The organism is Frigoribacterium sp. SL97 (assembly GCF_026625765.1).
GTDB lineage: Bacteria > Actinomycetota > Actinomycetes > Actinomycetales > Microbacteriaceae > Frigoribacterium.
Window position 1 is genome coordinate 2,727,659 of sequence record NZ_CP113062.1, and the last position, 57,671, is coordinate 2,785,329.

The following is a 57,671-nucleotide window of genomic DNA, read 5'->3' on the forward strand; positions in this document are numbered from 1 at the left end:
AGCGTCCGTTACCTGGGACCCAGCCTGGTGAGGTGTCACTAATTTATGCGGCGCACGGATCATTCATGTATCTGACAGAAAAGTACTTCGCGTCCTCCGGCGACCTCCGGCACCCTCTCTTTCTCTTCGGGGAGGAGATTTACGTCGCTGAGCACGCCCGCCGGGCAGGTCTCGAGACCTGGCATTTGCCCATGGTGACCATGAACCATGTCGAGCACGGAACAATGGGAATACGTCGTTCCCGCGCCGTCCTACAAATGTCAGGTAAGGCAACGAGATATGCCTTGCACACAGCCAAGGCAGCAGCACAAGAAAGACGCAGTGATTCACCGCAACCCCAAAATGGGAGAACGTCCGGGTCGCAAGGATGATCGACCTTCTCGTACTCCCGGCGATGGTCGCGCTATCGGTCGGACTACGCATACTGACGGGAACATGGCTGCATCCGTCGACGGTGTTCGCGACAGCCTGGACCGCCTTCCTCTTCACCGCGGCGATTCTGCTCCCCGGTGTCGATTCCTACTCGCGAGCGAGCTTGTTCGTGCTCTTGGCGTCTCTCGTGGCGGCCTTGGGGTCTCCGCTCTCGATCCATAAGAGAGACATAATTCCCCATCGGTTGATCTCTAGTCCGTGGTTAATTCGATTCTCGTTGTCGGGGTTTTTTACTGGCCTTCTCGCCGCTCTAATCAATGTGGAGTCGAATGGCAGATCGTTTGTCGCTGCCCTGTCTGCGGACTCGCTCATCTCGTCATCGCAGGCAATGACTGCCGCTCGATACAACGGGTCGCTGGTGAGTTCACCACTGGCGACGTTCCTTCTGGCTATTACCTACGGCGCTGCGATGGCGGCACCGTTCGCCGCGACGTCCAGAAACCGTCTGAAAAACGCTCTGATTCTTGCTGCACCGAGTGCCGGTGGCGCGGCATACGCCCTGTTGACGACAGCTCGAGCTGGGCTCCTCATCGCAGCTTCTCTGAGCCTTGCGTCCTGGATCGTCGTCAAGGCGATCAAGGACGGCGGCCGGCCCAAGGTCAGCCTGAAGAGCGTCGCACCGCTGGTTGTCAGTGGCGGAGCCGTTGCCGTGTTCTTCCTCATCACTGCTGCCAACCGGTACGGAGGGGTGTCATACGTGGATCAGGCCACTCTGGGCCGCACAGTAGGGATCTACGCGGGTGCGTCCACGCCGGCCCTAGGCGCTTGGCTCGGCACCCCCACTTTGCCGGAATGGGGCGTGAACACGTTCTCCGGAATTTCCTCGTTCTTCGTGCGGCCCGGAACTCTCGGAGTGCCTGACTTTCTCGATTTGGGCGCGGATGTCTCGAGCAACGTCTTTACCGCCTTCCGACCACTTGTTGAGGACTTCACCGAGCCAGGCGCCCTCGCTTTCATCGGAATTGTGAGCCTGATAGCTGCGTATGGCTACCGTCGCGCGGTGCTCCAGGGGAAGACCGCCGCTGCCGTCCTGGTGTCAGCCTGGATGAGCTTCGTTCTTTTTTCGCAATCTGCCAGCATTTTCACCTTCACGAATGTGGTCGTCGGTGTGCTGGTCTCGAGTGTCCTCATCTGTCGTCTGGCGAGATTCGAGGAAAGCGAAAATGCCGACGAAACGCTGAGCGCCTATGCCCATGCAACTACGGACAAGGGAAAGAGCCAGACCGTTGGCTCCTAGGACACGCACCTTGTCATTGGCACAAGCTTTCGATCCCACTTCTAACGCACTTAATGCTATTCGTTTAGCTCTAGCAGTCATCGTTGTCGTGTCCCACTCGTGGCCCGTGACTGGACGCGGAGACGACCCTTTGCTCGGTGCGCAAGACTGGGGCGATTGGGCTGTAGGGGGATTTTTTGCAATTTCCGGCTACCTCATCACAGCCAGCCGGGATACAACGCCCAGCTTTGCCATCTTTGTCTGGAAGCGCTTCCTAAGAATCTATCCTGCGTTTCTGTCTGCCCTCATTGCCGTTGCTTTCATCGCCGCGCCGCTATCAACGATCCTTACGGACGTGTCTTGGAACGCAGCTGATTCCCTGCAGTACGTATGGCGAAACTCGTTCCTTCTCATCACTCAACCGGCTATCGGTTCGACTCTGAACGATTCCCCGATCCCTGATTCTTGGAACAACCCGCTATGGACGCTGGCCTACGAATCGGCGTGCTATCTGCTGATTGGCATTCTCTTTACGCTTTTGCCAAGCCGGTTCCGTTTAGGCGCGATCGCCGGGGCCGGCCTGGTGTGCTCCGTCGCCACTGCACTTGCGCTAGGAGACGTCCTCTCGGTCCCGGCTGTTGTGCTGAAAGGCTTTCACCTAGGGTCGTTTTTCGCCGCGGGGGCCTTCCTCTACCTGGGCAGGCGGAAGATACCGATGCGAAGGGTTCTCTTCATAAGCTCCGTGTCAGTTCTGGTACTCGCAGTTCTTCTTCGAATTGACGCCGTCTTGGCCCCCCTTCCGCTTGCTTTCCTGCTTCTTTGGGGGGGCACGAAGCTACCTCTGCGAAAAGTGGGAGCCAAGAACGACATCAGCTACGGGATGTACATCTACGCCTTTCCCGTACAGCAGCTGCTGCATTTGGCCCTGCCCTCCCTGAGCATTCCGTTGCTTTTCGCCGTCATGTCGGCGTTCTTGACCCTGCCACTGGCGTGGTTGTCATACCGCTTCATCGAGAAGCCATCTCTGAGATTGAAGACTCTCTGGACGGTCCAGACGAGGGCCGTGGGCGGGTAGCCTGCCTTCGCTTTCTCAAAACAATCGATGGGTGGCCTGATTGCGGGCGTGTCACCTTTCCCGGTAGTCGAAACGGCTCAGATACGGCATGACGGTGGTCGTCTTGCAACGCATAGTGGTGGCAGGTTCACATTGAAGTCGCTGCTCTGACGAACCGCTCAGAGAGCACCTCAAGGGAATATTCTTCTTTCGCAAGCGTTATCGCGGAGGCGCCTGAGCGGCGGATGAGTTCTGTGTCCTCGGCAAGGGATATGAGCAGCTCGACTGCTTCACCAGCTTTTCGGGGTAGCTGCCAGCCGGCCCCGGACCTTTCAAGGACATCTGCCTGCCAGCCGCCATGGTTGACGAGCATGGGGCGACCAGCTGCCAGGGTGTCGAAGAACTTGTTTGCGCTGTTGTTCTCCAGAGCTTCGACATCGATGACCCACGAACTGCCGAAGGTCGCGCGAGCGAGCAAGTCGGGCAGTTCACTTTTAGCGACAGGTGGCAGCGCGAAAAATGATTTGTCGAGTACACCTAGGCGACTCGCGTAGGCGACCACGTCGTCACGCTCAACACCAGTACCGACAGCCACAAACGCCAGGCTGGAGTCTCGCTTCAGGGCCTCATTGGCGAGGTCGACCATGTACTTGAGCCCATTAACCCGGCCGAAGGTTCCGCTGTAAAGCACGACATTGCGTCCGATAAGTCCGGGGAAATCATCTAGGGCAGTCCGGCGACTTGCATCGCCAGATTGGAACGTCTCGATGTCCGATATATTTGGAATGACCACGATCTTGCTTGAGGCACCACCAGCTCGAACGACTCCAGTAGCCATACCGTCGGACAGCGCAACGATGCAGTTGGCACGTGAGTAGGTTCGCCGTTCGAGCCATCTGGCCGCTGCCACGAGCACTGAATTTTTGAGATAACCCATGGCAATCGGAACCTCGGGCCAGAGGTCTCGAACCTCGAAGACGAATCGAGTCCGTCGGCGCCCGACCACAGCCCAGAGGGCAGGAATGGCGATTGTCAGGGGTGTGCTCGTTGCCACCACGACGTCAGCATGCAGCTTGCGGGAAATCGTGGCGGACGACAGGGCAAAACGAAGGAAGGCCATGATGCGCTTCCGGGCACCCATGGTGTTGTCGTAGGCCACGGCTATCCGATGAACATGCACCCCATCGACTACCTCATGGGTGAGTCGCTCGCGAGCAGTCGGTGCCGTGTCCGAAGTCACGACGTGAACCGTGTGGCCTTGCGAAGCCAAAGCCCGGGCGAAGTGGTAAGACCGGACCCCTCCGTTCTCCCTCGGGGTTTTGAAGTACTGGTGCAGGTAAACGATCCTCATTTGTCTTAGAGCGTCTCGACGTTGTCACCGGCGACAACATGCCGTGCGTCGAACACGGGTACGTCCAAAACGCCCAAGGCACTCAAGTCAACATCCGCATGGTCGGTTAGGACGATGACGAGGTCCGCATCGGCCACAGCATCCGCGAGGCTGGTAAGGCGCAGCACGCTCGTCGGCCACCGGTGCTCTTCAACGTGTGAATCAAGTGCTCGCACGTCAGCTCCCAACTCAACCAAAAGCTCGATAACGCGGGCCGAAGGCGCCTCTCGAATATCGCCCGTATTCGGCTTGTAAGCGAGCCCCACGAGCGCGATCTTCGCTCCTCGGACCGCCTTGGAGCGGTCGTTGAGCATCGTCATAGCCCGCTGGACAACGTAGTCAGGCATGTGGTCGTTCACGTCGTTTGCGAGTTCGACAAAACGGAAGCTCTTTCCCAATTGCTTACGCACTTGCCAGGAAAGATAACTCGGGTCAACGGGGAGGCAATGGCCGCCTACACCGGGGCCAGGGGTGAACTTCATAAAGCCGAAGGGTTTGGACGAGGCGGCTTCGATCGACTCCCAGACGTCGACACCCAGTTGGTGTGCAAAGATTGCCAACTCATTTACCAGCGCGATGTTGACGTGACGAAACGTATTTTCCAGAAGCTTCGTCAGTTCGGCTTCTCTGGTGCCCGACACGGGCACGGTGATGTCGACCAGAAGATCGTAGAAACCCTGAACCTTCTCAAGAGACGCGGGATTCATGCCCGAAACAACCTTGGGGGTCTCACGGAAGCCCCAAGTCTTGTTCCCAGGATCGATGCGCTCGGGACTGTAACCCACGAAGAAGTCGACACCCGCGACGAGACTCGATCCGGATTCAAGGATTGGGACAAGGAGCTCGTCCGTGGTGCCCGGGTAAGTCGTGGACTCGAGGATGACGGTCACTCCGGGCCTTATGAAGGGCGCCAGGGACGCTGCGGACTGTTCGATGAAGCTCAAATCAGGGAGCGAGTCACGCAACGGCGTCGGCACAGTGATGACCGCGATGTCGAATCCCTCGACGTCGGCGTAAGCCATCGTCGCGAGATATCGCCCGCTAGCCGAAGCCCCTGTCAGTGTCTCGTCGCTGATGTCGTCAACGTAGGAGGACCCGGCCTGCAATAACCCGACGCGGTTGGCATCGAGGTCGATGCCGACGACCTCGTGCCCGACCTCCACTGCTCTCATGGCGACAGGCAGTCCGACATAGCCCTGGCCTACGACGACTGTCTTCATGTGGTGACTTTCTGTAGTTGCGACTGCGCGAACGACGTCACGCACTTGGTCATTAGGGAATAAGAGAAGATCTGGCCACGTCACTGCGCAATGGGCACGGCATCTAACGAATCATTCGCCAGCGCTGCCTTCACTGCGTCGAGACCGGGTTGGTCGACGTTCACGATGGACTGACCGCCGATGGAGCCCGTACCGGCTGTAGGGATTGTGAAGAAATGCATCCTCGAATTGTCGATCGAACGAAGACTGAAGCCGAGGGACGCGATCGTCCCGACGTCGAACTCTTTGTCCACCGTGAGGTACGGCGACATTGCCGTAACGAAGCTCGAGATCTTGCCTGGATCAGTCAGTGTGGACCGGCTGAGGATCGTATCCGCCAGGCCCTTGACGAAGGCCTGCTGGTTCTTCACGCGCGTGAAGTCCGCATCGGCGAAGGCGTAACGCTCGCGCACGAAAGCCAAAGCCGCGTCGCCCTCGAGCTTGTTCAGACCAGCCTGGTACGAGAAGCCGCCCTTGGTCGAGAACGCCTGCGGCGAGAACACGTCGACCCCGCCCAGCGCCGTCGTCATGCCCTTGAAGCCCTCGAAGTCGATGATGGCCACGTGGTCGATGCGGACGCCGAGCAGCTGCTCGACCGTCTGGACCGTCAGGGGTGAACCGCCGTAGGCGAAAGCGGCGTTGATCTTGTTCGAGCCGTGGCCGGGGATCGGCACGTAGAGGTCGCGCATGATCGACATCACGTAGACGTTCTCGCGGTCGGCGTCGACGTGCACGAGCATCATCGAGTCGGTCCGCTGGTCGGACGACGACGGGTCGTCGATGGTCGTCGCGTCGGCCCGGGAGTCCGAGCCCATCAGCAGGATGTTCATCGCCCCGTCGGGTGCCGGCGCCGGACGCGTCGACTCCTCGGGGAAGGCCTGCTCGATCTTCGTCGCGTTGTCGTTGAACGAGTTCGCCAGTCGCGACGCGTAGACGCCGCCCACGACCCCGACGATCACGATGACCCCCACCAGCACCGACGCCAGCGTGATCAGAGCGATGACCGGCTTCGAACGACGCCGCCCGCGCTTCTTCTGCGGCGTCGGCTCGCCACCGTCGCCCTCGTCCGGCGTCAGCGTGAAGATGTCGCTCATGCGGCTCGCTCCCCTAGCACTCGGTCACGGATCTCGGCCACAGCGCACCTGACTATAACAAGGAGCCGACGATTCCTCGCCGGACTCCCCCGCCCCGGACGACGGCCTCCCTCACCCGACCAACTCGTTCGCGGTACGCAACACCCGTTGCGCGACGAACTCCTCCCCCACGCCCACCACGTCGGACGTCACCGTGAACCCGGCCGCCTCGCCCGGCAGCAGAGTCACGAGCATCTCGTCCACCGTTGCGGCAGGGTCGACCTTGTCGACGAGCAGGGCCAGGTCGCGCACGAGCGAACCGGCCGTCACCTCGACCCGGTAGCCCGAACCCTCGGCCAGCGCGGTCACCGACGTCGACAGCGACGCCGCGGCGAGCGCCGAGTCCCGCGGCTCGACCGGGAACCACAGTCCACGTGAGACCCCGTCCACCGACGCCACGAGCAGCTCCGACTCCGGAGCACCGAACGCCGCCACGGCCGGGGGCACCGGCACGGTCGCCGTGTCGCGGGCCGCCACCGTGAGCGACACCTGCTCCGAGGCGAGGACGCGACCGTCGTACGCGACGCGACGCACCGTGACCGGGCCGGCCAGCGCCTCCTCGGTGTCGTTGACCACGACCACCGCGAGGCCGCCGTCCCGGGGCTGGATCGTCACGAGCCGGTCGGCGAACGCGTGCCGCATCGCGTAGAGCAGCGGCTTGCGCTGCCCGTCGCCGTCGACCGCGGCCCACGACGTCACCGGCCAGCAGTCGTTGATCTGCCACACCACGGCTCCCCTGCACCGAGGGGCGTGCGAGCGGAAGTGCTCGAGCGCCACCTGCACCGCGTTCGCCTGGTTCAGCTGCATCGCCCAGTGCCACGCCTCGATCTCGTCGGGCAGCCGGTAGTGCGCCAGCAGGCCGTCGGTCAGCTTGTCGTTGCCCTGCATGGCCTTCTGGTGCACGATCATGCCGGGCGACTCGGGCGTCAGCGGCTCGTCGTGGATCGCCCGGGTCATCGCCGACCAGGTGGGCGGCCCCTGCCAGCCGAACTCGGCCACGAAGCGCGGCACGACGTCGCGGTACGTCGGGTAGTCCTTGCGGTTCCACTGCTCCCACAGGTGGACCGACCCGTGGTCGGGGTCGCTCTGCGCCACGTCGAGGCTGCCCGACCAGGGGCTGCCCGCCGCGTACGGACGCCCCGGGTCGAGCTCGCCCACCAGTGCCGGCAGCAGGTCGAGGTAGTAGCCCAGCCCCCAGGTCGCCCCGTCGAGCCGGCGCTCCCAGCCCCACTCGTCGTGGCCCCAGATGTTCTCGTTGTTGCCCGTCCACAGCACCAGGCTCGGGTGGGTCATGAGCCGCGTCACGTTGTCGCGCACCTCGGCCTCGACCTCGCCGCGCAGCGGGTCCTCCTCCGCGTAGGCGGCACAGGCGAAGAGGAAGTCCTGCCAGGTGAGCATGCCGCGCTCGTCGCACAGCTCGTAGAAGTCGTCGGACTCGAAGATGCCGCCACCCCACACCCGCAGCAGGTTCACGTTGCCGAACTCGGCCTGCTCGATGCGCTCCCGGTAGCGGTCGCGTCCGATGCGGTGCGGGAACGCGTCGTCGGGTATCCAGTTCGCCCCCTTGATCCACAGCGGCTCGCCGTTCACCACCACCGTGAAGCTCGTGCCGACCTCGTCGGGCTCGACCCGCACCTCGACGGTGCGGAACCCGATCCGCGACGACCACGCGTCGAGCACGTCGTCTGCCGGTTCCCCGTCACCCGAGGAGGCGCGGGTCGCGTCGACCCCGTCGCTGTCACCCCCCGAGGAGGCGCGGCCCGCGTCCCCGTCCCCTCCCCCGGTCACCGAGACCGTGACGTCGTAGAGCGGCTGCCCGCCGTGACCCCGCGGCCACCACAGCTCGGGGTCGTCGACGACCACCTGCACGACCGCGGAGTCCGCGCCCGGCTCGACCCGCGCCTCCTGCGTGACGTCCCCGACGGTCGCCCGGACGGTGACCGGCGCGGCCGCCGCCCCGGCCGACGCCCCCGCGCGCTCGAGATCGACGTGCACGTCGACGACGCCGCGCGACCCGTCGACGGTCACGACCGGTCGGACCGACGACAGCCGCACCGACGACCAGGACTCGAGCGTCACCGGCTTCCAGACGCCCGACGTCGCCGTGTCGAGTCCCCAGTCCCAGCCGAAGCTGCACGCCATCTTGCGGATCGCGTTGTAGGGGTGGTGGTTCACGTGCGGCCGGTAGCCGAGCGCCAGGCTCTGCGCGTCGGCGTAGGCCACGGGCGACCCGAAGCGCACCTCGAGGTCGTTCGACCCCTCGCGGAGCCGTCCGTCGACCCCGACCCGGTAGGTGCGGTGCTGGTTGCGCGTCTCGGCGACGACCTCGCCGTTGAGCAGCACGGTGGCCACGGTGTCGAGGCCCGCGAAGACCAGCTCGTGACGGTCGTGCCCGTCGGGCCGCCAGTCGAACGTCGTCGCGTACGACCAGTCGGCCTGGCCGATCCAGGCGAGCAGGTGCTCGTTCGCGTCCAGGTACGGGTCGACGATCAGGCCGGCCGCCAGCAGGTCGGTGTGCACCGTGCCCGGGACGGTCGCGGGCACGTCGACGGCCGCGATCTCGGGAGGCACGGGGCCCGCCGTGCTGCGCAGGCTCCAGCCGGTGTGCAGGGGGCGGACGGCTCGCTGCGTCGCGCGGGTCGTGGTGCCGGTGGTGGTCTCGGTGGTGCTCATGTCGCTCCCAGCGATCGAGGGTGTGGCGTGGGGTCGGGCGAGGGTCAGGCGCGGGCGGTGCGCCGCTCGGCGATGCGCTTCTCGGGGTCGGGCGCGGCCTCGGCGAGCTGCTGCGTGTAGGGGTGCTGCGGGTTCAGGATGACCTCGTCGGGGGTCCCACGCTCGACCACCTGCCCCTTGTACATCACGAGGATCTCGTCCGAGAAGTGGCGGGCCGTCGCCAGGTCGTGCGTGATGTAGAGCACGCCGAGGTCCTCCTGCCGCTGCAGGTCGGCCAGCAGGTTGAGCACCCCGAGCCGGATCGACACGTCGAGCATCGAGACCGGCTCGTCCGCGATCAGGATGCGCGGCTCGGGCGCCAGGGCCCGGGCGATCGCCACGCGCTGCCGCTGCCCGCCCGACAGCTCGTGCGGTCGACGCGCGGCGACGTCGGCGGCCGGGCCGAGCTGCACCCGCCCGAGCAGCTCGCGCACCTTCTCGTCGACCGTCGAGCGGGTCGCCTTGCCGTGCAGCAGCAGCGGCCGCGCCAGGTGGTGCCCGATCGAGTGGAACGGGTTGAGCGAGGCGAACGGGTCCTGGAAGACCATCTGCACGTCGCTCCGGTAGCGCCGGAGGGCCTCGCCGTGCCGGGGCGCGACCGCACCGTCGAGCACGATCGAGCCGCTCGTCGGCCGCTCGAGCTGCAGCAGCATCTTGGCGATGGTCGACTTGCCGCTGCCGCTCTCGCCGACCAGGGCCACCGTCTTGCCGGCCTCCAGCGTGAAGCTGACGTCGTCCACCGCGCGCAGGCGACCCTTCTCACCCCGGCCCCCGCGCACCCGGTAGTCCTTGACGACGTTCCGGAACTCGAGCGTGCTCACGCCGCGCCTCCTGTGCTCGTGGCGACGGACGTCGCCGGTTCGTGCCCCGAGGAGGCGCGGGTCGCGCCGTCCCCGGCCGTCTCGTCGACCCCGCTGCGGATGAACGCCCCGCGGTCGCCCGTGAGGCTCGGGAACGACCCGAGCAGCTTCTTCGTGTACTCGTGCTGCGGGTTCGTGTAGAGCTCGGTGGACTCCCCGATCTCGACGATCTCGCCCGCGCGCATCACGGCGATGCGGTCGCTGATCTCGAGCAGCAACGGCAGGTCGTGGGTGATGAAGATGACCGCGAAGCCCAACTCGTCGCGCAACCGCCCGATCTCGCGCAGGATCTCGCGCTGCACCACGACGTCGAGGGCGGTGGTCGGCTCGTCCATGATCATCATCTGCGGGCCGAGGGCGAGCGCCATCGCGATCATCACGCGCTGGCGCATGCCGCCCGAGAGCTCGTGCGGATACGACCGGAGCCGGTTGCGGTCGACCCCGACGGTCTCGAGCAGCTTGCCCGCCCGCTCGACGCGGTCGGCCTTCTTCCAGTACGGCCGGTGGCTCTTGAAGACGTCCTCGAGCTGCGCCTGGATCGTCGTCACCGGGTTGAGCGCGTTCATCGCCCCCTGGAACACCATCGACAGCTTGTCCCAGCGGAACGCCCGCAACGCCTTGTCGTCGAGCTCGGGCAGCAGGATGTCGGCGCCCTCGGCGTCGTGGAAGACCACCCGACCGCCCGTGATCACGGCCGGCGACCCGAGCAGCCGGTTGATGCCGTAGGCGAGCGTCGTCTTGCCGCAGCCCGACTCGCCCGCCAGCCCGAGGATCTCGCCCCGGGCCAGCTCGAAGCTGACGTTCTTGACGGCGTGCACGGGGTGCTCGACGGCGTAGTCGACGCTGAAGTCCTCGACGGTCAGGACGGTGCTCATGCGGTGGCCCCCTCGGTGGTGCCGGCGGCGGCCTCGGCCCGCGCCAGTCGCTTGCGGTCGGCCCGGCTGACGCCGGCCCGGGTCTGGTCGCGCAGCTTCGGGTTGATGATCTCGTCGATGGCGAAGTTCATCAGCGACAGCGCGCACCCCAGCAGCGCGATCATCAGCCCCGGCGGCACGAACCACCACCAGGCGCCGAGTCGCAGCGCGAGCCCGTTCTGCGCGAAGTAGAGCATCGAGCCCCAGGTGAACTGGCCCGAGACGCCGAGCCCCAGGAACGACAGTCCCGCCTCGGCGAGGATCGCGAAGATCACCGCGAACAAGAACTGGCTGGCCAACACGGGCAGCACGTTGGGCAGGATCTCGACGGCGACGATGCGCCAGGTCTTCTCGCCCGACACGCGCGACGCGGCGACGTAGTCGCGCGACCGCAGGCTCAGCGTGATGGCGCGCAGCACGCGGGCGCTGGCCGCCCAGCTCGTGATGACGATCACGAAGGCGATCACCACGAGGCCCTTCTGCGGCACGTAGCTCGACACGATGATGGCGAGCGGAAGGCCGGGGATGACCAGCACGACGTTCGAGAACAGCGAGAACGCCTCGTCGACGAACCCGCCGACGTAGGTGCCGATCACGCCGAAGACGATGGCCAACGCCATGGCGACGACGCCGACCAGCACGCCGATCAGCAGCGACCCGCGGGTCGCGTACGCCAGCTGGGCGAAGACGTCCTGCCCGGTCTGCGTGGTGCCGAGCAGGTGCTCCCCGCTCGGGGCGCTCAGGCCGACGTCGCTGATGGCCTGCGGGTTCTGGACGACGAAGGGGAAGACGAGGCCGAACAGGGCGATGGCGGCGATCATGCCCGCCCCCACCCAGAGCTTGGGCGTCACGTGCGGGAAGACCCGCGTGAGGCCCTTCCGGCCGGTGCCCGCGCCGCTGTCGCCGGTGGGCGAGTTCGGGTCGGCGAGCTGGCCGAGGTCGATCGTGGACATGCTCGTCGTCCTAACGCTTGGCGCGTGTGCGCGGGTCGATGAAGCCGTACATCAGGTCGACGATGAAGTTCGTCCCCAGCACGGCGAGGGTGATGACCAGGAAGATGCCCTGCATCAGCGCGTAGTCGTTGTTCTGCGTCGCCGTGAAGAGCGCGTTGCCGATGCCCGGGTACGAGAACACCTGCTCGGTCACGATGGAGCCCGACACGACGAACCCGAGCGAGATCGCGAAGCCCGCGAACTGCGGCAGCACCGCGTTGCGGGCCGCGTAGCTCTGGCGGATGCGCATCGGCGACAGGCCCTTGGCCTCGGCGGTGACGATGTAGTCCTCGCTGAGGGTCGACACCATCATGTTGCGCATGCCGAGCAGCCAGCCGCCGACCGACGAGATGATGATCGTCAACGCCGGCAGCGTGCCGTAGAGCACCGCGCTCTGGACGAACGTCCAGCTGAGCCCCGGCGTCGCCTCGTACACGTTGTAGCCGCCCGACAGCGGGAACACCCGCAGGACGCTGCCGAACACGTACAACAGGATGAGCGCGAGCCAGAAGTACGGCACCGCCTGGAACATCGTCGTCACCGGGATGAAGTTGTCCAGCACCGAGCCACGCTTCCAGCCGGCGAGGGTCCCGAGCCCCACCCCGAAGACGAACGACAGGATCGTCGCGATGCCGATCAGGGCGATCGTCCACGGGATGGCCTGGCCGATGATGGTCGACACCCCGGCCGGGAAGTACGACACCGAGATGCCGAGGTCCCCCCGGGCCAGGTTGCCGAGGTACTGCACGTACTGCGAGAACAGGGGTTCGTCCGAGTCGGAACCGAGAAGGAGGCGCAGGCTGGTCACGGTCGCCTCGCTGACCGGTCCCTTCTGCTGCATCTTGGCCAGCAGGATGTCCACCGGGTCACCGGGCAGCAACCGCGGGATGAAGAAGTTCAGCGTCAGGGCCGCGAACAACGCGACCGCGTAGAAGCCGACCTTCTGCGCGACGTACCTCATCCGCGCCTCCTGACCTTCTCGGTCCCGACCACGATCACTTGAGCTTCAGGTTCAGGACGGTCTGGGCGTTGTCCCAGGTCTTCCACGTCGCCGGGAAGTTCTCGGTGTCGTCGTCGCCCGTGGGCCACCCGGTCACCTTCGCGCTGTTGAACTCGGTGAGCGTGGACTGCAGCAGCACGGGGATGTACGGCATGTCCGCCACGATCTCCTTCTGGATCGTGAAGTACTGCTCGGTCTTCGCCGCGACGTCGTCGGTCTGCTCGGCCGCGACGATCGCGGCGTCGACGGTCGGGTTCGAGTAGCGGGCGAAGTTGTTGATCGCCTGCTCGCCCACCGGCGAGGTCGTCGTCGAGTCGAAGTTGCCGTTGTAGAGGTAGTACGGGTCGGTCGACGGCCCCTGGCCGAGCGAGTCCATCGTCAGCTGGAACTGCCCGTTGTTGCGGGCGGCGACCCACTCGTTGTACGACTTGGCGCTCTGCGTGATCTCGATGCCGACGGCGCGCAGCTGCTCGGCCATGGCGTCGATCGCCGCGATGTAGTCCGAGTAGCCGGTGACGACCTGGATCTCGAGCTGCAGCTTCTGGCCGTCCTTGGCGTAGATGCCGTCCGAGCCCTTCGCGTAGCCGGCCGACTGCAGGAGCGCGTCGGCGCCCTCGGTGTCGGCCGTCATCGGCGTCTCCTTCTCGACGTCGGGGCTGATGTAGTCGTCGTCACGACCGAGGGTCATGAAGGTCGGCGAGATCTGCTTGTTCGTGCCCGAGAAGGCCAGGTCGTTCAGCTGGTCGCGGTTCATCGCCTTGTAGATCGCCTGGCGCACGGCCGGGTCGGTCTGCGGGCCCGTGCAGCCGAGGTCGGCGTTCGAGCAGGTCATCAACGTGATCTGCTGCAGCGGGGTGGCGACGTAGCTGACGTCGGGGTTGCTGCCGAGCACCTTGTCGGCCTCGGGGATGAAGATGCTCGACCAGTCGAGGTCGCCGCCGACGATCGCGTCGGTGGCCGAGGTGTTGTTCGCCAGGGCGATGTACCGGATGCTCTTGACCTCGGGCTTGCCCGACTGCCAGTAGTTCGGGTTCGCCTTGTAGACGTAGCTCTGCGGGGTGAAGGTGTCGAGCATGTACGGCCCGGTGCCGATCGGCTTCTCGACCGGGTCGGTCGCGATGTCGGAGAGCTTCGAGAAGACGTGCTCGGGCACGATCGCGGCCTGGCCGAGGATGTCCGGGCCCTTGACGAACGAGGTGTCGGCGAAGGTGAAGACCACCGTGTCGTCGTCCGTGGCCTCGACGGTGCCCTCGAAGCCGACACGGTTAAGCTCGGGCTTGTCGAGCATCGTCTGGAACGTGTACGCGACGTCGTCCGCCGTGAAGTCCTCGCCGTCGCTCCACTGCACGCCGGTGCGCAGGTCGACGGTCAGCTCGGTGCCGTCGTCGTTCCACTCGTACTCCTCGCCCAGCATGGGCTTGGGGTCGGCGCCGGTGAGCACGTTGTAGTAGAACAGCTGCTCGTAGAGCAGGCCCTGCGAGGTGCTGTCGGCCGTGGCCGAGAACGGGTTGAAGTTGGCCGTGAGGTCGCCCGCCGGGCCCGTGTTGGCGGTGATGCCGCCTTCGTCGCCGCCGCTCGAGGCGGTGCACCCGGTGAGCGCGAGGCCCGCGGCGGTCGCGAGTGCGATCGCACCGAACCCGACCCGTCGGCGGTTGGTCATGGAGAGAGGCATCGTCGACCCTTCGTCGTGCCAGGTGCCGTCGCCTGGTCCCGGGGTCTTTCTTAGACGACTTACGTAAGCGAGTCAAGAAAGTCGTGAGGACGTGTCGGGATCGTGACCCGCGCCTCCTGCGGTGCCGCGACGAACCACACCGGCCCGACCCGCGCTCGCCCGGCCCGCGCTGGCCCGGCCCGCACCACACCACGTTTCGTGCACAGCACCCCGACGAGACGCGGTGCGCTGCACGGAACGCGGCGCGGAGGCAGGTGGGCCCGCCCGGGCAGCGGGGGCACGCTGCGCGGCGTACCTCCCCACGCACCACACCGCGTTTCGTGCACGGCACCCCGACTAGACGCGGTGTGCTGCACGGAACGCGGCGCGGAGGCGTGCGGGCCCGCCCGGGCCGCCGACCGGACCCGGTGCAGTGCACGACTCGCGGTGCCGAGGAGGCGCGGGCCGGGTCCGGGCACCGTCGCGGGGTCAGCGCGAGATGGCGCGTTGCACGACGAGGGCGGCCGCACCGATCGCGGCCGCGTCGCGCGGGTCGGTCGAGACCTCGACCCTCGTGGTGTGCACGCCTCGTGAGAACGCCGTGCGGGCCAGGGCCTCGACGGCCGCCCGGGCGTAGATCGAGCCGGCGACCGCGACCCCGGGTCCGCTCAGCACGACGCGGTCGAGGTCGAGCAGGTTGGCGAGCGTGACGACCCCGGCGGCGAGCTGCTCGGCGGCGCGCGTGACGAGCCCGTCGGCCGCGGCGTGACCGGCGATCGCCGCGCGGGCGAGCAGGTCGAAGTCGCGCGCGACCCCGCCCGGCGCCCAGGCGAGGCCGAGGTCGTCGAACGCGGCGGCGTCGCGCCGGGCCCGGGCGACGACGGCCCCGGGCGACGCCGCGAGCTCGAGGCAGCCGCGGTTGCCGCAGTAGCAGGGCTCGCCGTCGAGGTCGATCGACACGTGGCCGAGCTCTCCGGCGCCCGAGCTCGCGCCCCGGTGCAGGGCCCCGTCGAGCACGATGCCGGAACCGACCCCCGTCCCGAGGTAGACGCAGGCGAACGTCTCGGAGCGCGGCACCTGGCGACTCCAGAACTCGCCGAGCGCGGCGGCCGCCGCATCGTTGTCGACGATCACGGGCAGGCCGAGGCGCAGGGCCAGCGCGGCGTGCAGCCCGGCGTGGAGGGCGCTCTCGGTCGACCGGGGCCCGGTACGCACCCCGTGGGCGAGGGTGGCACGGGGACCGACGACGGCCAGGCCGGCCACCGCCCCGCTCGCGAGGCCGAGGCTGCCGACGACGTCGTGGAAGCCGTCGACGATGCGGACCGCGGCGGCCGTGACGTCGTCGGACGCGGCGGGCCCGGCGTCGACCTGCAGGCGCCCGACGACTCCCCCGCGCATGTCGGTGACGACGTAGGTGAGCGCGTCCTCACCGATCTGCACTCCCATGCCGTAGACGGCACGCGGGTTGATCTCGACCATCGTGCGCGGTTTGCCACCGGTCGACGCGACCCGGCCGGTCTCCCGGACGAGCCCCTCGTCCAGCAGCCGCCGGACGATCGTCGAGATCGACGCCTGCGTCAGCCCGCTGGCCTGGGCGAGCTCGACACGGCTGATCGGGCCCGACGACCGCACGAGGTCGACCACGAGTTCGCGGCTGGTCTGCGGCGCGGGCTGGGGCGCCGGCTGCGAGGTGGGCTGCATCGCGGGCTGTGCCGGGGTGGGCGCCGAGGTGTGCGACCGCCACGGCGTCGCGGGCCGGGCAGGGGGCTGCGTCGGGGTCCGGTCGGGGTCGCGGGTCACCACGGGCGTCGCTCCGACCTGTCGGGGGCTGTAGGTTCGGGCGCATGACCGACTCGATCGTCGACACCCGGGTTGCCCCTGCCGGGCCGGGCGACCGCCGTCGTGTCGGTCTCGCCCTCGTCCGCCCCGGCGAGATCTTGGGGGCGGAGCCGTTCTACCACGAACTGATCGCCGGCATCGAACGGGTTCTGCGCCCGCGCGGCCACACCCTGCTGCTGCAGGCCCTCGCCGACCGCGACGCCGAGCTGTCGGCCTACCGGCGGTGGGCGGCCTCGGGCGACTTCGGCGCGGTCGTGCTCGTCGACCTCACCGACGACGACCCCCGACCGGCCCTGCTGCGCGAGCTCGGCCTGCCCGCGGTCGTGCTCGGCGACCCCGCCCTCTCGGGAGACCTGCCCGCCGTCTGGACCGGCGACGGCGTGGCCATGCGCGACACCGTCGCCGCGCTCGTCGCGGACGGGCACCGTCGACTCGCGCACGTGTCGGGCCCGGGAGCGCTGCTGCACACGCAGGTCAGGCAGGAGGCGCTGGTCGCCGCGAGTCGCGCCTCCTCGTCCGTCGTCGAGACGATCGAGGGCGACTACTCGTGGGACGCCGGCGCGGCCGCCCTCTCGCGTCTGCTCTCGGGGCCGACGCCGCCGACGGCCGTCGTCTTCGACAACGACCAGATGGCGCTCGGCGGCCTCGCCGCGGCGCAACGACTCGGGGTCGAGGTGCCGACGCGACTGACGCTCGTGGCGTGGGACGACTCGTCGCAGTGCCAGTTGTCGACGCCCCCGCTCTCGGCGGTCAGCCACGACGTGCAACGCCTCGGCGAGGTGGCCGCCGGCATGCTGCTCGGCGTGCTCGCGGGTGAGGGCGTGGCGTCGGTCGAGGCGCCACCCGCGTCGCTCGTGCGGCGGGGGTCGTCGGGGCCCGCGCCGGTCTGACACCTGCCGATCCGCCGGCCCCGGTGTCGACTCCCACCCAGGTGAAACAGGGGTGACCCGACAACCACCCTGCGCATTCCGGACAGTTCGGTGGGTTTCTCTCAGGTTCCGGATAGGTTCGGTGGGCACGGGGGGTTCCCTTCGTGCTGCGCGTCTCACCCGGCGCTGGGCCGGGGGCGGACAAGCGATGACGCTTGCACCACCGATCAAGAAAGCACTCACCACGTGATCACCAAGTTCTCCTGGCGCCGTGCGGTGGCCGTCCCGGCCGTCCTCACGCTCGCCCTCGGAGGGGCCCTCCTCTCCACCACGGCGGCCCAGGCCGTCGACAGTGACCTGATCGTCACCTCGCCGACCGCCGCCTCGACCACGGACTCGCGTCTGGTCACCGTGGCGGGTACGGCGATCGCCGACGCCAACGTGATCATCAAGGACACCGACACCGACGGAGCCGTGCTCGCCCGCACGACCACCGACGCCACCGGCGCCTTCTCGACGACGATCCAGTACCCCGACACGGCGATCGTGGCGCAGACCATCTTCGTGGACGGCGAGAAGGGCTTCAGCGGCTTCGACCCGACCGTCACGCGCTCGTTCAGCCTGCCCGCCGTCGCCCCGGTCGAGGTCTTCGCGGTCACGACCCCCGAGGTCGGCCAGCAGCTCGCCTCGCGCACCGTCACCTTCTCGGGCACCGGCATCTCGGGTTCGACCGTCAACGTGCTCGGCACCGACGGCAACCGCCTCCCCGGCACCGGCGCCGTCGCCGTCGTCGGCGGCCAGTGGTCGCTCCAGTACACCTACCCCGAGACCGTCGACCGCAACCAGAGCGTGCGCGTGACCCAGGTCACGGGTGGCTCCGGGACCGGCGACGCCCCCGTCGCGTTCGTCCTGCCGCAGGGCCAGACGCTCGTCGTCGAGACGCCCGCCGCGGACACCACCACCGCCACGCGTACCGTCACCTTCTCGGGAACCGGCACCTCCGGCTCGACCGTCAACGTCCTCGGCGCCGACGGCAACCGCCTCCCCGGCACCGGTGCGATCGTCGTCATCGACGGCCGCTGGACGCTCGACTACACCTACCCGGACGACGCCACGGTGGCGCAGTCCGTCCGCGTGACCCAGGTCACGGGCGGCGCGGGCTCGGGTGACGTCCCCCGCTCGTTCAACCTGCCCGCAGTGGTCGTCCCGCCGACCGACGTCGTCCTCGACGCCCCGGTCATCACCTCGCCCACCCAGGGTCAGGTCGTCGTCGGTGACCAGGTCACCTTCGAGGGCACCGGCACCCCCGGCTCGAACATCCTGCTGGCCGTCGTCCCGACGGACCAGCTGGACGAGCTCGAGGCCGCCGAGAACGGACGCGCCGCCGCCGCTGCGGTCCCCGCCGACCCCGCCGACCCGATCGTGGTCGACGCCGCCGGCAACTGGACCGTCACCCTCGCCCTGACGCCGAACGACTACACGGCTGCCGCCGTGTCGTTCCTCCTCGACGCCGACGGCCTGCCGGTGCTCGACGCCGCCGGTCAGCCGATCGTCTCGGACCCCTCGGCCGACGTGGCGTTCAGCCTCGTCGCCGCCGTGACGCCCGCAGCCCTGCCCGCCACCCCGATCGCCACCGGCACCACGGGCCTGGCGTACACGGGTAGCGAGGGCACCGAGGCCGCCATCGGCATCGGCGCCGCCGTCCTGCTGCTCGGCTCGACGCTGATGGTCCTCGCTCGCCGCCGCGCGAAGCTCGCGACCACCGACGTGGCCGGCGAGTAACACCCGCACCACGACGACGGCCCCCGTCGCTGCCTCGGCAGCGGCGGGGGCCGTTCCCCGTCCGGCAAGGGCCGTGCCGCGTCCGGCGGCGGCCACACCCGGCCCCCGGTCCCCTTCGCAGGTGTCGCACCGCCGGATGAACGTCGCACCGTCCACTTCGGCGGTGCGATGCTCATCCGGCGGTGCGACACCGCGCAGACCGCTCAGGCCCGGGACGCACGAACGCCCCCGCCTCGAGAGGCGGGGGCGTTCGGTGTTCGAGAGGTGTGACGACGACCGGTGGTGGAGATGGGGGGAATTGAACCCCCGTCCATCGCTGAGATTGCACGCATTCTACGGGCGTAGCCAGATGAGGCGTTCTGCTCGGCTCCGACCTTTGTTACTGGCTTCTAGGTCGACGAGCCCAGCCCGAGTGCAAGTCCCGTGTGACCCCCAGGCGTAGTCACACAGCAAGCCATCTAAATGACGTCAGGATCTGGTTAGAAGGCGGTCACCAGACTGACGGACTCCATGTGGCTCTACTGCTTACGCAGCGAGAGCGAAGTCAGTGCGCTTGTTATTGGCACTTATTGTTTTCCAGAGATCGTTTACGAGATAACCCTGGATCCTCGGCCCGCTTCTCGTTCGCACACAGGCGATGTCGAAACCGATCATCCCCATGAGGGGGCCGTCGTCACACGCTCTTGAATTACCAACGCACGTTTCCGTGCGGCCCATCAGTCTACGTCGTCCGACGCGTTCGCGCCACCGTCGGCGACCCGCCCGCCCGTGCCCGACGACCGACCGGTCACTCCCCCAGGTGCTTGCGCGCCGACATCGCCGACTGCGCCTCGCGCGTCGCGGTGCGCTCGCGCAGGGTCTGGCGCTTGTCGTACTCGCGCTTTCCCTTCGCGAGGGCGATCTCGACCTTGGCCCGACCGTCGCTGAAGTAGATCTTGAGCGGGACGACCGTGAAGCCGCCCTCCTTGGTCTTCTGCCCGATCTTGTCGATCTCGTGGCGGTGCAGCAGCAGTTTGCGCTTGCGCCGGGGTGCGTGGTTGTTCCAGGTGCCCTCGGTGTACTCGGGGATGTGCACCGCGTCGAGCCAGGCCTCGCCGGCGTCGACGAACGCGTACCCGTCGACCAGCGACGCGCGGCCCTGCCGCAGCGACTTGACCTCGGTGCCGCTCAGGACGATGCCCGCCTCGTACGTCGTCTCGATCGTGTAGTCGTGGCGCGCGCGGCGGTTCGTGGCCACGACCTTCTCACCGCGTTCTTTCGCCACGCTGGCCTCCTGGTCGTTCGGGTGGGGGTGCTGCCGACAGGCAGCCGTTCAGTATACAGCGAAGGAGGCGCGGTGCCCGTCTGACGGACACCGCGCCTCCTTCACGGGGCCGGCTTCTAGACCTTGAGGTAGCGCCTGATGGCGACGTTCGCGCTGAGGGCTGCGAGCAGGATGCCGACGACGATGACGATCGGCACGACCAGGGCGGCGTCCCGCAGTCCGATGAACGGCGTGCCCTGGAAGGTCACCGCCAGGTAGCCCTTGACGAAGAAGTTGACGATCGCGACGATCGCCCCACCGGCCAGCAACGAGCCCACGAGGGCCGCGATCACCCCCTCGAGGATGAACGGCGTCTGGATGAACCGGTTGGACGCCCCGACCAGGCGCATGATGCCGAGTTCTCGACGCCGGCTGAACGCGCTCAACCGGATGGTCGTGGCGATCAGCAGCACGGCAGCGATCAACATGAGGGAGGCGATGCCGATGGCCGTGTAGCTCGCCGCGTTCAGCACCGAGAAGATCGGGTCGAGGTACCCGCGCTGGTCGACGACGCTCTGGACGCCGGCCAGGCTCGACAGGCTCTCGGTGAGGACGTCGGACTGCGTCGGGTCCTTGAGGTTCACCCAGAAAGTCTCGTTGAGGTACGCCGGCTGCACGAACTCGGTGGCCGGGCTGTCGGCGAACTGCTGCTTGAAGCGGTCGTAGGCCTGGGTCTGGTCCTCGAAGTAGAACTTGTCGACGTAGGGCGTCAGGACGTCGCTGTCGAGCTGGGCGCGGACGCCGTCGATCTGGTCCTTGGTCGCCATCGCCCCGGTGCAGTTGCCGGTCGTGTCGGTGTCGGTGCAGAGGTAGACGGCGACCTGGGCCTTGTCGTACCAGTAGCCCTTCATCTGCGTGATCTGCATCTGCAGCAGGGCCGCGGTGCCGACGAAGGTCAGCGAGATGAACGTGACGAGCACGACGGAGATGACCATCGAGGCGTTGCGACGGAGGCCGCTGCCGACCTCGCTCATGACGAGTCCGAGTCTCATGCGTCGGCCCCTCTCGTGCTGAGGTCCTCGACCCCGATGGCCTGGATGGGCACCGCCTGGGTCTGGTAGCCGCCGTGACGCTCGTCGCGGAGGATGTTGCCCGCACTGAGCTCGATCACCCGTCGTTGCATCTGGTCGACGATTCCCGCGTCGTGGGTCGCCATGATGACCGTCGTGCCGCCGGCGTTGATGCGCTCGAGCAGGGTCATGATGCCGGCGCTGGTCGACGGGTCGAGGTTGCCGGTGGGCTCGTCGGCCAGCAGGATCGCCGGCTTGTTGACGATCGCACGGGCGATGGCGACGCGCTGCTGCTCGCCGCCCGAGAGCTCGTGCGGCAGACGGTGCTGCTTGCCGACCAGGCCGACCATCTTGAGGACGTCGGGCACGGCCTCCTGGATGAAGCCCTTGCTCTTGCCGATGACCTGGAGGCTGAACGCGACGTTGTCGAACACGTTCTTCTGCGGCAGCAGCCGGAAGTCCTGGAACACGACGCCGAGGTTGCGCCGGAAGTACGGTACCTTGCGGCTCGAGAGCGTGCCCAGACGCTGCCCGAGGACGTGGATCTGGCCCTGGGACGGCTTCTCTTCCTTCAGCACGAGCCGCAGGAAGCTCGACTTGCCGGAGCCGCTCGCCCCCACGAGGAACACGAACTCGCCCTTGAGGATCTCGAGGGTGACGGCGTTCAGCGCGGGCCGGGGGTTGCCGACGTAGACCTTGGTGACTTCATCAAACCGAATCATGACGGGGATCACCCTAAGTGCGGCCGGCGACGATCGCCGCAGCGACTCGCTGCGGCGGGGCGGCTATGGATGTGCTGGGAGCCGCCGGGCGGGCGACGCCCGGTCAGTCCTTGTCGTCGCGCTTGCGCCAGCGGATGCCCGCCGAGATGAAGCCGTCGAGATCGCCGTCGAAGACGTTCGAGGGGTTGTTGACCTCGTGCTCGCTGCGCAGGTCTTTGACCATCTGGTAGGGCGCCAGCACGTAGCTGCGGATCTGGTCGCCCCAGCTGGCGGTGATGTTGCCCGCCAGCTCTTTCTTCTTGGCGTTCTCGGCTTCTTTCTGCAGCAGCAGGAGGCGCGACTGCAGCACGCGCATGGCGGCGGCGCGGTTCTGGATCTGGCTCTTCTCGTTCTGCATCGAGACGACGGTGCCGGTCGGGATGTGCGTCAGCCGCACGGCCGAGTCGGTCGTGTTGACGCTCTGACCGCCGGGGCCCGAGGACCGGAAGACGTCGACGCGGATGTCGTTCTCGGGGATGTCGATCGACTCGGTCTCTTCCATCAGCGGGATGACCTCGACCGCGGCGAAGCTGGTCTGGCGCTTGCCGGCGGCGCCGAAGGGGCTCATGCGCACGAGCCGGTGCGTGCCGGCCTCGACGCTGAGCGTGCCGAACGCGTAGGGGGCGTCGATCTCGAAGGTGGCGCTCTTGATGCCGGCTTCTTCGGCGTAGCTGGTGTCCATGACGGTGGCGGACATGCCGTGCTTCTCGGCGTAGCGCAGGTACATGCGCAGCAGCATCTCGGCGAAGTCGGCGGCGTCGACCCCGCCGGCCCCGGCGCGGATCGTGATGACGGCCGGGCGCGGGTCGTACTCGCCGTCGAGCAGCGTCTGCACCTCGAGGACGTCCATCATCTTCTGCAGGGCCCTGAGCTCGGCCTGGGCCTCGTCGGCGCTCTCTTGGTCGTCGCCGTCGTTCGCCATCTCGACGAGCACCTCGAGGTCGTCGAGCCGCGCCTCGGTGGTCTCGAGCTTCTCGAGCTCGGACTGCCGGTGGCTGAGGGCGCTGGTGACCTTCTGGGCGTTGTCGGTGTCGTCCCACAGGTCGGGGGCCGAGGCCTGTTCGCTGAGCTCGGCGATCTCGGCGACGAGACGGTCTTGCCCGATCACCGCACGGATGTCTTCGAACGTGGCCCGGAGGGCGGCAATCTGCTCAGAGAAATCCAGTGCGATCATGGTTTCCGAGCTTACCCGGCCCGCGTGGGCCGGGCCTGCCCGTGCCCCGCGCCTCCCGCCGCCCGCCTCGCGCCACCCGCCCCGCGCCTCCCGACGACAGGGTGAGGTCTCGTCTCATCCGCAGTACTCGGGCGGGGCGATGCGCGTCGTGCCCACGCTCATGTCGGTGATCCGGTCGGACGTCCCCACCACGAAGACGAGGTACTGCCCGTCGTCGCCGGCGACGGCGTACTGCGTCCCGTAGTTCTCGTGGTGGTCGAGAGTGAGTTCGGCATCCGGGTAGGCGGCGAGCAGTGTCGCTTCGTCGTCGCCGAGCCCGATGCCGGACGCGGTCCGGGGGTGGCGCTCGCGAGGGCGGCCGGGTCGTCGAACGTCGGGTCGGCGGAGACGGTCGCGATCTCGGTCGCGTCCGGAGACGACCCGCGCGAGACAGCGAGACTCAGTCCCCGGCCGTCCGAGAAGAACGACGCCGGGCAGCCGTAGCCGTCGTCCGGGTGCCGGTCGAAGGTGGTGAGCCGGGCGGCCTGCTCCTCGAGCCGGCCGCCGAGGACCAGCGGCCCGATCCGATCGGTGGACACGATCCAGGTCGACGGGGCCGTCGGATCGTCCACCACCGGTGCCGGTGGCGGGACCGGTGTCGCCGACGGCGTCCCGGCCGGTTCGACGACACCGGGCGACGTGCCGGGATCGTCCTCGGGTCGATCGGACGGGAGCGAGGTGGGGGCCGCTTCACCGTTTCCCGACGGCAGGGGGCCACCCCCGGCGAGCGCGACGCCCCCGACGGCGAGCGCCACGGCGGCCACCCCGGCCACCGACAGCAGGACGACCCGGCGGCGACGGGCAGAGCGGGCACGTTCGGGTTCTCGCTCGACGGTCTCGGTCAGGAGGCCGCGGATGGCCTCGGCACGATCACGATCGAGGCCGGGCCGGTCGTGCCGGCCGTCGGGACGGACGTTCGGTGCGTCGCTCATCGGGTCTCTCCGTTCAGGGTGACGGGTCGTTCGGTGGACGGCTCGGAGGCCGACATCGCTCGCGCGAGTCGCGCCTTGGCCCGCGACAGTCGGGACTTGACCGTGCCGACCGGCACGCCGAGCGCCTCGGCCGCGGTCGCCATCGGGAACTCCTCGAGCACGCAGAGCCCGAGGACGTCCCGATCGGCCTTCGCGAGGCCGTCGAGGGCGAGGCGCAGCCGCCGGTCCCGATCGACGACGTCGAGTCGCGCCGCGACGCCGTCGGCGGGATCGTCGACGACGGGGTGAGGCGGCAGGGAGGCCAGGGCGAGACGATGGCGACGGGTCGACCTCGCGAGGTTCTGGGCGACGTGGCCCGTCGTCACCAGCAACCACGCGAGGACCGAGCCGTCGACGACGCGGACCGCGTCCCGACGGCGCCATGCCTCGAGGAAGACCACGGCCGTGACGTCCTCGGCGTCGTGCCGGTGTCGGCACAGCCGCAGGGCGTGGCCGTGCACCCGTGCCTGGTGGCGGTCGAAGACGGTCCCGAACGCGGCCGGGTCCCCTGCGACCGCCCGGGCCCAGACCTCGGCGTCCCCCGTCACCGGTCGTGCTCGCTTCTCGTCGTCATGTCGACGTCCCCTCTGATCCGTTGCTGCCTCCCGTACATGTCCGATCGTCCGGAAAGGTTCCCTCGTCTCCTCTCCCCGAAGTCGGCACCGGTCGGCCCGCGTCAGCGCCGGGCGACGCCCGCTTCCCGCAGGGCCACGTCGGCGAGGCGGCGGACGACCGCGGCATCCCCCGCGCGCCAGGCGGCCACCGGGTCGGGAGACACGGCGAGGGCGGCCTTCGCGTCGCGGCCGGTGAGTGCCCGCAGCGCGAGCAGGTCCTCGCCGCCCGGCAGGGCGAGCAGCGAACGGACCGAGGAGGCGCGGCGCACGAACGCGATCCGCCCGCGCAGCCAGACCCACAGCACCACGAGACTCGGCACCCCGGCGACGACGAGTCCGGCGACCAGCGCCGCCCGGGCCACGCCGTCCTGCTGCTGCCGTCCGGCGTCGGCGAGGGATTCTCCGGCCCCGCTGGCCCCGTCGAACGGGGCGCTGGCCGCACCGCCCACCAGCGGCAGCCCTTCCAGCGCGCGCGACGCGTCCTGCATGGTGCCCTGGAAGCCGGCCCCCGCCTCCTCGAGTTGCCTCCCGAGGTCGGCGAAGGTGCCGATGAAGGTCGCGATGCTCACCCCGAGCACGACGAAGAGGACGACGAGGCCGACGGCCACGACGTCTCCGGTCACCTGGCGGGTCCGGACGAGGGGCGAGGCCGAGTAGAGCTGCATGGCCCCAGTCTGACGCGAGGCGGCCCGCGAGGCGCGACCCGCGCCTCCTCGGGTCGGAGACGACGACTACCGGGGCACGGTGCTGACGGGTCCCACCCGCGAGGTCGCGAGGTCGAGCGAGGTGACCGTCGTCGCTCCGGCCGACAGGGCCACCCGCAACGCCCCCACCTGGTAGGGGACGGTCGTCCACTTGTCGGGCGGGACGCCGGTCACGACGCCGCCCGGGTAGCCGGCCTGGTCGGGGCGCAGGTTCACCCGCAGCGACAGGACGGACGGCAGGCGGGTGGTCAGGGTGCCGAGCGCCGTGAGCACCGGGGCGAGCGTGGTCGAGAGGGTGCTGCCGAGGGTGGTGATCGGCGCGACGAGCGTGGAGCGAACGAGCGTGGCCACCGACGCGAGCAGCGACCCGGCCGAGCCCGTCAACGCGGCGAGCAGCGGGTTCAGCACGTTGCCGAGCAGGGTGGAGAGCGCCCCGCTCAGCACCCGCGTGGTGACCACCGCCGTCGCGGTGGACGGGGACGCGAGCAACTGGCCGAGCGTTCCCCCCATCGCGACGTCGACGGCGAGCACGTCGACGGGGACGCCGAGCACCGTCGCCCGCAACGTCACCGTCAACGCCACCGACAGCTGCGCCGCCGACACCGCGGACTGCAGCGCCGCCACGACCCGTTGGGTCAGGCCGTCGAGCATCGACCCGACCGTGGTCGTGATCGAGGCCATCGCCGCCGCGCTCAGCACGAGTTCTGTGTTCGGGGCGAGCCCGTTCAGCCCGCCGGGCTGGCCGACCAGCGTGGCCAGGTCGACCGACACCACACCGGTCGACGGGGTGATGGTGACCGTGCCGTCCGTGCTGGTGACCGACCCCGCGAGCACCGGGTCCACCGCCGACTGCAGGGCCAGGCCGGTGAGGGTGACCGAACCCGTGACCCCGCCCAGGCTCAGCAGGTTCGTGAGGCCGTTCACGGTGGCGAGCACGCCGTCCCGGACGGTCCTCGAGATCGTGCCGTTGACGCCCGTCAGGCCGGCGGCGGCCGTGTTCAGGCTCGTGACCGTGCTCGACACCTGACCCGACAGTCCCGCCACCGCCGGGCTGTGCAGCTCGAGGGCGAGACCGGCGATGCCGTAGTCGCGGGTCACCCCCGTCACGCTGCCGTCGCCCCAGATGCGGCTCTCGAGGGCTCGGCAGCCGTCGAGGGTCGCCGTGGACGCCACCGCGCCCACGGTCAGGTCGGCCCGGTCGAGGGCGGTCGAAGCGGGCAGCACCGAGGTGAGGCCGATGCGGGCGGGACCGGGCAGTGACGAGGCGGGGGTCGTCGGCGTCACGCCGAGCCCGCCCGAGTCGCTCACCAGACCCGCGGCGGCGGCCGCCGTGCCGGTCGGGGCGACCCGCGTGAACTGGTTCAGGGCTCCGGCCGACCCCGCCGGCAGGTTCGTGCCGAGCCCGGTCAGGTCGAGGCCGACGAGACCCGACCCCGCGCTCGCCGACAGGGGATTGCGGAACGTCGTCGTGCCTCCCGCGTCCGTGGTCGGGGCGGGCGATGCCGGCACCGCGGTGACGACGCCGGAGCGGGTGCGCGTCAGGTCCGCCCCACGCACGGCCGCGACGGTGTCGAGGTCGGTGCCGGCCAGGCTGCCGCGCACGAACCGGCTGGACGCGGCGGCGGCGTACCCGGTGTCGGTGCCGCAGGTGAACCTCGTGGTGCCGACGAGCCCGTACGTGCGCTCGGAGTCGGTCCAGGCGGCGGTCGTCACGGGCGGCGGGGGCACGATGACGGCACCCACGACGGCGACGACGGCCGCCACGGCGACGACGGCCCGTCGCGCGGTGAGCGCCGCGACGAGGCGGGCGACACCCGTGGGGCGACGGCGACGGCGGCCGTGCGTGCCGGTCACGACGTCACCGCCCGGCGTCGTCCGCGGAGGTGCAGCGAGAGGCCGACGACCAGGGCACCGGCACCCGCGATGGCCGGGCCGGACGAGAGGCCGCCGGTGAAGGCGAGCGCCCGCGGGGCGTCCACGCCGCTGAGGGTCACGTCGACGGGGCGCCCGTCGCCGGCGGAGTCGATGACGGGGGCGACGCCGCCGGGGCCGGTGCCGGTGCCGCCGGTGCCGGGCGCCGCCGGGTCCGCCCCGCCCGGGCCGGGACCGGCCGGGTCGCCGGGCACGGCGGTCGTGACGGTCGGCTCGGGCTCGGGCTCGGGCTCGGGCTCGGCTGGGAGGGTCGCGACGGGGTCCAGCGCCGTCGCCGTGATGCCGACGCCGACCCGGGCGCTCCGGCCCATGGACGAGGCGTCGTCGCCGCGCCCACCGGCGAGACCGAGGCTGACGAGCACGAAGACCCGGCCCGAGCCCCCGACCGAGCGCACCGGCCACGAGGGGCTGCCGTCGACGAACGCGGAGGCGCGGGTCGGGGCGGTCACGGTCCGTGCCCCGGTCGCGCAGAGCGGCGTCGTCTCGACCCGCTGCCACTCGACGTCGCAGGTCTCGACCCCCAGCGTGAATCCGGCCTCGTCGTCGACGAGCGACCCCGAGCTGACGAGCTCGAGGCCGAGTGCCACCCGGTCGCCGGTCGTGACGTCGGTCGCGATCTGCCAGCGGCCCGGGGCCGCGGGCGCGATGTCCTCGGTGCCGGTCAGTTCGTCGGCCAGCACGAGGTGGCCGTCGAGGCCGGTCTCGGGCACGGGTTCGAGGGCACGGGCGGTGCCGGCCTGGACGGTGAGGGCCCCGCCGAGCACGAACGCGGCCGTCCCCACGACGGCCAGGAGCGTCGTCGCGGCGCGGTGCCCGCGGGTCGTGGGTCCGCGGTGCGCACCGCGGCCGTGGTGCTCGCCGCTCGGCCCGCCGGGCGCGCCGCCACTCGACTCCCCGTCCACGGTCGTCCTCACCCTCGGCGGACGGCGCCGCGTCGCGTCGGCCAGAAGGCCAGCACGACGGCGGCACCGACGACGGCGACCGCGAGCCCGCGGGCCGGCGGGGTCGACATCGTCGTCAGGACGAAGCCGAGGCCCGGGGCCGAGGCGACGACGATCCGGGCGTCGCGCACGACGTAGGGGTCGCGGTCGTCCGAGTCGTTGGCGTCGCCCCGCAGCACGAGGGAGCGCGCGGCGGCGTCGCCGGGCACGGCGGTCGTCGAGACGACCCGGTGGGTCACGGGGACGTCGAAGCCGGGTCGGGGCACCGTGACCACGTCGCCGGGCCGCACGTCGGCTGCCGCGATCGCCCGGGTGACGACGGCGCCGCCCGCGGGCACGGTGGGACTCATCGAGCCGGTCAGGACGACCACGAGCGAGAGGCCGAGGACCGTCGAGACGGCGAGCCAGAGGAGGCAGACCGCGCCGACGAGGCCGACCACCGACAGCAGGAGCGTGCTGACGACGTCGACCGGTCGGCGGCGGGGGCGTCGGCGACGGCGCTCACGGCGATCCGCCCGGCGCGGCTCGACCTCGGGGCCCCGACGTTCCGCCCGGGGCCGGGTCACGGTGTCGACCACCGGTCGGCCCGTCACTCGACGCTGGTCGAGGCGAACTCCCACGCCGGGGCGGCGGTACGGCCCTGGAGCGTCTAGCTCGCCGACGTGGCGGCACTCGCCGGCAGGGTCACTTCGAAGCAGTAGAACTGCGTGGTGCCGGACGCGGCGGCGAGTCGTTGGGTGGCCGTGGCGCCCGTCGTCGAGAGCGAACCCGTGGCGATGGTCGTCGGCGCGGTGAACGCGGCGGCGGTGCAGGTCGGCGCGGCACCCCCGGCCGTGACCTCGACGGTCGCGACGCGGACGGTCAGGGCGCTGAAGAGCGCTCCCCCGGCATCGGCCACGGTCACGCCGGTGGCGGGCACCGCGGCCCGGACCTGCACGTCGGCGGGGACGCTCGTCGTGGCCGTCGTCCGCAGGGCCACGCCCGAGTAGACGCTCTCGCCCGGGCTCAGGGTCTGCGCGCCCGGCGTGAAGACCGTGCCGCGACCCGGTGCGGTCTCGTAGTCGGAGAAGCCCGCCGTGTAGGGCGAGGTGACGCTCTGCTGCACCTCGAACGTGCCGGTGCCTATGCCGGGGCCGCCCGTGCCGTCCCCGGCGTAGACCCACTCGCTGTCGGTCCAGGCCGCGACGGTGTAGCCGAGTCCGCCGACGACCAGCGCACCGCCTGCGGCGAGCGCCGCGACCTTGCGGAGGCGACGAGGTCTCGGCGCCGACCGGTCGTGCGTCGCGACGTCGTCGCGCGGGACCTCGCCGTGAGGGGTGTCGGAGGCAGAGCGGTGCTGCGACATGGTGGTGCTCCTGATCCGCGTCGCCTGGTGGGGGCGGCGCTCGGGGTGGTGCGATGGACGCCCGTGGTGAGCGGGCGGCGGGCCGGGATGCGGCGGCGGCTCGGGGTGGTGGGGCCCGGCCGGTGAGGCGTGCTCACGTGTGTTGGGGTGGAGTACACCACCCCCGCGCGGGGGCGACAACCCACCCGTTCGGGGGTCGTGGCCGGGGTGCCCTGCCCGGCGGGCGGATCAGCGGGCGCCGAGCACCGGGGCGCGGTCGGCGTAACCGGCCGTCGTGGCGCGCGCGACGGCGGTCGGGAGCGCCGCGAGCAGCGCGTCGACGTCGGCCTCGGTGCTCGTGTGGCCGATCGTCATGCGGAGCGCACCGCGGGCCGCGTCCGCCGGCAGGCCCATGCCGAGCAGCACGTGGGACGGTTCGGGGATGCCCGCCTGGCAGGCCGATCCGGTCGAGACGCTGACCCCGGCGGCGTCGAGCAGGAACAGCAACGAGTCGCCCTCGCACCCGTCGAAGGTGAAGTGGGCGTTGCCGGGCAGCCGGTCGACGGGGTCGCCCCGCAGCACGGCCCCGGGCACCGACGCCAGCACCCCGGCGATCAGCCGGTCCCGCAGCGGCTCGTAGGCCCCGTGCGGCTGCTCGGCCGCCACGGCGAAGGCGACGGCGGCCGGGGCGTCCTGCGTGCCCGAGCGCACCTGTCGTTGCTGTCCGCCCCCGTGGATCAGGGGCACGACGGTCGCCGACCGCGACAGCACGAGCGCGCCGATGCCGATGGGCCCGCCGATCTTGTGGGCGCTGACGCTGAGCGCCGCGAGCCCGGAGGCCGCGAAGTCGATCGGCACCTGCCCGTAGGCGGCGACGGCGTCCGAGTGCACCGGCACCCCGTGGGCGGCGGCGAGCGCCACGACCTCGTCGACGGGCTGCATCGTGCCGACCTCGTTGTTGGCCCAGAGCAGGCTGACCAGGGCGACGTCGTCGTGCTCGTCGAGGGCCGCGGCGAGGGCGTCGACGCGCAGCCGGCCCTGCTCGTCGAGCGGCAGCCAGGTGACGACGGCGCCCTCGTACCGTTCGAGCCACTCGACGGTGTCGACGGTGGCGTGGTGCTCGCCGGCGGGGACGAGGAGGCGCGGCCGCGGTCGGTCGGACTGCCTCGCCCACCACAGTCCCTTGATCGCGAGGTTGACCGCCTCGGTGCCGCCCGAGGTGAAGACGATCTCGATCGGGTCGCAGCCGAGGGTCGCGGCCACGCGCTCGCGGGCCTCTTCGAGGACGCGCTTGGCGTTCTGGCCGGCCGAGTGGATGGACGACGGGTTGCCGACCGTGCCGAGCGCCTCGGCGTAGGCGGCGATCGCCGCCGGGTGCATCGGCGTGGTGGCCGCGTGGTCGAGGTAGACGCTCATGTTCGGGTCCTCAGGCTGGGTGGGGCGGAGACGCTCGATGATTTCGGGGCCGACACGCGCCTCCTCTACTGTAAACGCGTGACCGACCCCGACCCCCTGCGCGATCTCGGCATCCGTTCCGGCCCCGACGGGCCGACGCTGCGCGTCTGGTCCGCGTCGGCGTCCCGGATCGACGTCGTGATCGACGACGCCCCGCACGACCGTGTCGTCCCGATGGTCCGCGACGCACACGACGTGTGGAGCGCCACCGACGGCGCCCTCACCCCCGGGCGGCGGTACTGGCTGCGGGCGGACGGCCCCGCCGGGGGCGGCAACGCCTTCGACCCCTCGCTCGAGCTGCTCGATCCCTACGCGCGCGGGCTCGGTCGCACCGGACGCGGCACGTGGCAGTCGGCCGTCGTCGACGAGTCGTTCGACTGGGGTGGGGTGTCCAAGCCCCGCACGCCGCTCGACCGGGTGGTGGTCTACGAGGCGCACGTCCGCGGCCTCACCCGCCTGGCCCCCTTCGTGCCCGAAGAGCTGCGCGGCAGCTACGCCGGCCTCGCCGCCGAGTCGACCATCGCCTACCTGATCGGCCTCGGCGTGACGGCGGTGCAGCTGTTGCCCGTGCACCAGCACGTCGACGAGCAGCGCCTCGTCGCGCAGGGCATCGAGAACTACTGGGGCTACAACACCCTCGGCTACTTCGCCCCGCACGCCGCCTACGCCAGCCGCGACGCGCAGCTCGCCGGCGCCTCGGCGATCCTCCGCGAGTTCAAGGGCATGGTGCGCCTACTGCACGAGGCCGGCATCGAGGTCTACCTCGACGTGGTCTACAACCACACGGCCGAAGAGGGCGAGGTCGGCGGCCCGGTCACGAGCCTGCGCGGTCTCGACGGCTCCGGCTACTACCGACACGACGCCGAGGGTCGGCCGGTCGACGTGACGGGGTGCGGCAACTCGCTCGACACGAGCACGCCGGCCGCCTCGCGGCTCGTCCTCGACTCCCTGCGGTACTGGGCCGACGAGGTGCAGATCGACGGCTTCCGCTTCGACCTCGCCGCCACGCTCGGACGTGGTGCGGACCACGTCTTCGACCCCGAGCACCCGCTGCTGAGTGCGATCGTGGACGATCCGGCGCTCGAGGGCGTCAAGATGATCGCCGAGCCGTGGGACGTCGGCATGGGCGGCTGGCAGACCGGGGCCTTCCCCGACGGCTGGATCGAGTGGAACGACCGGTTCCGCAACCGGGCCCGCGACTTCTGGCTGACCGACATCGCCGCGGCCCGGTCGCAGGGCGCTCCCCCGTCCGGGCTCGGCAGCTTCGCGTCGAAGCTCAGCGGGTCGAGCAACATCTACGCCCACGAGCGCGGTCCGCTGTCGGGCGTGAACTTCGTCACGGCGCACGACGGCTTCACCCTGCTCGACCTCGTGTCGTACGACGGCAAGCACAACCTCAGCAACGGCGAGGACAACCGCGACGGCACCGACGACAACCGCTCGTTCAACCACGGCGTCGAGGGCGACAGCGTCAACCCCTGGATCTCGGACGCCCGGCGCCGCTCGATGCGCAACCTGCTCGCCACCCTCTTCGTGTCGGCCGGCATCCCCATGCTGACCGCCGGCGACGAACGCGGCCGCACCCAGCACGGCAACAACAACGCCTACTGCACCGACAGCGAGCTCACCTGGGTCGACTGGTCCGACGAACCCTGGCACCGGGACCTGCACGACGACGTCGCCACGCTCTCCCGGCTGCGAGCCGAGAACCCCGCCCTGCGCCCGTCGCGGTTCGGCCTCGACGGCGCCTGCACGCTCAGCGCCAACGAGATGTCGTGGCACTCGGCCTCGGGCGACGAGATGCGTCCCGACGAGTGGAACGACCCCGGCGTCCGCACGATGCAGTACCTCGCGACCTCGACGCCCGAGCACGAGGCGCCGAACACGGTCCTCGTCGTGGTGCACGGGGCCGAGACCGCCGTCTCGGTGACGCTCCCCCGACACCACGGGGTGACGGCGTACGAGGCCCTGTGGTCGAGCGACGACCGCAGCCTGCCGCAGGCGACGGCCCCCGGTGACGACCTGCTCGTCTCGGGGCCGACCGTGGTGGTGTTCCGCGCCACGACGACCGAGGTGGCCTCGTGACCAGCAAGGCGTCCGGAGGGGCGCGCGGCCCCGCCACGCCGGCCACCGTCGCGCTCACCACGGCCGGCATCCCCTTCACGGCCCACACCTACGAACACCACGACACGGCGACGAACTTCGGCGAGGAGGCCGCCGCCGAGCTCGGCCTCTCGGCGGAACGCGTCTTCAAGACCCTCGTGGTCGACGCCGAGGGCACCCTCGTGGTGGGCGTCGTCCCCGTCTCGGGTCGCCTCGACCTCAAGGCGCTCGCGGCCGCCGTCGGGGCCAAGAAGGCCTCGCTGGCCGACCCCGCCCTGGTCGAACGCCGCACGGGCTACGTCGTGGGCGGCATCAGCCCGCTCGGGCAGCGGACCGCCGCGACGACCGTGGTCGACGCGAGCGCCGCCTCCTTCGCCTCGGTCTTCGTCAGCGGCGGGAGGCGCGGGTTCGACATCGAGATCGCACCCGACGACCTCGTGCGCGCCACCGGCGGATCCTACGCGGCGATCCGTCGGGACTGACCCGCGCCGCGCCTCCTCGGATCTGCGGCCACGCCGCCACGCCGCCACGCCGCCACGCCGCCACGAAGTCAACAATCCGCCACGCGAAAACGTGGCGGGATGTCGACCTCGTGGCGGGATGGCCGAATGCGGCACGGGCGACGCGGGATAGGGTCGGGCGCATGACCGGCAGCCCGGCCCGGGTCGAGGGCACGCTCACCTCGTGGGACGACGACCGCGGCTTCGGGTTCCTCACCCCGGCCTCGGGACGCGGCCGGGCGTTCGTCCACATCACGGCGTTCAGCCGCGGCACGGCCCGGCCCCGGGTCGGTGACGCCTACTCGTACGAGGTCGACCGCCACGGCGACCGGGGGCCGGCCGCCGTGCGGGTGTCCTCCGTCGGATCGAGCTGGACGGCGCCCCGGGGACGAGCCCCGCGCCCGACACGGGCCGGCCGGGTCGCCCTCGTCGTCGGGCTGCTGCTCGTCGTGGCCGTCGCGGTCGTGGTGGGTGTCGTCGCCTCCGCCGGGCCGTCCGCCCGGATCGACGGGGCCCTCCCCTGGCTCGTCGCCACAGCCGTCGCCCTCGGCCTGGTGACGGCGGCGGTCTACGCGGTCGACAAGTCCGCCGCCCGTCGAGGACGACGCCGCGTGCCCGAACGCGTCCTGCTGCTGCTCGGCCTGCTCGGCGGCTGGCCCGGGGCCCTCGCCGCACAACAACTGCTGCGGCACAAGACGAGCAAGCGGTCGTTCCAGGTCGCCTTCTGGGGCACGGTCGCCGTGAACGTGGCGGTCGTCACCGCGGCCTCCGCGCTCGTCGGCTAGCGCTCGGGCCTCAGACCAGCTGCTTCTCGCGGGCGAAGTGGCACGCGGCCGTGTGGTCGGCCCCGTCGCGTCCGTGCGGCAGCATCGCGGGGACCTCGTCCTCGCAGCGCGACCGCTGCGCCTCGGGCAGCATCGCGTAGAGCGGGCAGCGGCTGCGGAACCGGCAGCCGGTCTGCTTGACGGTCGGCGTGGGCGGGTCGCCCGGCAGCACGATGTGCTCGCGTGCCCGTTCCTTGACGGGGTCGGGCACGGGCACGGCCGACAGCAGCGCCTGCGTGTACGGGTGCAGCGGGTGCTCGAACACCTCGTCGACCGGTCCCGTCTCGACGGTGCGGCCGAGGTACATCACCGTGACGCGGTCGGCCACGTGACGGATGACCGAGAGGTCGTGCGACACGAAGAGGTACGACAGGTCGAGCTTCGCCTTGAGCTCGGCCAGCAGGTTCAGCACGCCGGCCTGGATCGACACGTCCAGCGCCGACACCGGCTCGTCGAGCACGATGAGCTTCGGGTCGGCGGCGAGCGCCCGCGCGATCGAGATGCGCTGCCGCTGGCCACCCGAGAACTCGTGGGGGTAGCGCGTCGCGGCGGCGGGCTCGAGCCCGACGAGGCGCATCAGCTCGGGCACCCGACGCGACACCTCGTCGCGGGGCCGACCGATCGCGAGCAACGGCTCGGCGATGATGTCGCTGACCGGCTGCCTCGGGTCGAGGCTCGCCATCGGGTCCTGGAAGACCATGGACACGGCACCGCGCAGCCGCTTCACCGTCGACCCGTCGAGCTTTCGGTCGAGGGCCGTGCCGAGCAGCTCGATGGTGCCGGCCTCGGGCACCCGGAGGTCCATGATCTCGTGCAGCGTCGTGCTCTTGCCCGAGCCGGACTCGCCGACCAGGCCGAGGGTCTCGCCCTCGCGCACGTCGAGGTCGACCCCGTCGACCGCCCAGACGCTGCCCACGCGTCGCTTGAAGACCGACCCCTTGGTGAGCGGGAACGTCTTGACGAGCCCGTCGACGTGCAGCACCCGGTCCCGCTCCGCCCGCGGGACGGCAGCGAGGCCCGAGGTCGGCACGGGCGGCAGGTCGTAGACGTCCTCGGGGTCGGTGCCCTCCCCCACCAGCTGGTCGGCGTGCAGGCAGGCCGCGCGGTGACCCGCCTCGACCGCCGGAGCCTGCTCGAGCGCGGGCTCGTCGACCCGGCACTCGGCCGTCGCCAGGGGGCACCGCGCCGCGAACGGGCAGCCCGGCGCCAGCGACAACAGCGACGGCGGTGTGCCGGGGATCGGCACGAGCGGCTGGTCCGACCGTTGGTCGAGGCGCGGCAGCGCGCCGATGAGACCCACGGTGTAGGGCATGCGCGGGTGGGCGAAGAGGTCGTCGGCCGTCGCCGTCTCGACGACGCGGCCGGCGTACATCACGGCGATGCGGTCGGCGAACCCGGCGATGACGCCGAGGTCGTGGCTGACGAACAGCAGCGCGGCCCCGGTCTCGCGCTGCGCCGTGCGCAGCACCGAGATGACCTGGGCCTGGATCGTCACGTCGAGGGCCGTGGTCGGCTCGTCGGCGAGGATGACGTCGGGGTCGTTCGCGATCGCCATGGCGATCATCGCGCGCTGCCGCATGCCGCCCGAGAACTCGTGCGGGAACGAGTCGACGCGTCGCTCCGGCTCGGGGATGCCCACGAGCCCCAGCAGCTCGATCGCCCGCTCACGAGCCTGCTTCTTCGTGCCGCCGCGGTGGATCAGGACCGTCTCGGCGATCTGCTGACCGACCGTGTACACCGGGGTGAACGCCGAGAGCGGGTCCTGGAAGACCATCGCGATCCGTTTGCCGCGGATCGCCGACATCGCCTTGTCGCCGCGGCCGAGCAGTTCTTCGCCGTCGAGCGTGATCGACCCCGTCACCTTGGCCGTGGCGGGCAGCAGGCCGAGCACGGCCAGGCTCGTGACCGACTTGCCCGAGCCCGACTCGCCCACGATGCCGAGCACCTCGCCGCGGCGCAGCGTCAGGTCGACGCCGCGGACGGCGCGCACGTCGCCGTCCGGGGTCGGAAAGGTCACGGTGAGGTCGTGCACCTCGAGCACCGGAGCCGAGGAGGCGCGGGTGCGGTCGACCGGTTCGGTGAGCGTCATGCGCGCTCCCCCTTCTCGTCGTTCGTGCGGGTCGGCGCCGGCGAGCCGACGTCGGCCCCGGGGGCGGGGCTCGCGGCCTCGGAGACGCCGCCGGTGCGCCCGAGCGGCACCGCGCCTCCTCGGCTCTCGGCCGTCCGTCCGCGGGTGGGACGGCGACGACCGGTGCGCCCGGCCGTCGAGGTCGGGTCGAGCGCGTCCCGCAGCCCGTCACCCAGCAGGTTGCTGGCGAGGGCGAAGACGATCAGCGCACCGGCCGCGAAGAAGAACAGCCACGGCTTGGTGGTCGCCGCGCTCTGGTTCTGGGCGATCAGCGTGCCGAGCGAGACGTCGGGCGGCTGCACGCCGAAGCCGAAGTACGACAGCCCGGACTCGGTGAGCACCGCGGCCCCGATGGCGATGGTGGCGTCGATCACGAGGAACGAGGCCACGTTCGGCAGGATGTGCCGCACGATGATGGTGAAGTGGCCGATGCCCATGTACCGGGCGGCGCGGATGAACTCGCGCTCCTTGATGCTGAGGGTGAGCGAGCGCACCACGCGGGCCGTGATCATCCAGCCGAACAGGGCGAGCAGGGCCACCAGGATCAACCAGCCGTACTGCTTGAGGCGCGGCGACAGGATCGCGATGATCAGGAACGACGGCAGCACGAGCAGCAGGTCGACGAAGACCATCACGGCCCGGTCGATCCAGCCGCCGAAGTAGCCGGCCATCGCGCCGAGCATGCCCGCGATCACCGTCGAGAACAGGGCGACCAGCAGGCCGATCAGCAGCGACTTCTGCAGGCCGCGCGCGGTCTGCGCGAAGACGTCCTGGCCGATGTTGTTCGTGCCGAACCAGTGCGCCCCGGTCGGCGGCGACGACAGGGCCGTGTAGTCGATGTAGTTGTAAGCGTACGGCGAGACGAGCGGGCCGACGAAGGCGAAGATGAAGAGCAGCACGATCGTCACGAGCCCGACGGTGGCCCCGCGGTTGGCGAACAGGCGACGGAAGGTCAGCGCGAAGCGGTTCGTCGACGTGGCGGCGACCTCTTCTCGCGACTCGGGCACGACGGCGTCGGACGGCCCCTCGAGCAGGTCGGGTGTGAACCGGGTCATGGCGCGGCCCTACTTCTGCGCTCGGACGCGCGGGTCGAGCACCGCGTTGAGCACGTCCGACACGAAGCCGGCGAGCAGCACGACGACGGCGCTGTAGAGGGTGTAGGTGACGACGACGTTGATGTCGTTGGCCTGGACGGCGTCGATGAACCAGGCGCCGAGGCCGTTCCAGGCGAAGATCTTCTCGGTGAAGGTCGCACCGGTCAGCACCCCGAGGAACGCGAAGGCGAACAGCGTCGTCATCGGGATGAGCGCGGTGCGCAGCCCGTGCTTGAAGATCGCCGGCCGACGTCGCAGGCCCTTGGCCCGGGCGGTGCGGATGTAGTCGGCCTGCAGCACGTCGAGCATCGTCGCCCGTTGGTACCGGCTGTAGACGGCGATCAGGCCGACGCCGATCGAGATGGTGGGCAGCAGCAGGTGGGCGATGCGGTCCCAGGCGATCGTGCCGAGCCCGCCGGTCAGGTTGGGCGTCGCCTCGCCCGTGAAGGTGATCAGCTGGTACCCCAGGACGTCGTTGAGCTTCGTCGCCCCGATCTTGAGCAGCACCGCCGTGAGGAACACCGGCGTCGAGATCAGGACGAACGACAGCACCGACGACACGCGGTCCGAGAACGCGTACTGCCGGATGGCGTTCCAGGTGCCGACCACGACGGCCAGCACGATGCCGAGAATCGATCCCACCAGCAGGAGGCGCAGGCTGACGCCCAGCCTCGGCCCGAACTCCTGCGCCACCGGCTTGTCCTGGATGGTCTGCCCGAGGTCGCCCGTGAGGGCGCCGCCGACCCAGTGCACGTAGCGCTCGCCGAGAGGGTCCTTGTCGTTGACCCCGATCGAGCTGAGCTTCGCGTCGACGATCTCGGTGGACGGACGCGGGTTGCGGTCGGCGTAGACGGAGCGCGGGTTGAGGGTCGCCGAGGCGAGGAAGTAGGTGAGCGACGTCGCGATGAAGACCAGGGCGACGTAGTACACCAGCCGGCGGGCGAGGAATCGAGCCATGGCAGATCACACTAGACGTACCCCGCGGCCCGACCAGCTGGCCAGGTTTCGAGCGTGTAACAAATTCACATGAAAGTTTGCGTGGATTCAAGGCGTCCGTACATTTGGGCACACGCGGTCAGCTCTCGGGAGGTGTCGCGACGCGTGCCCGCACGAGTCGACGACGATGCAGCATCCCGTCTGATCAGCACTTTTCACCACCCTTCAGTTCGGAGTGCCATGAAGATCACGAAGAAGCTCGGCCTCGCGGCCGGCCTCGTCAGCATCGCTCTCGTCGTCACGGCGTGCAGCGGTGGCGGCGGCAACGACGGCGACGGAGCCGCGAAGAACGGCCAGTTGTCCCCCGACGGCGACATCAACGCCACGGCGGCGGCCGATGTCGAGCAGGGCGGGACGCTGACCTTGCCGCTCAGCCAGCTGCCCTCGCAGTGGAACTACGGCCAGCTCGACGGCGCCCTGGCCGACGCCTCGCTGATCGAGAGCGCCGTGCTGCCCCAGCCGTTCCGCATCGACGAGAAGGGCGTCGCGCAGATCGACGAGAACCTCGTCACGAGCGCCGAGGCCACCAGCGAGGACCCGCTGGTCGTGACCTACGACATCAACCCCGACGCGGTGTGGAACGACGGCACCCCGATCACGGTCGCCGACTTCCAGGCCTGGAAGACCGCACTCGACGGTTCGAACCCCGAGTACCTCGTCGGCAGCACCCTCGGCCCCGACCGCATGGCCTCCGTCGAGGCGGGCTCGAGCGACAAGCAGGTCGTCGTGACCTACGCCGAGCCGTTCTCGGACTGGAAGAGCATGTTCGCCCCGCTCTACCCCGCGAGCCTCTACAACGACCCGAACGCCTTCAACACGGCCTACGTCGACACCCTGCCCGTCTCGGGCGGCCCCTACGAGGTCGAGAAGATCGACACGACCGCCCAGACGGTCACGATCGTGCCCAACGAGACCTGGTGGGGCGACGCCCCGAAGCTGGACTCGGTGGTCTTCCGCGCCCTCGACAGCGACGCCGACGTCGACGCCTACCTGAACGGTGAGATCGACTTCGTCACGGGCAACTCGTCGGAGCGCTACGACCGCCTGAAGGACGCGAAGGACACCGACATCCGGGCGGCACCGTCGGCTCGCTACACGCACGTCGACTTCAGCACCAAGGGCGTGCTCGCCGACGAGAAGATCCGTCAGGCGATCCAGCACGCGGTCGACCGCGAGGCGCTCGGCAAGGTCATCACGGGCACCCTGCCCTACGAGCTGACCACGCTGAACAACCACCTGTTCCTCAGCACCGACGGCGCCTACCAGGACAATGCGAAGGAGACCGGGAACTACGACGTCGACGAGGCGAAGAAGATCCTGGCCGACGACGGGTGGGAGCTGAACGGCGACGTGCTCGAGAAGGACGGGAAGCAGCTCGAGATCGCCGTGACGATCCCGTCCGGCACGCCCATCTCGCAGCAGCTGTCCGAGGTCATGCAGAGCCAGCTCGCCGCGGTCGGCATCAAGCTGACGATCAACGCCGTCAGCGTCGACTCGTTCTTCGAGGACAACGTCACCCCGGGCAACTACGACATGACGATCTTCGTCTGGGCCGGTACCGGCTACCAGGCGTCCGGCGTCAGCATCTACAACTCGGACGAGCAGGGCCAGAACTACGGTCGCGTCTCGAGCCCCGAGATCGACGACCTGCTCAGCCAGGCCGTCGCCGAGGGCGATCCCGAGAAGGCCGCCGACCTGTACAACCAGGCCGACGAGAAGATCTGGGAGATCGGGCACTCGATGCCGATCATCCAGGCGCCGTACATCTCGTTCCAGAGCCCCAAGCTCGCGAACTTCGGCGCCCGCGCCGGTGCCAGCGACGTGGACTGGACGGTCGTCGGCTTCACGAAGTAGACGCCTCCCCCGGGCCCGTCCGGCCCCCGCTCAGCGCGGGGCCGGGCGGGCCTTCCGCGTCCCCGCCCGCCGTCGCTGCGCCTCCACCAGGCCGGCGGCCACCGAGTAGCCCGCGTAGCCGAGCAGCGCGATCGCCAGCAGCGGCACGATCCACGACCGGGCGTCGCCGTTCACGACCTGGTTGACGAAGCCGAGCCACGGCACCGAGTACCACAGCGTGCCGCGGACCTGTTCGGGCAGCACGAGCGCCTCGTCGGGTTCGGAGTTGTTGTCGCCCTGGGTGACGAACGCCGTGCCGCCGTCCGACGACGACACGATCTCGGTCACCCGGTGGCTGATCACCTCGGGGCGGCCGCTCTCGATCTGGTAGGTCACGACGTCACCGATCCGGATCTCGTCGGTCGGGGTCGGCTTCACCACGATCAGCGTGCCCGGGGGCAGCCGCGGCTCCATCGAACTGGTCAACACGGTCAGGGGCGTCGCCCCCGCGACCTTCGGCACGACGACCAACACGGTCGCGAGGCCGAGCACGAGCACGAACAGCCCCGCACTGAGGCCGAGGCCGAGAGCGTGCACCAGCCCCTTTTCGCGCACAGCGGCGCGGCGGCCGCTCACGGCGGCGCGGCGGCCGCTCACGGCTGCTCCCCCGAGGGGTCGACCTCGTCCGGGCGACGGCGTCCGACCGCCACGAACGCGCCCGACAGCACCGCGATCGCCGCGATCAGCAGCGGCAGCCAGCTGCCCCGCAAGGGCTCCGGCACGAAGTCGTCGAGCACGTCCAGGGAGTGGACGGGCAGCTCGGTGTCCGCGCCCGACCCGTCGGCGGCCCCGCGCGAGGCGCCGTCGCCGACGGAGGGCGCCGTCTCGTCGGCCGCACCGGCCGAGGAGGCGCGGGTCGCCACCGCCTCGATCGTCGCGCTCGAGGCACGGTCGCCTCCCGCGCCTCCTGTGCTCGTCTCGGCGGGGTCCGCCGCGCCGGCGGTCCCGGCCGACGCGCAGCCGGCCGGCACGGCCGACCCGGCCAGCCCTGTGAGCGTGACGAGCACGGCGAAGTCCAGGGTCTGGTCACCGGTGCCCGCGGCGGCGGAGGCGTCGAGGTCGACCGAGACGGTGACCGGGGCCTCCTGCCCGGCGGCGAGGCGGACCGGCGCGAGCACGGGGGTGCACCCGTCGCCGGACAGGGTGACGGGCGGCAGGTCGCCGACGTCGAGGTCGGAGTGCGAGCGGACCGTGACCGCCTCGGCGAACGCGGGCGACGAGGTCGTGACGTCGACGAGGCGGGCGCTGAGCACGGCCGGCGCGCTCGACAGGTTCTTGACCCAGAAGGTGCCCACCGTGCCGGCCCCGGGGACGAGCCGCAGTCCGTCGCCGAAGAGAGCGGAGTCGAGGCGACCCTGCCAGTGTCGGCCGTCGTCGCTCACCATGAGGCGAGGCGCGGTCGAGGCCGTGGCGGGAGCCGCGGCCGAGACGACGCCGGGGCCCAGGACGACCGCCGCGACGGCGACGACGACCGCGACCGCCCGACCGCCGGTCACCCGCACTGGATGTTCCTCGTGCCGTACTGGTCGTAGACCACCGTGACCGTGCCGACGGCCATGAGGTCGGTCGGCTGCCCGTCGACCATCACGCGGATGTCGACGTGGATCGGGCCGTCGCCGAAGGGGTCCCTGGGCAGGTTGTCGCGGGTGAACGCGAAGTGCGGGTAGTCGCCGGTCCGCTCGTCGTTCGAGATCCGGGTGCCGCCGACGTAGGTCGCGTACCGGGTCGCGGTCGCCCGGGTCGACGGGTCGAAGTCGAGCCAGGCGTAGGCCTCGCCGTCGGTGCGGCAGACCGCCGTCTGCGGGGGGACGATCGTGTTGTTCTGGACGATCCGGCGGTCCTGCGGCGTGGCGGCCCACGACCCGGAGGCGAGCGACGCCGTGAGGACCGGGTTCACGCGCCCGGTGGGAGAGGACGTCGCGATCGAGGTGCGGAGGCACCAGGTCGCGGCGGCCTTGCTCGCCAACGTCCCGGTGAGGTTCGGCACGGCGGACCAGGTGCCGCTGACGCTGCCCGGGCCGACGGCGGTCGTCGACGTGCACGCGGACGCGGCGGTCACCGGCCACGCGACGACGGCGATCGACGCGGCGAGGGCGGCGGAGCTGCCCGAGCTCAGGCTGCCGCTCGTCGAGTAGGACGCCGCGACCGTCCCCGAGTTCGTGAACGTCCAGGGCGCCGTGAGCGACCTGGTCGATCCGGCGTAGTCGGCCTGCAGGGCGTCGAGGGTGCCGGCCGTGAGGCCGACGGCGCCGGTCCTGACCTGTTCGGTGACGGTGGCGGACGCCGTCCAGAGGGCGGACGCCGCGCCTCCCGAGGCCAGGGCCACACCGACGATCACGCCCACGACGACGGCGGCCAGCGTCGATCGCGTGGTCGTCCGGGGCCGGCGCCCGCTCACGGTGCGGCGGCCGCTCACGGGGCGGCGCCCGTTCACGGGGCGGCGCCCGCTCACGGGGCCACCTGCGTCCCGGTCAGGACGAGCCCGATCGACGAGGTCTGGTTCTGCAGGGTCGCCGGGACGTCCGAGTCGAGTGTCACGACGACGCAGCCGGTGACGGTGACTCCGGCCGGCAACGTGAAGTACCCGCTCCCCGTGTCGAACGCGGCGGGCCGGGCCGAGTAGCCGCCGACGCCGACGACGCAGTCCGCGGCCCTCGCCACGGCGGCGAGCCTGACGGTCAGCTCGCCGGGCAGGGCGGACGCGGACGCCGTGGTGGTCCCGGCCGACACCCGCATGGCCAGGTCGACCGACCCCGTGTTGGTCGCGGTGAACGTCCCCGCGGTCGCGCCGCCGGGGCCGAGCGCGGACGTGTCGAGGGCCTTGACGGCGCCGACCGAGAGGCCCGCCGTCCCCGAACCGACCGTGACGGCCGTCGGCTTGACGGAGGAGTTCCACAGCGCGTAGGTCCCCCCGGTCGCCACGAGGGCGACGGTGACCGCGCCGGCCACGACGGCGGTCGCCGCCCACAGGGAGCGCAGCGGACGGCGGGACGAGGAGGCGCGCTCGACCGAGCGGTGACGCGCGCGTCCGCGGGACGGTCCGGTCAACGTCTCACCCCCTGGTGGTCGATCGTGCGATGCGGCGGCCCGTGGGTCCCTGGGCGGGACGGACGGACGGAAGGGGGCGACCGGACCGCGTCGGGTGCGGTCCGGTCGCCGGTGGGTGACGGGGTGCGGTGGCCGTCGGGCCGCCGACACCCGCTACGCGATGGCGCGCTGCTTCAGCGTGAAGGTCAGCTTGCTCAGGTCGAGCGTGCCGCCCTGGCTGGCGGCGTCGGACACCGTCGAGGGCAGCTCGACGACGAAGGTCACGACGGCCGAGGTGCTGCCGGCGGAGACGGGAGCCACGACGTAGCTGCCGGCCGTGCTGCCCGCGGTCACGCCCGAGGGCAGCGTCGTGCCGCCGGCGGCCGTCGACAGGACCATCGTGTTGGTCACGTACGGCTTGAGGCTGCCGGTGACCGAGGTCGCGTCGTAGGTCAGGTCGGCGCGCAGGTCGTTGCCCGAGGCGGCGATGGTGATCGGCTGCGTGAACTGCAGCTTGGTGCCCGGGACGATCTTGTAGGCGGCGACCTGGGCGGCCGTGAGGGCCGTGCTGCGACCGTTCGTCACGTCGGTCCAGCTGCCCGCCGACGACTGGGTGAGCGAGAGCGTGCCCGAGGCGACGCTGGCGGCGTTGACCTCTGTGCTGGCGTTCCAGAGGGCGAAGGTCCCGGCGCCGCCGAGGAGGAGGGCGATGCCGGCGGCACCGGCGACGGCACCCGTGACGAGCTTGTTCATGTCGGTCCTGTTCCGCGCGCCGAGGCGCGCTCGAGCACCGCCGTGCGCCGTCGGTCGGGTCGACTTCGGGGTGGCGCACGGCGCTGCAGGGGCTGTCGGCTCCGGGTCGGGCGGCCGATCGGTGTCGTCGGGCGCCGGGCTCTCGAGGAGTTCGGGTTCTTCGGGCGGGCAGGCCGCGACGACAGGATCGACATTACGCGGTCCCCCAAAGTGCCGACAGGGGATTCATGCCGATGCATGCACCCAGTTGGGGGGACAAAACGGACCGGGGCGTCTGTCGGCGACAGGGTGGACACGTTTTTGTACCCCGAATCGCCTCTTCCGCACCCCGATCGTCGACCGTCGGCCCTGCGGGGCCCCGGGCCGGGACCGGGCGGGCCAGACCGGGTACGGTCGACAACGTGGCGACAGCATACGAACCCAGAGTCGGGCGGATCCCCATCACGGGCCTCACCCCGACGACCCCCGACCGAGTGTTCCCGACGAAGGCCTTCTCCGGCGAGGTGGTCACCTTCGGGGCGACCGTCTTCCGCGAGGGCCACGACCTGATCGGGGCCGACCTCGTCACGATCGACCCCGAGGGCGCCGAGACCCGGCACCGGATGGTCGCCGGCATCCCCGGCACCGACCGGTGGACGGCCCAGGTACAGCTCGAGGTCGAGGGCGACTGGTCCTGGCAGGTCGAGGCCTACACCGACGACTGGGCCACGTGGCTGCACGCGGCCGAGATCAAGGTGCCGGCCGGTCTCGACGTCGAGGTCACGTTCGCCCTCGGCAGTCGACTGCTGACCGAGGCCGTCGAGAACCACCCCGACACGACCCTGATCCGCGACGCGGCCAAGGCCCTCGCGAACCCCGCCCTCTCCCCCGCCTCGCGACTCCGCGTCGCCACTGATCCGCGCCTCGCCGCGGTCCTCCTGGTGACGCCGCTCGCGAGCCTCGTCACGCGCAGCGCCCCCGAGGCGCTCCGCGTCGAACGCAGCCGCGCCGGCCTCGGCAGCTGGTACGAGTTCTTCCCCCGCAGCGAGGGCGCCCGCAAGCAGGCCGACGGCACCTGGAAGAGCGGCACGTTCCGCACCGCGGCCCGCCGCCTGCCCTCGATCGCCCGCATGGGCTTCGACGTCGTGTACATCCCGCCCGTGCACCCGATCGGGACGACCTTCCGCAAGGGCCCGAACAACACGTTGACCGCGGGGCCGAACGATCCCGGATCGCCCTACGCGATCGGTTCGCCCGACGGCGGGCACGACGCGGTGCACCCCGACCTCGGCACGGTCGCCGACTTCCGCTGGTTCGTCGACGCGGCGAAGAACGCCGGTCTCGAACTCGCGCTCGACCTGGCCCTGCAGTGCTCGCCCGACCACCCCTGGGTCACCGAGCACCCCGAGTGGTTCACGACCCTGCCCGACGGGACGATCGCCTACGCCGAGAACCCGCCCAAGAAGTACCAGGACATCTACCCCCTGAACTTCGACAACGACTACGAGGGCGTCAGCCGCGAGGTGCTCCGCATCGTCCGTCACTGGATCGAACTCGGCGTCACGATCTTCCGGGTCGACAACCCGCACACGAAGCCCGTGCGCTTCTGGGAGTGGCTGCTGCACGAGATCCGGCAGACGAACCCCGAGGTCATCTTCCTCTCCGAGGCGTTCACGAAGCCGGCCATGATGCAGGCGTTGGCGCAGGTGGGGTTCCACCAGTCGTACACGTACTTCACCTGGCGCAACGAGAAGTGGGAGCTCGAGGAGTACCTCGACGAGCTGTCGAAGGAGACGAGCGCCTGGCTGCGCCCGAACTTCTTCGTCAACACGCACGACATCCTGACCCCCTACCTGCAGTTCGGCGGTCCCGCGGCCTACAAGATCCGTGCCGCTATCGCCGCGACGGCTTCGCCGACCTGGGGCGTCTACTCGGGCTACGAGCTCTTCGAGGACGTCGCCCGCCCGGGCAGCGAAGAGAACATCGACAACGAGAAGTACGAGTACAAGCCCCGTGACTGGGCCGCCGCCGAAGAGGCGGGGGCCTCGCTGGCGCCGTACCTGACGCAGCTCAACCGCATCCGCGCCTCCCACCCGGCCCTGCGCCAGCTGCGCAACCTCGAGATCCACTCGAGCGACGACGAGTCGATCCTCGTGTTCTCGAAGTACCTGTCCCGTGCGCACACCCGCAGCGGACGCGCCGACGGCATCATCGTCGTCGCCAACGTCGACCCGCACTCGGCGCGCGAGACGACCGTCCACCTCGACGTCACGAAGTTCGGCCTGCAGCCCGGTGGCACCTACACCGTCCGCGACCTGATCACCGGTCAGTCGTGGACCTGGGGCGACGACAACTACGTCCGACTGGACGCCTTCGTCGAACCGGTGCACGTCCTCTCCGTCGACCTCAACCGAGCCCCGTAGGAGCGACCCGATGACCACCACTCCCCCGACCGAGCCCGACACCTCCTTCGCCCTGGGCGACGACGAGGTCTTCTCGGCCGCCAACGGCACCCACGGCCACCCGCACGCCGTCCTGGGTGCCCACCCCCGCGGCGGTCGCACCGCCGTCCGCGTCGTCCGACCGCTGGCCGACACCGTCACCGTGACCGGCGCCTCCGGGTCGTCCTTCGCCCTCGAGCACGTGGCCCACGGCCTCTGGCAGGGCGTCACGAACGAGCCCGTGGGCGCCTACACCGTCGAGGCGACCTACGAAGGAGGCGCGGCGTGGGTCTCGGACGACCCCTACCGCTTCGCCCCCACCGTCACCGAGTTCGACCTGTACCTCTTCGGAGAGGGCCGCCACGAGCAGCTCTGGAAGATGCTCGGCAGCCACGTCCGCGAGCACGAGGGCGTGACCGGCACCTCCTTCGCCGTCTGGGCGCCGCACGCCCGCGCCGTCCGCGTCAAGGGCGACCTCAACGGCTGGGACGGCGAGCGGCACGCGATGCGCCGCCTCGACGGCAACGGCGTCTGGGAGCTCTTCGTGCCCGGCGTCACGGACGGGATCTACAAGTACGAGGTGCTCACGCCCGACGACGTCTGGGTCGAGCGCGCCGACCCCATGGCGCGCACCTCCGAGGTGCCGCCGCTCACCGGGTCCGTCGTCACGAAGGCCGCCCACGCCTGGGCCGACGACGCCTGGATGACCGCCCGGGCCGAGAACGACGTCCACTCCGGACCGATGAGCGTGTACGAGCTGCACGTCGGCTCCTGGCGGCCGGGCCTGAACTACCGCGAACTCGCCGACCAGCTCATCGAGTACGTCGGCGAGCTCGGGTTCACCCACGTCGAGTTCATGCCGCTCGCCGAGCACCCCTTCGGCGGCTCCTGGGGCTACCAGGTCACCGGTTACTACGCCGTGACCAGCCGTTTCGGCAGCCCGGACGACCTGCGCTACCTGATCGACCGCCTGCACCAGGCCGGGATCGGCGTCATCATGGACTGGGTGCCCGGGCACTTCCCGAAGGACGAGTGGGCCCTCGCGAAGTTCGACGGTCGCGCCGTCTACGAGCACTCCGACCCCCGCCGCGGCGAGCAGCCCGACTGGGGCACGTTGGTCTTCAACTTCGGCGACTCGCAGGTGCGCAACTTCCTCGTCTCGAACGCGCTGTACTGGCTCGAGGAGTTCCACATCGACGGGCTGCGCGTCGACGCCGTCGCCTCGATGCTCTACCTCGACTACAGCCGCAACGAGGGCGAGTGGTTGCCGAACGAGTTCGGCGGGCGCGAGAACCTCGAGGCGATCAGCTTCTTGCAAGAGGCGAACGCGACGGCGTACAAGCGCCACCCCGGCATCGTCATGATCGCCGAAGAGAGCACGAGCTGGCCCGGCGTCACCCGCCCGACCAGCGAGGGCGGCCTGGGCTTCGGCCTCAAGTGGAACATGGGCTGGATGCACGACACCCTCGGCTACGTCGCCGAGGACCCGCTCTACCGCTCGCACCACCACGGCGAGATCACGTTCTCGTTCGTCTACGCGTTCAGCGAGAACTTCATGCTGCCGATCAGCCACGACGAAGTCGTGCACGGCAAGGGGTCCCTGCTCAACAAGATGCCCGGCGACGAGTGGCAGAAGCTCGCCAACGTGCGGGCCTACCTCGCCTACATGTGGGGCCACCCCGGCAAGCAGCTGCTCTTCATGGGCAGCGAGTTCGGCCAGCCCGGCGAGTGGAGCGAAGAACGAGGGCTCGACTGGTGGATCCTCGACCAGCCCGCCCACCAGGGGCTCCACGGCCTGGTGGCCCGCCTCAACGAGGTCTACCGCGACGAGCCGGCTCTCTGGGCGCACGACTTCGACACCGACGGCTTCGAGTGGATCGACGGCGGTGCCGCGCAGCACAGCGTCGTGGCCTTCATGCGCAAGTCCGGCTCGGGCGAGTCGATCGCCGTCCTGGCGAACTTCTCGGGCGAACCGGTGCACATGCGCTTCGGCCTGCCCGAGGCCGGTCGCTGGGACGAGATCCTCAACACCGACGCCGAGGTCTACGGCGGTTCGGGCGTGGGCAACTTCGGCGGAGTCACCGCCACCGACGAGCCCTGGGCCGGTCGCCCCGCGGCCGCCGACGTCCAGCTGCCGCCGCTCGGGGTCGTCTGGCTCAAGCTGCGCCGCTGATCCGACGCCGACACACGACGGAACCCCCGCGCCCCTTCCGGGTCGCGGGGGTTCCGTCATCCGTGCAGGAGGCGCGGCTCAGTACAGCAGCATCGCCAGACGACGACGGGCGGTCGCCACCCGGGGGTCGTCCACCCCGACGATCTCGAAGTACTCGAGCAGGCGGGCCCGGGCGGCGTCACGGCCGTGGGGGTCGAGCGACGGGAAGACGGTCAGCACGCGGTCGAAGGCGTCGTCGATGTGCCCCCCGCTGAGGTCGAGGTCGGCCACGTCGAGCTGGGCGTCGAGGTCGGTGGGGGCGGCGGCGGCCGCCGCACGGACGTCGGACAGCGACGCCCCCTGCAGCCGCTCGAGCAGTGAGACCTGGGCGAGGCCCGCCACGGCGAGCTGGTCACGAGGGTCCTGCGCGATGGCGGTCTTGTAGGCCGTGATGGCCGCGGCGTAGTCGCCCCGGTCGATCGCGTCGTAAGCGTCCTGGTGGTGCGGAGGCAGCGGTTCCGGCTCGGGCTCGACCTCGTCGGCCTCGCCCACCGGGGCGCCGTCGACGACCGCCGTGCCGGTCACGCCGTTCTGCGCGGCCAGCTCGAGCACCTGCTCGAAGACGTCGCGGACCTGGGCCTCGGGCAGGGCCCCCACGAAGAGCTGGACGGGACGACCGCCGATCACGGCGGCGACCGCCGGGATCGACTGCGCCTGGAAGGCCTGCGTCAGCTGGGGGTTGGCGTCGACGTCGACCTTCACGAGCAGCAGGCGGCCGGCGTACTCGCCGACCAGCTTGTCGAGGACGGGCGACAGCTGCTTGCACGGGCCGCACCATTCCGCCCACAGGTCGACGATCACGGGGACGGTGTTGCTGATCTCGAGGACCTGCGTGAAGGTGGCGTCGGTCGCGTCGAGCACGAGGCCCGGCACCGCGACCTGACCGGCGGACGGGGCCGGGACGCCACCCGCGCCTCCTGCGGGCGCACCGTCGACGGGCGCCCCGGCGGACGGACCCGCCGGGGCGGGGGCCGGCGGACGGTTGACGAGCGACGAGAGGTCGACGGCGCCGCGGAGACCGGCGGGGACGGGAGGGAGGTTGGTCATGGCAGCTCCTTGGCAGAGGTGAGGGCCTGGCTGAAACCGAGCAGGACGATGGGGTCGTCGCTGCCGACGGGCGGGACGGAGAACAAGAGCTCGACGCCGTAGGTCGCCTCGATGCCCTTCGACGACTCGTCGAGCCCCAGCAGGGTCTTGACGGTGCCCTCGGGGTTGACCTTGGCACCCGTGGCCGTCGGCTTGACGGTCTCGATCTCGTTCAACGCGACCGAGACGATGGCACCGGCGTCGTTCGTGGCGAAGGCGACGGGGGTCTCGTCGTCGGCCTGGGACGTGTAGTCGATGGACGCCGTGGTGGGCAGGGCCGCACGCTTCGCGTCCTTGTAGGCCTTGCCGATCTTCTCACGCAGCGTGTCGCCCTCGGTCTGGAACTGGGCGGCGTACTGGCTCTCGTCGCCGTTGCGAAGGATGTCGCCGTAGGCCTCGGCCAGCTGGTCGGGCTGCAGCGTGAGCAGCTTGACGTCGGGCGAGAGCCGGGCGGCGCCGATCGAGGCGGGTGCGACGGTCAACGGGGTCTGCGTCTGCAGGCTGACCGCGTACTCGACCTTGTACGGGTCGCGGGCGCTCTCTTGCTCGAGGGTGAGGGCGACGGGCGCCACGCTCGCGTCGGCGTCCTGCACGACGACGAACGCCGAGCGCGGCCACGAGTCGGCCTGCTGCGGCAGCGTCAGCGTGACGGTGCCCGTGGGGATCGCCAGGGGCGCGGCGGCGGCAGCGTCCTTGGAACGGATGGTGTAGTTCGCCTGACGCTGCTCGAGGGCCGGACCCGTGAAACGGGTGGCCGCGAGGTCGGCGTTCAGCGATGCGTCGGCCTCGGTCGCCGTGGCCGAGATGCGTTCGACGATGCGCTTCGCCTGGGCGACGCTGATCACCGGGGGCTGCAGCGCGTTGCCCTGGTCGCCGGAGTCCGTGCCGTCGGTCGAGGTGGGCGTCGGGGTCGGCGTGGACGAGTCGGAACCCGCCGCCGGCGCCTGCTGCGGCCAGTAGTCGGCGGTGCACGCCGACAGGGCGAGCGAGGAGACCAGCACGATCGGCGCCACGGCGGCGAACCGACGGATGCCGCGGGCACGACCGCGGCCGGGCGCCAGGGTCTCGGTGCCGGCGGCGTCGAGCGCCTTGACCGCCTTGCGACCGGCCCGACGCGACAGGCGGGGTCGCTTCCCGTCACCCGAGCGCCGACGGGGGCCACGCGTCCGGCGGTGGTGCAGGATCGCCCAGACGTACAGGCCGATGCCGATCAGCAGGACCACGAGCCCACCGACGATCAGCGGCCCGGCCAGGGGCGTCGCGGTCGAGAGCGGCCAGGTGATGCGGACGTCGGACGGGGCGGGCTGGCTGCCGTCCGAGACGATGAGGAGGGAGACGTCGTCGGGCGCGTCGAGCGAGAAGGTGAGGTCGTTGCCCGCGAACTGGTCGAACCAGAGGTCGGAGTCCGTCGGGTCGGGCACCTCGGTGGTGTCGCCGGCGACCGTGCGGCTGACGAGCCGACCGGACGCCTCGTCGTACTCGACCTCGTTGTAGCTGGCGTCGCCGACCCACCCGAGGACGTCCGACGTGCGGCCGTAGGCGGCGAAGGCGGTGTCGCCGCCCGACACCGAGACCGTCTGACGCCCGTCGCGGCCGTGCAGCGCCGAGGCCGGGACGACCGTGACGGTCGCGTCGGAGTCGGCGGTGTCGACCTGGGACGACACGCTCGGCGGCGGTGCGAAGACGGTGCGCTGGGCGAAGCCCAACGCCACCATCACCGCCGCCAGGACGACGACGACGACTGCGACGATGAAACGCACGTTTCTCTCCCTCCGAGCCACCATCCCGGTCGGGGCGCCAGGAACCGTCGTGGTCGACGACGGGCCTCGCACGAGCCTGGCCAGGGGGCCGGGCGCGGCAGCAGAATTTAAGATGGCTCAGCGTATCCGACGAGGCTGAGAGGCACCTAACCCGTGGATCGGGGTCCGTCGAGGGCCTCCCACTAGCATCGTGTCGCGGGCCGCGCTCCCCTGGTCCGAACCCTGCATCGAAGGAGACACCGTGGCTGCTGACGAAGCCGATTTCGGCATCGAACTCCGGGGCTACCGCAAGGACGAGGTCGACCGCGTGCTCGGCGACCTGCGGCGGGAGCTCATCAAGGCCAACGCCGACCGGGCCGACCGGGCGAGCGAGGTCGCGTTCCTCCAGCAGCGGGTGGACGAGATCCGTGCCGAGCTCGAAGAGGCCGGCACCCCCACGTACTCCGGTCTCGGCAGCAAGCTCGAGCAGACCCTGCGTCTGGCCGAACAGCAGTCCACCCTGGTGATCAGCCAGGCCGACATCGACGCCGAGGCCCTGCGCTCGTCCTCGACGGCCGAGGCGAAGCGCCTGCTGGACGACGCGAGCGAACGGGCCACGTCCGTGCTCGACGACGCCCGGGGCCGCGCCGCGGCGCAGGTCGCCGAGTCCACCGCCGACGCCGACCGTCTGGTCGCACGCGCCAAGGCCGAAGCACGCGACCTGCTGCAAGAGGCCCAGCGCGACGCCATCTCGATCCGCGGCTCGTCCGCCACCGAGGCGGCCCAGAACGTCTCGACGGCTCGACGCGAGGCAGCCGCGCTGCGTGCCGAGGTCGAGCACGAAGTCGCCGAGCAGCGGGCCGCCGTCGCCCGCGACCTCGCCGAGGCCCGCGACGAGGCCGACACCCTCGCCGCCGACACGCGCGAGGCCCGAGCCGTCTTCGAGAGCGACTCCGGGCGGCATCGCGCCGACCTCGAGCGCGAGGGCGTCACCGTCCGCGCCGAGCTGGCCCGACTCGACGAGACCACCCGCGCCGACCTCGACGCCGAGGTCGGCGCCCGCCGCGCCGAACTCGACCGCGAGATCACGGCCGCCCGCGCCGAGCTGGCCGACGACGTCGCGGCCCAGCGCGCCGAACTCGAACGCGACGTCGCCGCGGCCCGTGCCGAGCTCGCCCACGAGGTCGCCGAGACCCGCGCGCTCCTCGCCCGCGACGTCGACGCCACCCGTGCCGACCTCACCGACGAGGTCGAATCCACCCGGGTCGAGCTCGAGCGCGAGATCGCGACCGGTCGTGACCGCCTCGCGGCCGAGATCGCACAGGCCCGTGCCGAACTCGAGAAAGAGGTCGGCGACGCCCGCACCGAGCTCGACCGCGAGACCCGGCGCCGGCGCGACGAACTCGACCTCGCCGAGACCACGTCACGCGAACGCATCGCGCGCATCACCGTCGAGACCGACGAGCGCCTCACCCGCGAGAGCGAGGCGCAGGCCGACCGTCTCGCCCGCGAGGACGCCGACCGGCGGGCCGAACTCGCGACCGAGATCGAGCAGGCACGCGCCGAACTCGCCGCCGAGACCGTCGAGGCCCGCGCCGCCCTGGCGGACGAGACCGAGGCCCAGCGCGCCCGCCTGGCCGCCGACGACGTCCGGGTCCGCGCCGGGCTCGAGGCCGACCGCGAACGGGCCGTCGCCGACCTGCGCCGCGACGTCGACCAGGGGCGCGCCGACCTCGAGGTCGAGCTGCTGGCCCGTCGCGACGAGGCCGAGGTCGAGCTCACGCAGCGACACCAGCACGCCGTCGCCGAGACCCAGGAGCTGCTCGACGCGGCGGCCGAGCAGCTCGCCGAGGCCACCCGTCGTGCCACCGAGGTCCGGCGCGAGGCCGACGACCTCGAACGCACCGCGCTCGAGTACGCCCGCACCACCCGGACGGACGCCGACGAGACGGCCCACGAGGTGCTCACCAACGCCGACGAACGCTCACGGTCGATCCTGGCCGATGCCCAGCAGCGGGCCGACGACCTCATCGGCGACGCCGAAGAACGCCTGGCCGAGATCACGGCCGAACGCGACGCCGTCGCGGAGTACTTCGAGAACCTGCGTGGCATGATCGGACAAGTCGGCGGCGGTACGTCAGAGTAGGGCGACAGGCCGTGTCGGGCAGTCGGTGCCGCCGTGACCTCGACCGGCCCGTGCCGTCGACAGGAGCCCGCCCGTGAAGATCCACAACCCGTTCCGCATCGGTCTGCTCGCGGGGCTGGGAGTGCTCGTCGCCCTCGTCATCGGGGGTGCCGTCGGCCAGCTCTCGACGATCCTGACCTACGTGGGCGCGGCCCTGTTCATCTCGCTGGGGCTCGACCCGGTCGTCTCGTGGCTCGAGAAGCGTCGGGTGCCCCGGGGCATCGCCATCGTGATCGTCCTCGTGGCCGTGGTGGGCGCCTTCGTGGGCGTCGTCTTCGCGATCGTGCCCGTCATCGTGCAGCAGACCACGAGCCTCATCCAGGCGCTGACGTCGTACCTGCAGAGCGTCACCACCCAGCAGTTCGTCGACAACCTGCAAGAACTCGTCCCCCAGAACGTCTTCGACGTGCAGGACGCGCTCGACTCCATCGTCGACTTCCTGACCAACCCCGACAACGTCGTCACGATCGGCGGCGGGGTCCTCGCCGTCGGCGTCGCGATCGGCAACGGCCTCTTCGGCACGGTCGTCGTGGTCATCCTGACGATCTACTTCACCTCGTCGATCAACAGCGTCAAGCGCGCGCTCTACCAGCTCGTCCCGGCCTCGAAGCGGGCCACGTTCGTCGACATCTCCGAACAGATCAGCCAATCGGTGGGTCGGTACGTCATCGGCCAGTTCACGCTCGCGGCGCTCAACGGCATCCTGAGCTTCGTGTTCCTCACCATCATCGGAGCCCAACAGCCGGCGGTCTTCGCGTTCATCGCGTTCCTGGGGTCGATCATCCCCCTCGTCGGCACCATCAGCGGTTCGGCGATCATCGTGCTGGCACAGATCGCGCTGTTGCCCCAGTCACCGGCCACCTGGGTGACGACAGCCGTCTACTACCTGGTCTACATGCAGGTCGAGGCCTACCTGCTGAGCCCGCGCATCATGCGGCGGGCGGTCCGCGTCCCGGGCGTGATCGTCGTCATCGCGGCCCTCGTCGGTGGCACCCTGCTGGGAGTGCTCGGCGCACTCATCGCCATCCCCGTCGCCGCGTCGATCCTGCTGATCATCCGCGAGGTCTACGTGCCACGCCAGAACCAGCTCTGAGACGCGCTACGCCCCGGTCGCTCCGAGCCCGGCGTGGTGGACAGTCCGCCGTCCGGCGGAGGCACCGTCAGGAGGCGCGGGGCGGCCAGGTGGACGGCAGCGGCAGGGCACCGGGCGCGACCCGACGGACGATCTCGGTCAGCACGCGACTGGTCTGCTTCTCGCCGACCCAGAGGTGCTTGCCTCCCTCGACGGCGACCACCTCGGCCTCGGGAACGAGGGCGAAGCGACGTCGCGCCTCGTCGGGACGCAGGTAGTCGTCGAACTCGGGCACGACGGCCACCACGGCCCGCCCGGAGTCGTGCCACGCCCCGAGTTCGGCGTCGGACGTGCGGTGCAGTGGTGGGGACAGCAGCACGACGCCGGCCACCTCGACGTCGAGGCCGTGCTTCAGGGCGACTTCGGTGCCGAACGACCAACCCACCAACCACGGGGTGGGCAGACCGCGATCGCCCACGAAGGCCACGGCGGCGGCGAGGTCGGCCGCTTCGGCCACCCCCTCGCCGAACTCACCCTCGGACCGACCTCGCGGAGACGACACCCCGCGGAAGTTGAACCTGAGCACGGCGAGGTCGGCCAGGGCCGGAAGACGGGCCGCGGCCTTCCTGATGACGTGGGAGTCCATGAACCCGCCGGCGGTGGGCAGAGGGTGCAACGCGACGATCGTGCCGACGGGCTCGCGGTCCGCCGGGAGGCTCAGCTCGCCCACCAGGGTCAGCCCGTCGCCGGTGTGCAGTTCGACGTCCTCACGCCGCGCGGGCAGCAGGACGCCCCCGCGGATCTCGAGAGCGTCGGCGTCGGGGGTCGTCACGAGATCCTCCAGCAGTGGGTGTGCCAATGGCGGCGGGCCGCCAGGTCGTCCTCGGCACCGAACAGCCCGTCGGCACGCCAGGCCACGACGTGCGGCGTCGCGGGAGCGATGCCCAAGGAGCAGCCGGGGCAGACGTACTCTTTGACGGCCGACGTCGCCGAGACCGACTGGACGTTGAACGAACGCCCGTGTTTGGTCTCGACCGTCAAGCCGCCGAACGACGCTCGGGTGACGTCGTAGGCCTCGTCGGCGTCACGCCGGTCGCGCGAGCGACGGGAGCGGTTGCTGCGGGGCATGACGACCAGCGTAGCAACGGCCCCCGAGGTCGAGGGCCGTGCGACGGATCAGTACCAGTTGTTGGCGACGGAATGGGCCCAAGCACCGCAGGGGTTGCCGTAGCGGCCGCCGATGTAGTTCAGCCCCCACGTGATCTGCGTGGCGGGATTGGTCTGCCAGTCGGCACCGACGGAGCCCATCTTGCTACCCGGCAGGGCCTGGGGAATGCCGTAGGCACCACTCGACCGGTTGGACGCGTAGACGTTCCAGCTGGACTCTTTCTGCCACAGCGACACCAGGCAGTCGTACTGGTCGGAGCCCCAGCCGCGAGCGGCCACGAGTTCGGCGGCGACAGCCTTCGCGCTGCCCGGGTCAGGGGTACCCGCCACGGGAGCAGACGACGACTTCTTGGCAGAGCCGGACGTCGCACCCGACGGGGCCGCGGGCTTCTCGGTCTCGGCCACCACGACGGGCGGGGGCGGCGGCGGCACGTACTCGGTCACGCCGTAGGCGTCCCGGTCGGCGACGGTCACGGCGGCACCGGCGACCGTGAGGGTCTGACCGGGGGCCGTCAGCACCGACGCAGCGCCCGGAACGGTCGTCGCGGCCTCGGCACCGGCCAAGGGGTTGACGAGCGAGGCCGACACGAAGGCGAACGACGCACAGAAACCGACGAGGGGAATTGCCACCCGTCGAGGGAATCCGGTTCGACGAGCGGCCGGTACGGCATCGCGGACGGGACCGGTGAACGCGAGGGAGCCGGCTGCGGGGCGTCGCACGACGCTCTGCGAGGCCGGCACGCGGATGCGCCGGCGGGTCGAGGGTCGTTCGACCGCGGCCGGGTGCTCTCGTCGAGAGGGACCGGGGGTCGGATTCGCTGCGTGCCTGCCCATGAGTCCGTCCAGGGTAACCGATGGGACGCCGGAGGGCCAGGGACGACCCGTCAGCGTGTCGGAGGCTCGGGGGAAGAGGAGAGGCCCGGCCGTGACCGTCAGCGGACGGCCAGCATGACGTCGACCACCGTGTCGAGCACCAGGTCGACCTGGCTCTCGCGGTAACCGCCGCGCTTCGCCCGGAAGACCGAAGCCCGGACGTCGTCGATGCTGAGGGGGCGGCCGTCGGTGAAGTAGCCGTGCAGCCGCCGGGTGAGGCGGTCGACGTCTCGCGGGTGGTAGCCGGTCGTGAGGATGCCCACCCTGT

General features: G+C 70.5%; 49 protein-coding genes and 1 other RNA gene (2 of these 50 running past the window's edge). 13 read left to right on the forward strand and 37 right to left on the reverse strand.

Annotated features, from left to right (window positions below; genetic code table 11):
• The 3 genes in view from OVA02_RS13405 to OVA02_RS13415 are tightly spaced (each overlapping or abutting the next) and all read left to right on the forward strand, a layout consistent with a single transcriptional unit that may run on beyond the window.
• Positions 1-371: the 3' portion of a glycosyltransferase gene (locus OVA02_RS13405; protein WP_267658677.1), read on the forward strand. The gene continues 514 nt to the left of window position 1, outside the view; the window shows 371 of its 885 coding nt (coding positions 515-885); its start codon lies off the left edge, out of view; its stop codon occupies positions 369-371.
• Positions 368-1,669: an O-antigen polymerase gene (locus OVA02_RS13410; protein WP_267658678.1), complete on the forward strand. Its 1,302-nt coding sequence runs from the start codon at positions 368-370 to the stop codon at positions 1,667-1,669. The genes OVA02_RS13405 and OVA02_RS13410 overlap by 4 nt, the downstream gene beginning before the upstream one ends.
• Positions 1,626-2,723 (forward strand): acyltransferase family protein, encoded by a 1,098-nt coding sequence (locus tag OVA02_RS13415; protein ID WP_267659711.1) that lies wholly within the window; start codon positions 1,626-1,628, stop codon positions 2,721-2,723. Before OVA02_RS13410 ends, OVA02_RS13415 begins: the two co-directional genes overlap by 44 nt.
• Positions 2,724-2,850: 127 nt before the next feature.
• Here OVA02_RS13415 and OVA02_RS13420 read toward each other — a convergent pair whose 3' ends face one another.
• The 10 genes from OVA02_RS13420 to OVA02_RS13465 form a co-directional block, all read right to left on the reverse strand.
• Positions 2,851-4,053, reverse strand: coding sequence for a glycosyltransferase family 4 protein (locus tag OVA02_RS13420; RefSeq protein ID WP_267658679.1), 1,203 nt, complete (start codon positions 4,051-4,053; stop codon positions 2,851-2,853).
• A 5-nt stretch (positions 4,054-4,058) separates the two neighbouring features.
• Complete coding sequence (locus tag OVA02_RS13425; RefSeq protein WP_267658680.1) at positions 4,059-5,312, reverse strand: nucleotide sugar dehydrogenase; 1,254 nt, start codon at positions 5,310-5,312, stop codon at positions 4,059-4,061.
• 80 nt (positions 5,313-5,392) lie between these two features.
• On the reverse strand, positions 5,393-6,445 hold the full coding sequence (locus tag OVA02_RS13430; protein WP_267658681.1) for an LCP family protein: 1,053 nt from the start codon (positions 6,443-6,445) through the stop codon (positions 5,393-5,395).
• Between the two features lie 111 nt (positions 6,446-6,556).
• Positions 6,557-9,157 carry a glycoside hydrolase family 2 protein gene (locus OVA02_RS13435; RefSeq protein ID WP_267658682.1) on the reverse strand — a complete coding sequence of 867 codons (2,601 nt, stop codon included), beginning with the start codon at positions 9,155-9,157 and terminating at the stop codon, positions 6,557-6,559.
• A 44-nt stretch (positions 9,158-9,201) separates the two neighbouring features.
• Positions 9,202-10,017, reverse strand: coding sequence for an ABC transporter ATP-binding protein (locus OVA02_RS13440; RefSeq protein ID WP_267658683.1), 816 nt, complete (start codon positions 10,015-10,017; stop codon positions 9,202-9,204).
• Positions 10,014-10,931 (reverse strand): ABC transporter ATP-binding protein, encoded by a 918-nt coding sequence (locus OVA02_RS13445; RefSeq protein WP_267658684.1) that lies wholly within the window; start codon positions 10,929-10,931, stop codon positions 10,014-10,016. The genes OVA02_RS13440 and OVA02_RS13445 overlap by 4 nt, the downstream gene beginning before the upstream one ends.
• Positions 10,928-11,923, reverse strand: a complete 996-nt coding sequence (locus tag OVA02_RS13450; protein ID WP_267658685.1) for an ABC transporter permease — start codon at positions 11,921-11,923, stop codon at positions 10,928-10,930. The genes OVA02_RS13445 and OVA02_RS13450 overlap by 4 nt, the downstream gene beginning before the upstream one ends.
• Before the next feature lie 10 nt (positions 11,924-11,933).
• Entirely contained in the window at positions 11,934-12,923 is a 990-nt protein-coding gene (locus OVA02_RS13455; RefSeq protein ID WP_267658686.1) for an ABC transporter permease, read from the reverse strand.
• 34 nt (positions 12,924-12,957) lie between these two features.
• Entirely contained in the window at positions 12,958-14,622 is a 1,665-nt protein-coding gene (locus tag OVA02_RS13460; protein ID WP_123570319.1) for an ABC transporter substrate-binding protein, read from the reverse strand.
• A 480-nt stretch (positions 14,623-15,102) separates the two neighbouring features.
• Complete coding sequence (locus OVA02_RS13465) at positions 15,103-16,314, reverse strand: ROK family transcriptional regulator (RefSeq protein WP_267658687.1); 1,212 nt, start codon at positions 16,312-16,314, stop codon at positions 15,103-15,105.
• Positions 16,315-16,457: 143 nt separating this feature from the next.
• On the opposite strand from OVA02_RS13465, the gene OVA02_RS13470 reads away from it, so the two are divergent.
• Together OVA02_RS13470 and OVA02_RS13475 are read left to right on the forward strand one after the other, a co-directional pair.
• Positions 16,458-17,342: a LacI family DNA-binding transcriptional regulator gene (locus tag OVA02_RS13470; RefSeq protein ID WP_056046098.1), complete on the forward strand. Its 885-nt coding sequence runs from the start codon at positions 16,458-16,460 to the stop codon at positions 17,340-17,342.
• Between the two features lie 225 nt (positions 17,343-17,567).
• Positions 17,568-19,103, forward strand: a complete 1,536-nt coding sequence (locus tag OVA02_RS13475; RefSeq protein WP_056046100.1) for a hypothetical protein — start codon at positions 17,568-17,570, stop codon at positions 19,101-19,103.
• 280 nt (positions 19,104-19,383) lie between these two features.
• Here the strand turns inward: OVA02_RS13475 and ssrA are convergent.
• The 13 genes from ssrA to OVA02_RS13540 all read right to left on the reverse strand — a co-directional run bounded on the left by ssrA (position 19,384) and on the right by OVA02_RS13540 (position 31,292).
• Positions 19,384-19,761: a transfer-messenger RNA gene (gene ssrA, locus OVA02_RS13480) on the reverse strand.
• 129 nt (positions 19,762-19,890) lie between these two features.
• Entirely contained in the window at positions 19,891-20,367 is a 477-nt protein-coding gene (smpB, locus tag OVA02_RS13485; protein ID WP_056046102.1) for an SsrA-binding protein SmpB, read from the reverse strand.
• 116 nt (positions 20,368-20,483) lie between these two features.
• Entirely contained in the window at positions 20,484-21,398 is a 915-nt protein-coding gene (gene ftsX / locus OVA02_RS13490; RefSeq protein ID WP_056046104.1) for a permease-like cell division protein FtsX, read from the reverse strand.
• A complete protein-coding gene (ftsE, locus tag OVA02_RS13495) occupies positions 21,395-22,138 on the reverse strand; it encodes a cell division ATP-binding protein FtsE (RefSeq protein ID WP_043593759.1) in 744 nt (247 codons plus the stop codon). The genes ftsX and ftsE overlap by 4 nt, the downstream gene beginning before the upstream one ends.
• A 103-nt stretch (positions 22,139-22,241) precedes the next feature.
• On the reverse strand, positions 22,242-23,351 hold the full coding sequence (gene prfB / locus OVA02_RS13500; protein WP_267658688.1) for a peptide chain release factor 2: 1,110 nt from the start codon (positions 23,349-23,351) through the stop codon (positions 22,242-22,244).
• Between the two features lie 158 nt (positions 23,352-23,509).
• Positions 23,510-24,322, reverse strand: coding sequence for a hypothetical protein (locus OVA02_RS13505; RefSeq protein WP_267658689.1), 813 nt, complete (start codon positions 24,320-24,322; stop codon positions 23,510-23,512).
• On the reverse strand, positions 24,319-24,909 hold the full coding sequence (locus tag OVA02_RS13510; protein WP_267658690.1) for an RNA polymerase sigma factor: 591 nt from the start codon (positions 24,907-24,909) through the stop codon (positions 24,319-24,321). The genes OVA02_RS13505 and OVA02_RS13510 overlap by 4 nt, the downstream gene beginning before the upstream one ends.
• A gap of 128 nt (positions 24,910-25,037) precedes the next feature.
• Entirely contained in the window at positions 25,038-25,640 is a 603-nt protein-coding gene (locus OVA02_RS13515) for a hypothetical protein (RefSeq protein ID WP_267658691.1), read from the reverse strand.
• Between the two features lie 66 nt (positions 25,641-25,706).
• Positions 25,707-27,533: a choice-of-anchor G family protein gene (locus tag OVA02_RS13520; protein WP_267658692.1), complete on the reverse strand. Its 1,827-nt coding sequence runs from the start codon at positions 27,531-27,533 to the stop codon at positions 25,707-25,709.
• The gene (locus OVA02_RS13525; RefSeq protein WP_123570325.1) at positions 27,530-28,513 is read right to left on the reverse strand and encodes a hypothetical protein; all 984 of its coding nucleotides are present in this window, start codon (positions 28,511-28,513) and stop codon (positions 27,530-27,532) included. The genes OVA02_RS13520 and OVA02_RS13525 overlap by 4 nt, the downstream gene beginning before the upstream one ends.
• Before the next feature lie 8 nt (positions 28,514-28,521).
• Positions 28,522-29,130, reverse strand: coding sequence for a signal peptidase I (locus tag OVA02_RS13530; protein ID WP_159826335.1), 609 nt, complete (start codon positions 29,128-29,130; stop codon positions 28,522-28,524).
• Positions 29,131-29,201: 71 nt separating this feature from the next.
• A complete protein-coding gene (locus tag OVA02_RS13535) occupies positions 29,202-29,897 on the reverse strand; it encodes an acyl-CoA dehydrogenase (protein ID WP_267658693.1) in 696 nt (231 codons plus the stop codon).
• A gap of 228 nt (positions 29,898-30,125) precedes the next feature.
• Positions 30,126-31,292 (reverse strand): cysteine desulfurase family protein, encoded by a 1,167-nt coding sequence (locus OVA02_RS13540; protein ID WP_056046118.1) that lies wholly within the window; start codon positions 31,290-31,292, stop codon positions 30,126-30,128.
• A 78-nt stretch (positions 31,293-31,370) separates the two neighbouring features.
• On the opposite strand from OVA02_RS13540, the gene glgX reads away from it, so the two are divergent.
• The 3 genes from glgX (at position 31,371) to OVA02_RS13555 (ending at position 34,719) form a co-directional block, all read left to right on the forward strand.
• Positions 31,371-33,416 carry a glycogen debranching protein GlgX gene (gene glgX / locus OVA02_RS13545; RefSeq protein WP_056046120.1) on the forward strand — a complete coding sequence of 682 codons (2,046 nt, stop codon included), beginning with the start codon at positions 31,371-31,373 and terminating at the stop codon, positions 33,414-33,416.
• Positions 33,413-33,916 carry a Cys-tRNA(Pro) deacylase gene (gene ybaK, locus OVA02_RS13550; RefSeq protein WP_056046122.1) on the forward strand — a complete coding sequence of 168 codons (504 nt, stop codon included), beginning with the start codon at positions 33,413-33,415 and terminating at the stop codon, positions 33,914-33,916. Before glgX ends, ybaK begins: the two co-directional genes overlap by 4 nt.
• Positions 33,917-34,077: 161 nt before the next feature.
• On the forward strand, positions 34,078-34,719 hold the full coding sequence (locus tag OVA02_RS13555; protein WP_267658694.1) for a DUF1294 domain-containing protein: 642 nt from the start codon (positions 34,078-34,080) through the stop codon (positions 34,717-34,719).
• 10 nt (positions 34,720-34,729) lie between these two features.
• On the opposite strand, the gene OVA02_RS13560 is transcribed toward OVA02_RS13555, so the two are convergent.
• The 3 genes from OVA02_RS13560 to OVA02_RS13570 are packed head-to-tail and all read right to left on the reverse strand — an operon-like array spanning position 34,730 to position 38,937.
• On the reverse strand, positions 34,730-36,847 hold the full coding sequence (locus OVA02_RS13560) for an ABC transporter ATP-binding protein (protein WP_056046127.1): 2,118 nt from the start codon (positions 36,845-36,847) through the stop codon (positions 34,730-34,732).
• On the reverse strand, positions 36,844-37,941 hold the full coding sequence (locus OVA02_RS13565; protein WP_082460276.1) for an ABC transporter permease: 1,098 nt from the start codon (positions 37,939-37,941) through the stop codon (positions 36,844-36,846). Before OVA02_RS13565 ends, OVA02_RS13560 begins: the two co-directional genes overlap by 4 nt.
• Positions 37,942-37,950: 9 nt before the next feature.
• The gene (locus OVA02_RS13570; protein ID WP_056046129.1) at positions 37,951-38,937 is read right to left on the reverse strand and encodes an ABC transporter permease; all 987 of its coding nucleotides are present in this window, start codon (positions 38,935-38,937) and stop codon (positions 37,951-37,953) included.
• A 219-nt stretch (positions 38,938-39,156) separates the two neighbouring features.
• Here OVA02_RS13570 and OVA02_RS13575 point away from each other — a divergent pair, with 219 nt between their 5' ends.
• Positions 39,157-40,830, forward strand: a complete 1,674-nt coding sequence (locus OVA02_RS13575) for an ABC transporter family substrate-binding protein (RefSeq protein ID WP_056046131.1) — start codon at positions 39,157-39,159, stop codon at positions 40,828-40,830.
• 30 nt (positions 40,831-40,860) lie between these two features.
• Here OVA02_RS13575 and OVA02_RS13580 read toward each other — a convergent pair whose 3' ends face one another.
• The 5 genes from OVA02_RS13580 to OVA02_RS13600 form a co-directional block, all read right to left on the reverse strand.
• Positions 40,861-41,466, reverse strand: a complete 606-nt coding sequence (locus tag OVA02_RS13580) for a signal peptidase I (RefSeq protein WP_056046134.1) — start codon at positions 41,464-41,466, stop codon at positions 40,861-40,863.
• Positions 41,463-42,365, reverse strand: a complete 903-nt coding sequence (locus OVA02_RS13585) for a hypothetical protein (RefSeq protein ID WP_267658695.1) — start codon at positions 42,363-42,365, stop codon at positions 41,463-41,465. Before OVA02_RS13585 ends, OVA02_RS13580 begins: the two co-directional genes overlap by 4 nt.
• Positions 42,362-43,321, reverse strand: a complete 960-nt coding sequence (locus OVA02_RS13590) for a hypothetical protein (protein WP_056046138.1) — start codon at positions 43,319-43,321, stop codon at positions 42,362-42,364. Before OVA02_RS13590 ends, OVA02_RS13585 begins: the two co-directional genes overlap by 4 nt.
• Positions 43,318-43,917 (reverse strand): TasA family protein, encoded by a 600-nt coding sequence (locus OVA02_RS13595; protein WP_056046140.1) that lies wholly within the window; start codon positions 43,915-43,917, stop codon positions 43,318-43,320. The genes OVA02_RS13590 and OVA02_RS13595 overlap by 4 nt, the downstream gene beginning before the upstream one ends.
• Before the next feature lie 153 nt (positions 43,918-44,070).
• A complete protein-coding gene (locus tag OVA02_RS13600; RefSeq protein WP_056046143.1) occupies positions 44,071-44,649 on the reverse strand; it encodes an alternate-type signal peptide domain-containing protein in 579 nt (192 codons plus the stop codon).
• Positions 44,650-45,050: 401 nt separating this feature from the next.
• Here OVA02_RS13600 and OVA02_RS13605 point away from each other — a divergent pair, with 401 nt between their 5' ends.
• Entirely contained in the window at positions 45,051-47,051 is a 2,001-nt protein-coding gene (locus OVA02_RS13605; RefSeq protein WP_235452587.1) for an alpha-1,4-glucan--maltose-1-phosphate maltosyltransferase, read from the forward strand.
• Positions 47,052-47,061: 10 nt separating this feature from the next.
• Complete coding sequence (gene glgB / locus OVA02_RS13610; RefSeq protein WP_056046145.1) at positions 47,062-49,242, forward strand: 1,4-alpha-glucan branching protein GlgB; 2,181 nt, start codon at positions 47,062-47,064, stop codon at positions 49,240-49,242.
• 78 nt (positions 49,243-49,320) lie between these two features.
• Here glgB and OVA02_RS13615 read toward each other — a convergent pair whose 3' ends face one another.
• Positions 49,321-50,328: a tetratricopeptide repeat protein gene (locus OVA02_RS13615; protein WP_267658696.1), complete on the reverse strand. Its 1,008-nt coding sequence runs from the start codon at positions 50,326-50,328 to the stop codon at positions 49,321-49,323.
• A complete protein-coding gene (locus tag OVA02_RS13620) occupies positions 50,325-52,127 on the reverse strand; it encodes a hypothetical protein (RefSeq protein ID WP_056046149.1) in 1,803 nt (600 codons plus the stop codon). Before OVA02_RS13620 ends, OVA02_RS13615 begins: the two co-directional genes overlap by 4 nt.
• 241 nt (positions 52,128-52,368) lie before the next feature.
• On the opposite strand from OVA02_RS13620, the gene OVA02_RS13625 reads away from it, so the two are divergent.
• On the forward strand, positions 52,369-54,252 hold the full coding sequence (locus OVA02_RS13625) for a DivIVA domain-containing protein (protein ID WP_267658697.1): 1,884 nt from the start codon (positions 52,369-52,371) through the stop codon (positions 54,250-54,252).
• A 73-nt stretch (positions 54,253-54,325) separates the two neighbouring features.
• Positions 54,326-55,384 carry an AI-2E family transporter gene (locus tag OVA02_RS13630; protein WP_056046155.1) on the forward strand — a complete coding sequence of 353 codons (1,059 nt, stop codon included), beginning with the start codon at positions 54,326-54,328 and terminating at the stop codon, positions 55,382-55,384.
• A gap of 67 nt (positions 55,385-55,451) precedes the next feature.
• Here the strand turns inward: OVA02_RS13630 and OVA02_RS13635 are convergent, their stop codons facing one another.
• The 4 genes from OVA02_RS13635 to OVA02_RS13650 form a co-directional block, all read right to left on the reverse strand.
• The gene (locus OVA02_RS13635; protein WP_235452591.1) at positions 55,452-56,195 is read right to left on the reverse strand and encodes an alpha/beta hydrolase; all 744 of its coding nucleotides are present in this window, start codon (positions 56,193-56,195) and stop codon (positions 55,452-55,454) included.
• The gene (locus OVA02_RS13640; protein ID WP_056046157.1) at positions 56,192-56,491 is read right to left on the reverse strand and encodes a hypothetical protein; all 300 of its coding nucleotides are present in this window, start codon (positions 56,489-56,491) and stop codon (positions 56,192-56,194) included. The genes OVA02_RS13635 and OVA02_RS13640 overlap by 4 nt, the downstream gene beginning before the upstream one ends.
• A gap of 48 nt (positions 56,492-56,539) precedes the next feature.
• Positions 56,540-57,160 (reverse strand): lytic transglycosylase domain-containing protein, encoded by a 621-nt coding sequence (locus OVA02_RS13645; RefSeq protein ID WP_056046159.1) that lies wholly within the window; start codon positions 57,158-57,160, stop codon positions 56,540-56,542.
• A gap of 302 nt (positions 57,161-57,462) precedes the next feature.
• On the reverse strand, positions 57,463-57,671 hold the 3' end of the coding sequence (locus OVA02_RS13650) for a DivIVA domain-containing protein (RefSeq protein ID WP_056047652.1). Its footprint extends 346 nt past the window's final position; only the last 209 of its 555 coding nucleotides appear in the window; its start codon lies beyond the right edge, outside the window; its stop codon occupies positions 57,463-57,465.

Bases quoted from the DNA above. Each gene is read 5' to 3' on its own strand.
- OVA02_RS13410 (WP_267658678.1), top strand. From the start codon at position 368: ATGATCGACCTTCTCGTACTCCCGGCGATGGTCGCGCTATCGGTCGGA.
- OVA02_RS13415 (WP_267659711.1), top strand. From the start codon at position 1,626: ATGCAACTACGGACAAGGGAAAGAGCCAGACCGTTGGCTCCTAGGACA.
- OVA02_RS13420 (WP_267658679.1), bottom strand. From the start codon at position 4,053: ATGAGGATCGTTTACCTGCACCAGTACTTCAAAACCCCGAGGGAGAAC.
- OVA02_RS13425 (WP_267658680.1), bottom strand. From the start codon at position 5,312: ATGAAGACAGTCGTCGTAGGCCAGGGCTATGTCGGACTGCCTGTCGCC.
- OVA02_RS13430 (WP_267658681.1), bottom strand. From the start codon at position 6,445: ATGAGCGACATCTTCACGCTGACGCCGGACGAGGGCGACGGTGGCGAG.
- OVA02_RS13435 (WP_267658682.1), bottom strand. From the start codon at position 9,157: ATGAGCACCACCGAGACCACCACCGGCACCACGACCCGCGCGACGCAG.
- OVA02_RS13445 (WP_267658684.1), bottom strand. From the start codon at position 10,931: ATGAGCACCGTCCTGACCGTCGAGGACTTCAGCGTCGACTACGCCGTC.
- OVA02_RS13450 (WP_267658685.1), bottom strand. From the start codon at position 11,923: ATGTCCACGATCGACCTCGGCCAGCTCGCCGACCCGAACTCGCCCACC.
- OVA02_RS13455 (WP_267658686.1), bottom strand. From the start codon at position 12,923: ATGAGGTACGTCGCGCAGAAGGTCGGCTTCTACGCGGTCGCGTTGTTC.
- OVA02_RS13460 (WP_123570319.1), bottom strand. From the start codon at position 14,622: ATGACCAACCGCCGACGGGTCGGGTTCGGTGCGATCGCACTCGCGACC.
- OVA02_RS13465 (WP_267658687.1), bottom strand. From the start codon at position 16,314: ATGCAGCCCACCTCGCAGCCGGCGCCCCAGCCCGCGCCGCAGACCAGC.
- OVA02_RS13470 (WP_056046098.1), top strand. From the start codon at position 16,458: ATGACCGACTCGATCGTCGACACCCGGGTTGCCCCTGCCGGGCCGGGC.
- ftsX (WP_056046104.1), bottom strand. From the start codon at position 21,398: ATGAGACTCGGACTCGTCATGAGCGAGGTCGGCAGCGGCCTCCGTCGC.
- ftsE (WP_043593759.1), bottom strand. From the start codon at position 22,138: ATGATTCGGTTTGATGAAGTCACCAAGGTCTACGTCGGCAACCCCCGG.
- prfB (WP_267658688.1), bottom strand. From the start codon at position 23,351: ATGATCGCACTGGATTTCTCTGAGCAGATTGCCGCCCTCCGGGCCACG.
- OVA02_RS13505 (WP_267658689.1), bottom strand. From the start codon at position 24,322: ATGAGCGACGCACCGAACGTCCGTCCCGACGGCCGGCACGACCGGCCC.
- OVA02_RS13515 (WP_267658691.1), bottom strand. From the start codon at position 25,640: ATGCAGCTCTACTCGGCCTCGCCCCTCGTCCGGACCCGCCAGGTGACC.
- OVA02_RS13535 (WP_267658693.1), bottom strand. From the start codon at position 29,897: ATGTCGCAGCACCGCTCTGCCTCCGACACCCCTCACGGCGAGGTCCCG.
- OVA02_RS13540 (WP_056046118.1), bottom strand. From the start codon at position 31,292: ATGAGCGTCTACCTCGACCACGCGGCCACCACGCCGATGCACCCGGCG.
- OVA02_RS13555 (WP_267658694.1), top strand. From the start codon at position 34,078: ATGACCGGCAGCCCGGCCCGGGTCGAGGGCACGCTCACCTCGTGGGAC.
- OVA02_RS13560 (WP_056046127.1), bottom strand. From the start codon at position 36,847: ATGACGCTCACCGAACCGGTCGACCGCACCCGCGCCTCCTCGGCTCCG.
- OVA02_RS13565 (WP_082460276.1), bottom strand. From the start codon at position 37,941: ATGACCCGGTTCACACCCGACCTGCTCGAGGGGCCGTCCGACGCCGTC.
- OVA02_RS13570 (WP_056046129.1), bottom strand. From the start codon at position 38,937: ATGGCTCGATTCCTCGCCCGCCGGCTGGTGTACTACGTCGCCCTGGTC.
- OVA02_RS13575 (WP_056046131.1), top strand. From the start codon at position 39,157: ATGAAGATCACGAAGAAGCTCGGCCTCGCGGCCGGCCTCGTCAGCATC.
- OVA02_RS13600 (WP_056046143.1), bottom strand. From the start codon at position 44,649: ATGAACAAGCTCGTCACGGGTGCCGTCGCCGGTGCCGCCGGCATCGCC.
- glgB (WP_056046145.1), top strand. From the start codon at position 47,062: ATGACCACCACTCCCCCGACCGAGCCCGACACCTCCTTCGCCCTGGGC.
- OVA02_RS13615 (WP_267658696.1), bottom strand. From the start codon at position 50,328: ATGACCAACCTCCCTCCCGTCCCCGCCGGTCTCCGCGGCGCCGTCGAC.
- OVA02_RS13640 (WP_056046157.1), bottom strand. From the start codon at position 56,491: ATGCCCCGCAGCAACCGCTCCCGTCGCTCGCGCGACCGGCGTGACGCC.